A 56,665-nucleotide genomic window follows, 5' to 3' on the forward strand; every position below is an offset into this window, starting at 1 on the left:
GAGTAGACGAAGAGATGAATCTCTCAATCTACTAGAGTATCTCAAGAGACGATTGAAAAACGTTCAATAGCCCTTCCATTGGTTTTCTATAGTTTCCTTTTGCAAACCTATCTTCCATCCTAATTAAGATATTTGGAATCTGAGTTAAATCAAACTCTTCGCGGTAAAGCTCATCAACAAAAGAATGGGCAACAATGAAAAGAGCAGAGAGCTGAGTAACTCTATGATGACTTAAAGCTCTTGGAAACCCATTTCCTTCAGGATTCTCATGGTGCGAAAGCAGTATCTCATCTACATTTATTGGAATTGAATCATTTTCACGTACTATATTAGCAACTTGTTGCGGATGTGATTTATAGTGTTCTATCTGATCACGAGTATAGTCGGCCATCTCAGCTTTTTGTAAGTTTATTGTGAGGGCCATTTTAGCATCGCTCAAGCAAACATCTTGTAAGATAGAAGCATAACTAAGCTTCTTTCTTATCTCTTCAGAGTCCCACTCCATAAAAGAGCATATAGCATTTGAAAAGTAAGCAATCATATAGCTGTGATCTAGTAAGTAGTCTTTTCGATTTTTAAGTAATGATAGCAACCTATCTAGCACACGATCATTCTCTAAGTTACTCTCTATTTGATAAACCGTATAGTCGACGAGATTTATAACTTCATCAGTAAGACCTGACTCGAGAACCATTTCATGTACAATATCTAGAGTATTAATAACGGCATCATCGACATACTCTGGATCTAAATTCTTATCTTCAATTAAAAAAGGAGTCTCTGCCAAACTAGTGCCGAATTCATCATAATCTTCTGACTGAATATATAAGAACTTAATATTTTTCTCACGATACTTATGAAGATCATCTCTTGAATAGAAATCATCTTTCTTTAGTACCTTTATATACTTATCTTCATTAATTTTGATAAAGACATCACAGAGAACTTTATTAAATCTGAGAAAGTATGATAATCGAACCTTCCTATATACCTCTTCAGTATATTTGAAATCTATATTTCTTCTTTTTTTCAATATATCTAAAACTAGGTATTGGAAGTTTTCACAATTTATATCATTTGGAATAATATTCGCTCTAGAGTCCAACTTTGTGAATGATTTAAACTCGAGTGCGTCTTCTAAAGACTCCACCGTATTTATAATGAGATCACTTTTATGATCGTTTAGAAGAAAACTAGCGATCTTCATCCCTTCAAATTTAGAACTTAAATGACAAGCAATAGTGACGTCTATAGAGGGGTCTTCAGACAGCTTCTGTTGGAGTTCAGAGTATGACGAGACTTCGAAAACCTCAACAACAGTAGGTAAATTATCTAAATATAGATTAAGACGATCCTTAATTCTTTGATTACTTTGCGCTAATAAAACTTTCAATTTATACCCCGTGATATCTAATAATATCACGGTTTAATTATATTCACTTAGATTAAGCAAACCTTTCATCGACGACTAATTTTAATTTACCTGTACGTGGATTCTTGGCCAAATTTTCAACTAAAACTATTGAAGTTCTCAAGTCTAGAATAGTCCCTGAAGTCTTCTCTTTCAGATACATTGGCCTCTCAAGGTAAAAGCTATCTATAAAAAAACTAATGCTTTCATCAATATTAAGATTATCTTTATCTTTTACACCTAAGTATATATGCAAATAATCTTTGCCAGATTCTCTACTAATTACAAGTTGAATACTCTGAACATCAAGATCACTGTCCATCCTCTTTAGAGTAGAAAGCACATCTTCTCTAGTCACAGTAACAGGCCCTATCCTTGCCCCTTCATCAGAGCGCCCTAGAAGATTGAACTTCTTCCCTAGTTCAGTCCAAGTTGCCATATCACCAACAGGATAACGAACAATAGGCATTAGACGTCTGGAAAGATTAGTAAAAACAAGTTTTCCAGCCTTCCCTATCTCAGAGATAACCTCATCAGTTTCAGGGTCAATAATTTCCATATAAGTATTATCAAAAACTCTATGTTCACCTAGGGAGCAGCTGCTATCAACATAGCCTAATTGTCCGCCGTCAACACTAGCATACCCAATAGATGAAATATGCGCTTTAGGAAACTTCTTAGAGAGCATAGCTCGCTGATCTTCAAAAAGTGGCTCCCCTCCATAATAGATTTGATCTATTTTATCGTAGGACTCTTTAAATTGATTAGATAAATTAAGTAATGAAGTAGGAACACCAAATAAAACATTTATATTAAAGTCTTTAATAATCTTATGACTTTCTTCAAGTCCAGTTTGCCCAGTAATTGGATACTGAACTACTTTCTCATCTAGCTTCTCAACACTTTTATTTATAAAAAGAAATGATGCATATAAATCTCCCGAGTAAAAAAGATTTGCGCAGCGATCCCCTTTTTTTAAATTTAAGTGACTCATTCCAAAAGAGAAATCATCTGTAAAAACTTCCCATTCTTCTTGAGTGAAAAAACTAGATTTTGGAGCTCCAGTTGTCCCTCCACTCTTAAATACAACTCCGTCTTTCTGGTCAGAAGTTAAAATAGTATTATGATCCAATCTATTACTCTCCCAATATTCATCCTGAGAAAGGATTGGAAAGTCAGTAATTGAGAATGATTCATTATCTACATTAGAATATAGATTTCTATAAAATTCAGAATGCTCTCTAACAAAATTAATATGCTCTTCTAAACGATTACTCAAATGGACCTCTTATCAATAACTCTTAATGTTTTTCCACTATTATTAGAGTGAACAAATTCATCACTATCACTACTTCTTGAAGAAAAGGTAACCGTTTTCTCAAGAACTAAACCTTCATGTAGATCTTTATATAAGGAAATAAAATAATCATTATCTATTTCTTTATTCTTTAAACGCATATCAATGTGATCTTTTCCATCTGTATTAGAAATTGTAATTTGAACAATATCTTCATATGAAAAGTTCTCTGAAAGTATTCTTTGAATCTTTGTATAATTATAAAAAGTTCCCCCGGCCCTAAAGATATCTCCATATCGACCAAGTAGCTCAAACTTCAGGTTCTTTCTTCCACACTCACAATCGCCAGAGATTATACGACCTAAATCACCAAGATCGTAGCGGTTAATTGAAATGGTATCTCGGGCCTTAGAAGTAAAAACAAGACGACCAACTTCACCATCAGTTACAGCCTCGTCTCTTTCTAAATCTAATATTTCTAATTGTTGAATACTTTCATTTAAATGATGCTCAGACCCTACACAGTGAGGACACTGAAATCCGAGAGGTCCAGCATCAACAGATCCATAACTTGCAGACATTATACTTTCAATATTAAATTCATTCTTAAGAGTTTCTCTTTGTGCATTTGGGAAGTGCTCTCCACCAAAGAAGATTTTCTTAACAGAAGAGTTCTTTAATATACTTGCTTGTTCAGAAAAGAGATCCATAATATAAGACGGCATACCTAAAATAGTATCAACTTTATGCTCAACAATTGTTTTTGCTACAAACTCTTTGTCTTCATAGGCTGCTAAAGGAAATTGAATAGCTTCCATTATTTCTAGTATTGTAAAGAAACTAATAAATCCACCATATAAACCTCCTCCAAAGAAGAGATTTGCACAGCGATCAGTCTTAGGGTTCAACCCTGCAGCAAGAAGACCTTCAGCAGCTGCAGACATTTGAACATGATATGAATTATATGAAAAAGGCGATATTGCAGGCTTCCCCGAACTTCCTCCACTTCTAAAGAATAAGTGATTGAAAGACTTATCAATATCTAAATTTTGAAAGTCTTCTTTACTCATTACTTTGAGAGATTTATCTATATTTTGCTTTTTTTCAATTCTCTCATCCAGTCTAAAGTTATCTTTAAGAAATTCGAGATCGACACTAACTTTCTTAACAAACCTTCTGAGGGCATACTCACCATCATGGGGCTCTCCAGAATATGACTCCTGCATACGTCCAAGGTCTCTTACTCTTGTAACCCCAGAATTTAATAAACTTGAAATAACGTCTACTCGACTAGGATCTATTGAAACACCTACTGTTTGCAAATAATCTCGGTGTTGCTTAAATGTTGAGGATATTTCATCACTACGAATTGGCTTAATCCATATTGTTCTATTTAACGGAGACGGTTTAAAGCTTGAATCATCTTCAATATATATTCTCCACTGATGGTTTTTCCCAACTATAACTTCTTTATTCTCTATTAAAGATTCTAACTTTAATAATTGATTATAATTTGTTAGTTCGGCCTTCTGCTGAATATCTAGCTGAAGGTTTTCAAAACTATTACTTTCTTCGAATTTTTGATTTAATAATTTTGAAAACTCTTTAAGATCTTTAAATTTAGCATCTAAAATATAACAAACCTGAGGTGCTGAACAGGCCTGTTGATCATTATCTATTATTTCATTCTTCAACAATTCAGCTTTTCTTTCCAAGTCCTTACTTAGATCAATTAAAGAAAAAGATATTTTATGTCCCCAAGTGATAAATCTCTTCGAGCTTGGGACAAGCTCCTTAATTGTATTGAGAGCACTATCTCCTCCCCAACAAGAAATACCATCACTTAGTTCAATCAACTCACTAAGGTCTATATCATGACCTTGTAGAATAATGATTTTACTCTTTAATAAACCACTCGAGTCAAAGGATACGAGATGCTCAACTAATTGAAAGCAAAGGTCACTATCTCTTCTACTTAACTTTAAAATATTGGTATTGCATGAAAGTAATCCCTCAACAAGGGCCAAAAATGATAACCCCTCAGAGTTTGAAGACGTTATATGCAGTAATGTGCCAAGAGGATAGTATGACTCCATCTCATCTTCTTTAAAGCTTCTCTTAACTACATTAAAAGGTTCCACTGAGCCCAGTTCAGACACGAGCTTATGCTCAAGCTCTGACTTACTACAAAAGTTTGATATTTCTTTTTTTAGATCATCATCAATATTTAAACTCTCTAATGATCTAGAAAACTTATCAATCACTTTAATTAATGAACAAATAGGAAGACTTACATCCAGGGCCTTGTAAACAGAACTCTTGAGATTTTCTATATTTACATTTTCTGAGTATTGACCATTTATAAATACTTTCATCATCTACACCTTACTCAACAATTCACTTGCGGCAACAGCGCAGCTCTTATTCTTAGAAATACCCGCCCGACCTAATATTTCAAACCAAGGAGTATTGAGGTTACACTTGCAATCACTTCTTTTAATCGCTAGATCTCCCATTAAAATATTATTTGCGGGAACAGATGTAATATACGGAGAAATTAAATTCAAATAGCCAGCCTCCCCATCCGGTAAAACCTCTAGAGTTTCTACATCTCTAATCAATACTCGAGACCAAATGGGAATATGAAAATTATGTTCCTCGCACTCTATGTACGGAATACAATGTTCAACTGAGCCAAAACCATCACGTAAACGATCATTTGGAATCCCAAGCATCTCTTCGCAAAGGGCGTAGAAATCTTTCTTAGAAATTGCTTTATCTTGATTTCCTTTCCAGCCTCCTCCTAAGAAGACAAGAGAGTCTTTATTCAATTTAAGAGGAGCAAGTCCTAACTCTTTCATTTTTGTTAAAGTGAAGTAAAAGAAGGCTGGAAATCCAAAAACTCGAACAGGAAGCCCCTCTCCTTCATATTTTTTTAGAGTCTCAATACATCCAAAGACATCAAACTTATGCCCCTCTTCTTTTCCTAAGTATCTAAGTCCATACTTTACTTTACTTATCGGTGCATACTTACAAAGAAAGTTATCAGTATAAGCAGTTCCAAGTTTACTTCCTTCTTCAGGTTCATATGTAAATAGAAGATAGTTTGTTTTCTCTGAAGAGTCCCAATGGTACGACTTGAAAATACTATCCACCATTTTTTGAGCAGACTGAATAGTCCATTCATCAAAGAATATTTGAGATTTTTGTCCCGTAGTACCGGAAGATGTTAAATGAAGATATACCTCTTCTTCAGACACAGACTTTGTTTCATGATATTTAAAGAAGTTTGCTATAACGTAAGGAATCTTTTCTAGATCTTTAATGTCCTTTAGCTTTTCCACATCTAATTGTTCAGTATCAATTAGCTTTTTATAAAAACTATTTCTGCTATAGTGCCAAGCAATATTCTCTTTCATTGCTTCAATAAACAATTGATCAGATTCATAAAAGTCTTTATATGGGACTTCGCTCAAACAGAGCTCCCCTACAGACTTTAACATTTCTTCGTTTGGAACTTTTATATCAGTCATTATTCAATCCTTAAAATATTAAGATGCATATCAATCCATTGTTTAGCGTATTGATCTAAGTATGGTTTAAATGATTTGTGGATAGATAGTTCACTAAAGTCTAGAGGCACCATCGTTCTTGCCAGTAGGATGTAGTCCTGAGCAACTCCCTCTTCGACTCTCATCGCTGGGTAGACAGCAGAAGGGAGAAAGTTATTCTCTGTTAAAAAGAACAATGGATCACTTCGATCAGAGCGAACCATAGTTTCAACATAGTAGATTCCTACTTCTTTCATAGCAAAAAGCATTTTATTAATCTTATCACCTAAAGTCATAATGCTTTTATTCGCTGTAATTATCACGCAGTAATGATCCTTCTTACTAAAAGCTGCAAAGATCTCAATCCCCTCTTCCATATTTGAAATTAATAGGTTTGGCCTATGAAAGGGATAAAAGACAGACTCTTTATCTTTTTCAAAAGTTTCATTAAACCTTTTTTCAACAAAGTTTTTAGCAAAAATAAATTCAAACTCTCCCTCTTTAGAAGTTAAGTCATGAAACTTGTGATCTTTTTTTATGGGACAAGTTGCTTTCTCAAAAACAATATCACTGCCTGTGACTTGTTTTTCAACAAGAGAATAAAATGGCTCCACAGACTCTGGAACAACGGTAGGCCTCTTTCTCTTTTCTAGTACACCATCTGAAAATATTGCTAAGAGTGCTAAGGTCTCGTAAGTTTTTATTCTTCTACAGTTTGGGAAGAAGCCTAATGGGAGAAAACCGTTCTTCATTAACATTGTTTGCGAAGAGTGAGATATTGTTCTAGCAGTTGCATATATTGAATTTACTAACTTCTTTTCTCTAAGTACTTCATTTACAACATAACCTATAAATCCTGTAGCAAGTCCGTGCTTTCTAAAGTTTTCATGAACAGCAACACCTGACAATTTCCCAATCTTATTTTCTTCTTCAATTTGAATGATTCCTGAAACAACAATTTGCCCAGTCTCATCGCATCTCATCACATACCAATAGTTTTTGTCAGGATTTGAGAGCGCTTCCTCCATAACGGAGCGTTTTGTTCCAATATCTAGAGGATAGTCTTCACCATATACAGATAAATAGAGTGATAGTAACTCATTAGTATCACTTAGCTTCGCGTGCTCAATCACTGTATTCATAGGTCTCCAAGGGTGAAATTTTCTCACTAAAACTAGATCACATTGCCATGTATCATATAGTAGAGCCTCGCTAAATATTCATGAAAAATATTTAGGCTTTTATTAGATAGGCATAACATACTTTCAAGTGGTTATATATGATACAAATCAACAAACAACTAATTTTATTCCTTTTGCTAACTTTTGTTAGCAGTACGATGACTTTTGCCAGGGGACCAGCAGTTGAGCCCGTCACAGGAATATCTATTGATCAATATGAAGATGTCCCACCTTCAGAAGCAGTTCCCTTCGATTTCTCACAGGATGGAAAAACAAAGAAAGTAGCACCAATTAAAAAGAATACCGTAAAAGAGACAAACCTAGAAACGCTTGAAGATAGTAGATCAACAACTAATAAGTACATTGTGATCCTAATGGTTTGCTTACTACCTCTTGCTGTTTGGTTAGGCTTAATGAAAGGTGTTAAAGATCTTGATGAAGAGATACCTTCAAACATTGTTGATCTAGACTCTAAAAGAGATAATAATGACGATGACGATATGAACTTTCCTAAGGCCTCTTAACTTATTCGGCCTTAGGTACTTCACTTACAGACTCTTCTAAAAAGTAATCTGGAATTTCAATATTTATATCTTCTACTTTGATATACTCTTTACCTTCATCATCGTAAGACTTCTCAACCTTAACCGATGTCTTTACACCTTCTTCATATTCAGTAATAAAAATATCAGTATTGGCATCGAAGGCCTCAACTCTAGTATCACCTTTAAGATCCTGATCTCCAGGAGAATCATAGCCAATCATTTCTAAGTATTTAGGGATAATATAATATCTCCATATTTCATTAAAACTAACACTACTATAGTACTCATTTGCACTTACTAGAGCGACATTCATCGCAGTTAATGAAATCGCAGATCCTGAAGCAATACCAGTCTTAGATTGAATCATCGCTGCAAGCTTAGGTATGACTTTATGCTTAAGTGGATTAAGTACAGCTATATTTTTTAGTCCACCAAGAACTCCCGACCACATAAACATAAATGGTAACATTCTCATCTGTTCTTGAAGAGACTCTGAGTTTTCAACAGGGTGTCCAAGAGCAGCATAGAGTTGATTAAATCCAAGACCTAATCCTACTAGCCCTACTCCCGAAGCAATACTTACTCCAGTAACTCTTCTCCAATTCTTTAGAAAAGCTCTTGTTTTAGAAGGTTGTTTTGCAATATTAACAAGTCCGCCAAATGCATTTCTAGTTTGAAAAGAGGCCTGACAATTAACTTCTGACATAATAGGAGTAAAAATTAGACCACTAGTAACTACTTCCCAAGGAAATCTCTCAAAGTTTTCTTCATTATTCTTATAGAGATACCCAAGCATAGACCATGTAACAACAAAGTCTGCATACATAGCATTTCTGGCCTGAGGGAATTGTCTTAGGCAGCTAAAGTTCTTTTTCAGGTCGTCAGCGCCAAGCATCCTTTGAAATATTGATTTTGTTTCTTTAAGAGCACAATCAGGATCACCACCACATTCATCAATGTCTTTCTTCTTTTTAGTGAACATATCAATTGCATAGTCTCTTATTTTCTCTTTAATAGACTTTTTAGGCATTTCTGGTTTCTTTGAGAATGGTATGTACTCAAGATAGTTATTTGATAATAAGTCTCCAAGAGTCTGATCATCATCAGCACCATTTTTTAATTTTAAGAAAACATCTTCTGATAGAAAGTGATTCTCAGATAACCAACGTAAATAACCTGGACCTTGGAAGTTTTCTTCAAAAAGATTAAAATTAGATATTGCAGCAACACTATCATCTAAGAAGTCTTGATAGGTATCATAGCTATTAATTTTAGCTCCTATGATTGCATTGTAATCTGCCATTGCTGATTCTTCTAAATTCTTTAAGACTTGCTTACTCTCATTTGTTCCATTCTTTAGCTTCAACATATTCTTGAATGAAAAACCATTGCCAGCTCTCCACTCTTTAAATGCATCTAAAGTTTCATCAAATGTATCACTAATATTTTTGTCTTCATCAAACTTAGCGACAACAGAATCTACATTAAGTCTAAACCATGTGTTGTACTCAACAGGGTCAATCTCTTTAAGGTTATCTTGAATAAGTTTTGAATAAGCAAAGGTTTGAAAGTCACGCTCAATTCTATTATTAGGGATCTTACTAATGAGTTCATCGCCAATTTTATCGCTTACTTTTTGAACTTGCGATAACTCAGCAGGACTATACTTACTTTCACCTGGGAATAGATCCCCTAGCCCATTTTTATTAACTATTTTTCTTCCCTTTATGAAGCCGCTCATGATTTGGCCACAGCTTCCCTTCTCCGACGGTTTTGCTTCATCTAAAGAGGCGACTCCTCTATTATTTTTTGAAGGAGAAGCGCAAGAAGCTAAAATCAAAAATAAAGAAAAAAGGAGTATTTTTTTAATGACCATGAAAGTTCCATTTCTAAAGAATAATAAACTATTAAACTTATCGGAAATGTCTGTATTTTCTTAAGGAAGAAAAATGAAGAAAATATTCAGAATTTCAACCACTTACCTTTCTTAAGATACATAAATACACTAGCTGTATTGCCTTGTTTGATTAAAATTTCCTTAGTCCCATTCTTATTAAAATCTACAAAGCTTAATTTATTCGGCCTTTGAAAGTAGTGCCCCTGGTGAGTTCTCTTCTCCTCCCAAAAAATAGGCCCTTTTTCCATGTATATATTTGAAAGGTTTTTACTGTCGATGGTCACAAAATAAAGCCTTACTGTTGAATTCATTTCAGTATACTTAGTCAGCCCCTCATAGAAAAAGAAAACAAGACCTAAAACGTCCTTGGATAGATTTCGAACCCTAACTTTGTATACCTTTGCTCCAAAACCATTAACATCCAACTTAAAGGATTTAAGCCTACTTTCATCGTAATTTAAGAAATGGATCCACGACATCCCATCTTTAAACTCATAAAATATTGACTCTTTACGATAGTCACCATCAAGATCTATTTTATAAAGAGGCGTATTAACTACGTATTTTGAGTCTTCTGTAGAGTCTTCCCTTACCTCTTTATCTAATTCGGCCTTAAACAAGTCGCGAAAGTTCCTTTCGTCCTGAGAATAGGTATTTAAGGAAATTAAGAATAAAAGTGAAAGTAGTATAAACTTCATATCAATATATTCTAACATAGCTAAAGATAAGCAACGCCCCGTGCAATTTCATCCCCTAGGCATCAAATATTCAATCAATCATTCACAATTTCAACACTATAGGATAGAATTTTGCTCAACTTTAATAAAGTCATCGATAGGAAGAACGTATGGAATTTAATCTAGGTTTAATTAAGTCAGAAAACCAATTTTTGTTAAGATCATTTAATGATGGAGAAGATGATAATGGAAAGGTTTTAGACTTAAGTGAATTAAAAAATACTAATCTACAGGCGCTCTTTTACGATGAAGATCAACTTGAAAATGAAGACCTTAAATCTGCTCTCCTAGAAGACAGTAAATATTTTCCAATTAGATCTTTGAAAGAAATCAACTCTGACTTTGACTCATTTCAGTCACTGTCTCTAGAAGAAACACAAAGTATTTTTTCAAGAGTCCACAACAATTGGCTTCTTCAAAATAATGTAACTCTTTTAGAGGAGCTATTTAAAGTTATCACTCATTTAAATGGTCTATGGCCAAATGATAGAACAACATTCTTTGAAGAACTTTGGTTCATCCTAAAGTCTAACCTTGGTGCGAAGTCTGTCAGAATAATTTTCAATGATATTCAGATAGCAAAGAAAGATAATGAAAAGAATAAACTCATCCAAGTAAAAGTTGAAGGTGAGAGACTTCCAAACCCTACAGAAGGTGGGGAGCTAGAAGCTAAAATTATGTCTAATTACGAAAAAGAGTTCAACAATACATTTGATATTGCTGAATACTCTGAAGAGAAAGGACAAGTAGTGATCACAGCAACAATCAAAAAGAGCCCTGTTGTAATAATGGCAGAAGTATATGAGCTAAGTAGAATGCAAAAAGCAATTCTAGGCGCTCTATTTACAGGACTTTCAGAAAATATAAAATAAGAATAAAGGCCCTTTCTATAGGGCCTTTTAATCTAGAGTACAGTTATAATATTCATACTCTTTTCAATCCCAACCATCTGTTTTCGACTTGAGGGCTTAAAAGATTCAAATACCTCTTCTCTAATCACCGTCTCATAAGCACCTTCAACGTCATAAGTTCTAGATGAGTATTTTAGAACACATTGCCCTTTATCTTGAGCAATATTAGTTAAAGCTAGAGTTGAATTTATTTGAAAAAGTACTTCGGTCCTATCACTCATCCCAGGTAGATCTAAAAGAATGAAATGAAGAGAGTTTTCATTCAGCTCGACTTTAATGTCACCAGACTTGATTAATGAATCAATACTTCTATTTATTCCATTATAATTTATTGAAAATGACAACTTCTCCTTTTTAGGAACTAATGTTATTGCAGACTTTTCAACCTTTCTTCTACTAACATTACAACTTCTATGATGAAACCCACTTCCATTTGTAAGAGACAAAAGTCTTTCTGGTTTATACCAATGAATAAGCTTATGATTAATTCCTTTTAGCTGTATATATAGATGTGCATTTTTATTTTTAATTTTAGTGAATCTGATCTCCTTCACATTCTGATATTCAGAAAAAACTTTTTCACTCAAATCAAATTCACTTTGATCATTAACTAGAGCAATGACTTCTCCACGAGCAATTTTTTCATTAAACTTTATAAAGTTAATCTTCTTATGAGAAGAGATAGAGCTTAGGGCAATATTATTCTTCTTTAAAGTATCTTCGACACTAGTATTATTAGCGATAAACAGAGACTTCTGAGAGTCTTCTTCTGAAATAATTAAGACACTCCCTTTCTCTAGGATCTCAGTCTTCCAATTTGTAACACTAGTATTTTCTAGAGAAAACTCCTCTAAGCTATAAACAATTTCATTATTTTTAGTAATATTCTTAAATAGATCCTTTAATACAAGAGGAGGTAATTTAAATTCATATGCCTCATTTGGCTTTGCTCCATATTCAAACCCTTCAGTTTGATCATCGCTATTTTCAAGTTCAAAATCAGAGAAGAATTCATTATTGTTTTCTATTCCTGACCTATAGTTGAGATATGTTAATAAACCTGAATTTTCATATTTAATATAAGATGTAGAGCTGATGACTCCTCTTAAGTTATTTAGATCTGAGAATTTATACTTATTTAAAATTTTAAAAGATTCAGATGAAGATAAACTGAAAGAAACTTTAAATAAGTCATCAAGAGTAACTCTCTCGCTATACCTATCTTTAATTAAGCTAAGTAGTTTCTTTCGAACAAAAGAACTTGGAGTAACTTTAATAGCAAGTTCACTAACTAGTTCATCATTAGAATTTAGTATCTTAAGTGTACTACTTTTTGGATGAATTTGAAGAAGAGGAAAGCTAGCTTTAGACTCTTTCGGCTCACTTTTCGTGGAGGATAAAGCGTTCGAAATATCTTCAAAGTCACCTAGCTCTACTGACTTGAATTCACTCTTTCTATTACAAGATATAAGAGTACTTAAAATTAATAATGGCAATAAGTATTTAATCATCTTCGCTCCTTAGTTAGGAGCAATATGAGGGAAATTATTTTCTATGGCCTTAGCTAAAGACTAAAGAGAGAGAACTAATTCAATTATGAACCAAACCCGCCTAATACTTCTCCACCCAGTACGTGAAAGTGTGTATGAAATACAGTCTGACCGCCATTAGCGCCTTGATTTGTAACAACTCTGAAACCAGTTTCAGCTAGTCCAGAGTCTTTAGTGAAAGTTGAGATGGCCTTAAATACATCGCTCAATTGAGCCGGGTCAGAGTCAGAAATTTCATTGATATTTTTTGAATGCTCTCTGTGAATAAAAAGGTAGTGCTCTTTTGCAAGAGGGTTTAAATCTTTAAACCCTATAACAAATTCATCCTCATAGATCTTTGTCGACGGGATCTCATTATTAATAATTTTACAAAAGATACAGTCACTCATAACTACTCCGCGACTCTTGAGATATTAGCTCCAATTTGAGTTAATTTATTTGCAAGATTATCATACCCTCTATCAAGGTGATAAACTCTAGAGATCTCAGTCTTCCCTTCAGAGGCAAGTGCAGCAATAATAAGTGCGGCAGATGCTCTTAAGTCTGTACACATAACAGGAGCACCTATTAGCTTGGACTCTCCAGCAACAAAGGCAGTATTTCCTTTAAGCTCAATATTTGCTCCCAGTCTATTTAGTTCCGGAACGTGCATAAATCTATTTTCAAAAATATGCTCAGTAATGATAGAGCTCCCTTTAACCTGAGTAACAAGCGCCATCATTTGAGCTTGAACATCAGTAGGAAAACCAGGAAATGGTGCTGTATCTATCTTACAAGATGACAGCTCACTTGGAAGAACTTCTACAAAGTCTTTTCCAATATTAAATTGAGCTCCCATTCTTTTTAATTCATCAATAACAAAGTCTAAGTGCTCAGGATCAAAATCTTCAACCTTAACTTTTGAGTTCGTAGCAAGTGCTGCCATTATATATGTAGCAGCTTCAATTCTATCTCCAATTGCAGTGTAATTGACTTCATTAAGCTCCTTAACACCGTCAATCTCAATTTTCTTAGTTCCAATTCCTGATACTTTTGCACCCATTGCATTTAGAAAGTTTGCAAGATCATCAATCTCTGGCTCAAGAGCAGCATTTTCAATAACAGTTTTTCCTTCAGCAAAAACGGCCGCCATCATTAAATTCTCAGTGGCACCAACAGAAGGAAATGCAAGAACAAGATGAGCTCCTTTTAGAGGGCCATCAGTTTCTGCATATACATAACCACCTTCTAAAGTGATTTTAGCTCCCATTTTCTCTAAGTTTGAAAGATGTAAGTCAATCGGTCTTGTTCCAATGGCACATCCACCAGGAAGAGAAACTTTAGCCTTATGTAATCTTGTTAGTATTGGTCCAAGAGTAAAGATAGACGCTCTCATCGTTTTAACAAGATCGTATGTAGCTTCATGAGAGTTTAAGGTAGATGGGTCTAATACAACAGTATTACCATCTCTCTCTATCCCAACACCTAGGTTACCTAGAAGAGTTAGCATAGTATTTATATCTCTTAGATTTGGAATTTCATTTAATGTAATTTTCTTATCACTTAATAGAACCCCTGATAAAATTGGAAGATAAGCATTCTTTGCTTTAGAAATTTTTACACTTCCCTCTAACTTACATGGTCCATCTACAATTATTTTATCCATAATACTTTCCTATTTTTTTGCAAAGATAAAGCGGTGTCTATTTGTATAGTCTTTAAGTAATTGAACAGAAGAAAATCCAACCATACTACATACGCTTGCTAAATCTTCTAGGTGGTCCTCATGACCTTCCATTATAAAAATCCCCTCTTCATAGAGAGAACCTAACACTTGTTTAAAGAGTATTCTAAACCATTCGTCATATTTGTCATCATCTAGATAAAGGGCAATATGTGGCTCATAGGTATCGACCTGGTGATGTACAAAATCACGGTCTTCTCGTTTCTTTATATATGGAGGATTACTGACGATAAGGTGAAATTTCTCATCCAATAACTCACTCATTCTATCTGTATGAATTAACCTAAGAGAAGATTCTCTAGGTATTGTAAATCTAAGATTGAAATAATTTCGCCTTGCTACTTCTAGAGCATCTTTTGAAATATCAGTTGCAAATGCTTCAATAGGTCTGTGCATCTCTTGCATCAGAGATATAATAATGGCACCACTTCCAGTACCAATATCTAATACTCTCAATCTCTCATCTGACATCTTCATCCAATCTCTTAGAAAAGAAGAAGCTGTTTCGACTAAGATTTCAGTTTCACTTCTAGGAATTAAAACTATCTCCGATACATCAAACTCTGACTTATAAAAATGAGCACGCCCTCTTATATATTCAAGAGGATATCCCTTAATTAGACTATCAAAAAAGTTTGTTATTGGATTAGTATTACTTGGAATATAGCGAGAGGAAAATAAATCATCGACATTGATTTTCTTTTGTCTTGCATACTGCTCTAACTCGTCTCTCAATCTATTAATTGATAACCCTGGATAAAGCTCAGATAGTCTGAGCTTTTTTTCAGAGAAAAATTTCTCTAAGTATGTTCCAAGATTTATTGGAGTCATTACTCTTCTTGTCCCTTAAGTAGCTCTGCTTGATTGTGAGCAATCAATGCATCAGTCACAGGCGCCATATCACCCTCAATAATTTTATCAAGAGAGTAAAGAGTTAATCCAATTCTATGATCAGTTAATCGTCCTTGAGGGAAGTTGTATGTTCTAATTCTCTCAGATCTATCACCTGTACCAACAAGTCCTTTTCTTTCCGCTGCTTCAACAGCATTTTTCTCTTGAAGCATTTTATCGTAAATTCTATTTTTAAGAATTCTTAGAGCCTTCTCTTTATTTTTTAGCTGTGACTTCTGATCCTGGTTCGCCACTACTGTTCCAGTCGGAACGTGAGTTACCCTAACAGCAGAATCGGTAGTGTTAACCGACTGACCACCAGCTCCACCAGAGCGGTAAACATCAATACGAACATCATTTAAATCTAATTCAAATTCAAGGTCATCTGTCTCTGGCATCACTGCAACAGTAATAGTTGAAGTGTGAACTCTACCTTGAGATTCAGTTTTAGGAACACGCTGAACTCTATGAACACCAGATTCATACTTTAATTTTGAATAAACCTTCTCTCCAGAAACTGAAAAGATTATCTCTTTAATCCCTTCATCACCCTCAGATACAGATACTTGCTCCAATTTGAAACCTAAGTCTCTAAAATAGTTGGAGTACATTCTATATACATCACCAACAAAGATAGAGGCCTCGTCACCACCGGCACCGGCCCTAATCTCCATCATCACGTTCTTATCATCAAGAGGATCTTTTGGAAGAAGAAGAATTGTAAGCTTTTCTTCCATAGGAGCAATTAGAGGCTCATTTTCAGAGAGGACTTCTTTGGCCATCTCTTTCATATCCTCATCTTTCTCATTTTTAAGCATTTCTTTTGCTTCATCAATATCAGCTTTAATTTGCTTATAGTCTTTGTATGCGATTACAACTTCTTCAAGGTTTGATCTCTCACTCGAGATTTTTTTAAACTCATCTTGTCTGTCATAGATCGTTGGATCTGCTAACTTTTCTGTTAAAGATTCAAATCTTTCAATAACTCCATCAAGCTTATCAAACATCGACATACTTACTTCCCTATAAAATTGTAACCAAAAATAAATACGCCCTTCACAATGGAAGGGCGCGTACTTTATAAAATCTTTTTCTTTATGAGTTCATAGATTCTAAGAACTCAGCATTTGTCTTAGTCTTAGTCACTCTCTGAAGCATAAACTCCATTGCATCAATCGTAGACATTGGGTGAAGAACTTTTCTTAGAACATAAGTTCTTTGTAGATCTAGTGGATCCATAAGAAGGTCTTCCTTACGTGTTGATGACTTATTAATATCTAGAGCTGGGAAAATTCTCTTCTCTAGAAGTTTTCTATCAAGTTGAATTTCAGAGTTACCTGTACCTTTGAATTCCTCAAAGATAACCTCATCCATTCTTGAACCTGTATCAACTAGAGCTGTAGCAATAATTGTTAAAGATCCACCATTTTCAATATTTCTAGCTGCTCCAAAGAATCTCTTTGGTCTGTGTAGTGCGTTTGAATCAACACCACCAGATAGAATTTTACCAGATGGAGGAACTACTGTGTTATATGCACGAGCAAGACGAGTAATTGAATCAAGAAGAATAACAACATCCTTACCTGCTTCAGTTAATCTCTTAGCTTTTTCAAGAACCATCTCTGCTACTTGAACGTGACGGTTTGCTGGCTCATCAAATGTACTTGAAACAACCTCAGCTTGAACATTTCTCTTCATATCTGTTACTTCTTCTGGTCTTTCATCAATAAGAAGAACAATTAATTTTGCATCTGGATGATTATCTGTAATTGAGTTTGCAACTTCTTGAAGAAGCATTGTCTTACCGGCCTTAGGTGGCGCCACAATTAAACATCTTTGACCAAAACCTTGAGGAACAAATAAGTTAATCATTCTTGTCGAATAATTAGTTGGCTTTGATTCTAGGTTGATTTGTTTTTCTGGGTAAAGAGGAGTTAGGTTATCAAAAAGTACTGTCTTCTTGTGCCCTTCAGGAGTTTGACCATTAATAGTCTGAACCTTTAGTAGAGCAAAGTATCTCTCGTTATCTTTTGGTGGTCTAATTTGACCTTCAACAGAGTCACCTTTTCTTAAACCAAATCTTCTAATCTGACTTGGAGATACATAAATATCATCGGCACCTGGTAGGTAGTTATATCCAGGAGATCTTAAGAAACCAAAACCATCTGGAAGGATTTCAAGAACACCAGAACCAAAGATATCTTCTTTGTTCTTTGCGGATGTTTTTAAAAGAGCAAAAATTAATTCGTGAGTTTTCATCCCCGAAGCATTTTCTACTTTTAATTTTTCACCCATCGTAATGAGTTCTTTAATTTCCTTTTCTCTTAGGTCATTAAGGTGCATTAATCCTATCTCCTGATAATTTTTAATTTTGGATTATAATTTGTGGTTCTCTCGCCCCGAGGCTTTGTTAGGTATTAATTTCGAGGGAAGTTATAACTGATTTTGTTTCTCAATTATCAATGATGCAACGTAAATATGTCAAGTTGATTATACTTGCCACAGAGCAAAATTTTAGCTAAAAAATATTCATCTATGCAAAACGAATTCGAAAACTACAAAAACTTTAACAAATTCAAAGGCTTGAACATCCTTTCTATTGACTATGGTACGAAAGTCACAGGACTAGCATGCTATTGTCCAGGAAGAGAGCCCTTCCCTCAGGCCAGAGGAAAAGTTATTTATCAAAGTGACGAGCAACTAATTAAAGAACTCACCTTTATAGTGGAAGAAGACTTTGTTGAAATTCTTGTCTTAGGTATCCCCTATTACCTAGATGGGAATGAGTCGGAAATGACTAAACGTGTTCGTGCATTTCAAGATAAACTAAAGGCACAATTTCCTAATATTGATATTTATGAACAAGACGAGACACTAAGTTCTACAGCAGCAGAAGAAAGAATGATGAACTCCCCTCAATTTAACTTTAAGGTAGACCCTAAAAGAATTGATGAAGTTGCTGCGACAATTATCTTAGAAGACTTCATGAGGAATTAATTTCTTTAGACTTGTCGAGATCGACATTGCCCATTATCCTGAGACAACTATGACAAAAAAACACATTATTATCTTATTGTTAGGACCTCTGCTTGGAATTATAGCAGGAAGTCTAAAAGTTTATCACTCTATCGCTATCTGGGAATATACTGGACCTGAAAAAGTCTTTGTAATTAAGCCAGGAGAAGGCTTTGCTAAAATCAATCATCACCTAGCAACTGAAGAGCTTATTAATAGTTCAAAGCTATTTTATCGCTATAATAAAGTTAAAGGTACAATGGGTAGCTTTAAGGCCGGAAACTATAGTATTAAGCCTGGTACAAATATGCTTCAGGTTATCGATATCCTAACAACTGGAAAAGGCCAAACAGTTTCAGTAACTATTCCAGAAGGAAAGAACTTATATCAAGTGGCAGATATTCTAGAGTCTGAAAAGATAACTAATAAAGAAGAGTTTATTAAACTTTCAAAAGATCCTGATTTTGTCTCTTCGCTTGGAGTTCCTGCTTCTAGACTAGAAGGTTACCTCTATCCAGAAACTTATCACTTTGCAAAAAATACTCCTGCAAAAACTGTTATTAAGACAATGATAAATGTTTTTAATGATAAAACCTCTGAGATCGACTTCTCTAAGACTAACCTTTCAAAACACTCTGTTATTATCCTTGCTTCAGTTGTAGAAAAAGAAACTGGCGCTAGCTTTGAAAGACCTCAAATTGCAGGAGTCTTCCACAATAGATTAAGAAAGAAAATGAGACTTCAGTCTGACCCAACAACAATTTATGGAATATGGGAAAACTATAATGGAAACCTAAGAAAGAGACATCTCTTAGAAAAAACTCCATATAATACTTATAAGATTCCAGCTCTTCCAATTGGCCCTATTTCAAACCCAGGAATAGAATCGATTAAAGCTGTTCTAAATCCTGATACCCATAAATTTCTCTACTTTGTTAGTAAGAATGATGGAACACACATCTTCTCTGAAACTTACAAACAACATAGAAAAGCAGTAAATGAATTTCAAAAGAATTCAAAAAATAGAAAGGGAAAATCATGGAGAGATCTAAATAAGAAATAGATCTCCCCAAAGACTTCTAATAATCTAATCCCGTAGCTCTAGTGTGCACTTTAATCGGTGCACCTTCACTTAGAACATAACTCGCCGTTACTTCAGCAATAATAATTTCGTGATCACCTGGGTCTATAGACTCTTTAAGTCGACACTCAAGAACTGACTTTGCGTCTTTCAACACAAGTCCACCCGACTCTGTAAGACTATTTTCTATTTTATCAAATGGAGAATCTGCTGGATCGTAACCACTCCAAAAATACTTTAAGTAACCCATCTCATGCTCACCCACTACGTTTACTGTAAATGTTTTTCCGGCCTTAATGGCATCATATCCAGGTCTATCCTTATTTATAGCAATAGATATAAGTAGAGGATCAAAACTCACCTGCTGAACCCAACTTGCAAGATATCCTTCCCTCTTGCCCCCGTCAGATGTTGCGACAATAAATAGACCTGATGGTATATGCCCAATTGCCTTTGCTGCTTCTTTCTTATTCATAAAGACTCCTTTTTACCTGACTGCCTTAATCTTCTATTACAATAAATCCTGCTTATTCACCCTGCATAATTTTTAGCTTGTATTGTACACGGCCAATGTTTACAATATTGTGTGGGCCAACCATGCTCAACATAAACCAATTGTTGTTGCCAAGTATTCAAGGAGGAATAGTATGGGAAAGGTCAATCTCGAACACTTTAAGGAAATTTTACTAAAAAAACGTCAGGATATTCTTAATGGCGGGCTATTAAAATCAACTGAAGATCTAAAGATCTCAAGCGACGATTTAGCTGATGAAACAGACCTTGCACAAAGTGTGATAAATCAACAGGTTACTTTCAATATGCGCCAAAGAGAGCTTTCTAAGCTAAGAGCGATAGAGGAAGCCCTTGAGAGAGTTGAAGACGGTACTTATGGATTCTGTGAAGACTGCGATGACCCTATTGGGGCGAAGAGACTTGAGAACCAACCATGGACTACTCTTTGTATTACACATGCTGAAGAGCAAGAGCGAGAACAAGGAAGATTCAGTCGTATAAGCTAAATTTCCAAAATAAAATTTAAACTTAAGGAGCAATTTATTTGCTCCTTTTTTTATGTAAAATTAATGTAATACTCTCCTCATTCCCTACCAATTTATTTTAAAACAGATATAGTACATAAATGAAAGCAAAGAACGTCAGTGGATATACTGAGAATGAAGAAATTGCAAACTACTTAACACATATACTTGGAGTTATCCTCTCAGTTTACGCGCTAATATCTTTAATTATCATAGGTATTCAGTCCCATAATAATACGGCCATTATCAGCTATCTCGCATATGGACTTTCTTTAATCGCTCTCTACACTTCTTCTTCGTTATACCACATGGTTAAAAGTGAAAAAAAGAAAGCGCTCTTTAAGAAGCTAGATCATATCTGTATTTACTACCTTATTGCAGGCTCCTACACTCCCCTAATGCTCAATAGAGTTGGAGGAGAAACAGGAACCTTAGTTACTGTTATAGTTTGGTCAATTGCCCTAGTGGGTACGGTTTATAAATTAAAAGTAAAGAAGTCTAATAAGCTTATATCCACATCAACATATTTACTGATGGGATGGTTAGTAGTTTTCTTTTGGCCACAAGTAGAGCCAGAACTTTCAGCAGATGGAATAAAGTGGCTAGCAATCGGTGGTGGTTTCTATTCTGTAGGAGTTATTTTTTATTCCTTAAAAAAAATCCCTTATACCCACGCTATATGGCACCTCTTTGTTTTAGCGGGAAGTTTCTCCCACTACATCTGCATCAAAGTATCTTAGTTCATTATTGGTTCAAAGAACTCTACGGATTGAGTCTGGGAGGCAGTTTTAACAACTCTGGCAACTTCCATTTCGAGTCTAGCATCACTTTTAAAGATGATTTCACTTCTAACATCTTCAAGGTTTCTAAGCGATCGACTTCCCTGGCTCTGACACGACGTCATTGTAAGTAAGACAGTGAAAGTAAATGAGAGAGATAATAGTACTGATTTCATTTCAACATCCTTGTTACTAGTTTGTGATCTATCCGTGATCACACCTACCTATAAAGCAATTGAGATGCCAACTTAGATAATCTATTTTCGAGTTGTTAGACCATTCACAATGAAACTAGGGTCATTTCGCACAAGCTTTTGTCATCATATTGACCTGCTAAACTTTAGACGGCCTCTTCGACAAATTGCCTATTTTTTATACACTTTTCTTAAGGTTAGACAATTTTCTACACACTTCACTTAGATAACTACCTGAATACATAAGCTATTTATTGGCCCAATCCTTGCTTATATAACAAGAGAATACTGAAGTGTTCTCAAAAGAGACATTTCTAAAAAAATCGATTATTATTGCGATGGAGACTAATCTAATGTCAAAACAACTTAGACCAAAACTCATTAAAGTACTTCTAAGCTTAGGCCTATCTCTAAGTCTAGTTACTCACTCTGCACTTGCCGATTCAGGATCAGCTAGAAAGTCTAGTCTATCCCCTGCAATGCTTAAGAAGATAACAAAGAAGAAATACTTCCAAGCAAGTAAAGCTGTTGTTAGAGATGCACAATCATTAGATCTCAACATGCTAAAGTCGTCCTACGCGAGCTGGGGAATTGATCCTGACAATAAAACGTCTTCAATCAACCTTATTGAAGCTTGGAAAAACTACAAGAAAAAGAAAGATATTGTTGTAGCAGTTATCGACACAGGAATTGATCCAGATCACCCATTTCTAAAAAATAATATACACGTTCTTCAAGGACATGAAAGTGCACTAAACTACGGTGTTGATTTCTCTAAAGGAAAGACAGCGGCAAATAAGCCTAATGATGATCACGGTCATGGTACACACGTGGCCGGTATTGTAAAAAGTGTATTTCCAAAAGTGAAAATACTTACACTTAAATACTATAATAAAACAGCAAATGGACAAGATAACCTAAACTCTACGATTGAAGCTCTAGAGTACGCAGTAAGCATGGGTGTTGATGTAATCAATTACTCAGGTGGAGGACCAGAGCCAGACAGACGTGAGCTTGAAATCCTAAAGAAAGCTGAAGAAAAAGGAATTCTTGTAGTTGCAGCTGCTGGAAATGAAGAATCAGATATTGATAATAAAGATAATGCTTATTACCCAGCAAGTTACGGACTAAAGAATATTATAACTGTTACTGCTCACAACCAAACAAAGCAGGTTCTTTCTTCTTCAAACTATGGAAAGAAGACAGTAGATATCTCTGCTCCAGGGTATAGAATTAAGTCTTCTCTACCTCATAGTAGATCGGGATACTTAACAGGAACAAGTCAAGCAACTGCCTTTGTATCAGGAGTAGCTGCATTGATTAAATCTCATTACCCACAACTATCTGCAGAGGACTTAAAACTAATTATTAAAAAATCTGCTAAACAAGAGATTACACTTACTACAAAATGCTCTTCAGGTGGAAGGTTAGATGCTTCAAAAGCACATACACTAGCAGCAGAGTTTACAAGAGAGTCAAACCAACCAACGAATATTGCAAAAGATTCAAATGTAAAAAGAGAAGTAGCTCAAAAGTTTAATAAGAAGAGCGAAAAAGGAAAGATCTTTTTAAGAAGAACTAATTAATAATTAAAAAGCATAAAACGGTATAACGATAGCGCAGCTGAAACGACACCTAGCCCCCCTAAGAACGTAAACGCTATCACGCCAACCCTCACTAGACCAAATACCTTATAATCTAATAAACTTAAAAGAAGAGATGGAGATTGATCCTTTACTTCCTTAGCATAGTTTATAGACTCGTTTATCTTTTGATAGAGTGCTTGAAGTTCAGGACTCTCATCAACATTCTTCCATAACTCTTTTTCATTTACATCGTACTTTACCAACTCAATGATAAGGTCAGTAAATTCTTGAAGGTATAGATTTCTATCTTCTAGCCTATAAGTGCTTCTATTATAGAAGTAATCTAAGAGAACATTATATCTCATTAGAATCTTTCTTTTATATCTATTAAATTTTGGAGAATCAAAGTGCTCAAGGTCTTCATGTAGTCGAGTTAATGGGCCTAGGTTTTCCCAGTAGTTCTCTCTAATGCTATAAAAGCTTTTGTCGCCAAGAGGATCCCCTAAGAAATCATAATTGAGTTGATAACCACAAGTTTCACACTCACCATTATCAATAAAAACAGAGCTACACTGCTGACAACGCTGAATATCTTTAATTGGTGATTTTAAAAAATTTGAATTACCCTTCCTTGGGTCTATTTGTACTTCCATATTAAAATTGTACTATTAAATATTCAAAATTGGCAATTTCTTGTTTGATAAGTATCATCAAGACAAATTTTAATACAAAGAGATAACTATGAATTCTCCGTTTTCACACAAAGGGATCACAACAATCCTAATACCATTAATTGGTGGATTATTTTACGCGACATCATTTCCGATGGAGTTTGCCCCATCGTTCCCCCTTGGAACAATTATAGGAATGTCGCTCCTCTTATATTCACTAGCTTTTACTAAAAATGAAATGCTAGAAAGATCAATCTGGCTTGATCTCTTAAGTGTTCTCTCATTTTCTATTGGCTACAATATTTTAGGATACTATTGGATCCCTGAAACACTAAGAGTATTTGGAGATATTCCTTTCCCATTCAATTGGACTCTTGGCCTATTTTTCTCTCTTATTATTTGCCCTCATCTGATTATCTTTGTCTTAGGTCATCGCCTATATAAAAGATTTTCAATTAAGTCTTCATCACTAGTTGCCTCTGTTTCTAGTAGACATTTAATCTACGCGCTAGCACTCACTTTAGTAGAAAGGTTTACTCCTCAACAATTCCCGGCACATGTTGGTCACAGCTGGCTTAGCCTTGCTCCTTACTTAGGATTAGCTCCTATTTTTGGAGCCCCTATATTTTCATTTATAAACTTCTGGCTAGCTCTTACAATCTCTCATAAATTAAAATACAACAGGCTACAAAAGCTATCTCTTGTGACTGCCTTTGTTTTTCTACTCGCAAATATTGCACTTCCTTTAAAGAAAACAGATGAGTTTGACTCCGTCTCACACAATTTAAGGCTAGTTCAAGCAAATATTGGAAATTTTGTAAAAGTAAATTCAGAGAGTGGTAAACCCTTTGCTTTTAATGAAGTTTTTGAGCGCTACCTAAAGCTAAGTACTAAAGAAAGTACAGAGCCTTTAGATCTAATTATTTGGCCTGAGACTGCTTATCCAAGGCTCTTAAACTCAATCAAGATGTCTACAGATGCTAGGTATACTCCCGACTTAATAAAGGAAGTATCGAGACTTACAAATGCAGAAGTCTTCACCGGAGGATATGATAGATCATCTAATAAAAATGAAAATGACTTTCAAACTGAATACAATACCGCCTTTCACTTTGCAAAAGATGGAAAACTGAAAGATAAATTTCACAAGATGAAGCTTATTCCATTTGGAGAAGGACTTCCCTTTGGATCTTTGAATCAGTATTTTGCAAAGTATATTCAAAACATTTCATTTTTTGCCAATGGAAAGAACTTCACGTTATTTAAAACACAAAAAGGGACACCTTTTAGTGCGGCCATTTGCTATGAAATACTTTTTTCAAACTTTATTAGAAATAATCTAAACACTCTTAACACACAGCCAAACTTTCTAATTAATTTAACAAATGACAGCTGGTATGGTGAAACTTCTGAGCCTGAACAGCATCTATTTCTAGCAAAGTGGAGAGCTCTAGAGTTTAATATTCCAATTGTACGTATGACTAACACTGGAATTACTTCAATTATTTACCAAGATGGTAGTGAAACTGAGAGAACACCTGTTTTTAAAGAGGCCGTACAAGACGTCACCCTTAAAACAAAAGATAGGTCCAAAACGATTTATCAAGACTATGGTATTTTCCCAACACTCTTTATTGTGATGATACTCATTATTATCTCACTAACTATCGGGAGAAGAACTAGGAACTTGGACTAAGACCTGCCTTTAATAGGTCATGCAATCTTAAAAATCCAAAGAACTCATTCTTATCCAGGACAGGAACGACAGCAATTGTACTGTCTCTCTCTTCCATCAGCCTTAAAGCATCAAAAGCTAAAGTATCTCTTGTAACAAAGGATGGCTTTTCATTTAGAAAGGTTTTAACAGACACAGAAAGATTGCCATCTCCAGTAGAGAGACAGCGTCTAATATCTCCCTCAACAATGAGTCCAACAAATTTATCTTTATCAATGACTGCACATGCACCTAAGGGCTTATTAGTCATTGCCAAGATAACATCTTTTAATGTTGCAGATGAATCAACAATAGCGCAATCTGACCTCTTCCACATTAAGTCACTGACTTTCATTCTTAAGCTTTTTCCAAGAAAACCACCTGGATGATTCTCAGCAAACCCCTCTTTTGAAAGGTTAACAATATGCTCAAAGAGAACAGCTAAGGCATCTCCCATAGCAAGAGCTACAGTTGAACTAGTTGTGGGTGCCTGGTTATTGATACAAGCTTCTTTTTCAACACTACAATCAAAGACAACAGCGCATTCATTCCCTATTGGAGAGCGAACAGCACCAAGAAGTCCCACAGTATTTGATTTTTTACTCTTTAAGAATGGTAATATTTTTAAGATCTCTTCAGTTGTTCCTGACTTAGATAAAAAGACGATAACATCATTTTCTCTAACTCGACCAAGATCACCGTGAAGGGCCTCAGTTGGATGTAGGAGAAAGGATCTTAGTCCAAGAGAAGTGAAAGTTGATGCGAGCTTTGCTCCAATTAGGCCAGATTTTCCTACTCCACAAAAAACTATGTCTCCACCAGTTTGAATTAATTCATTAAAAATTGCCTCTATTTTTAAAATAGACTCATTATTTAAGCGTTTCGCAGCTAATTCGATAGATTTTGCTTCTAAATTTAGAACATCTCTTAATATTTTAATTTTACTCATAACTTTCTCAATATTTTCTTGGGTGTATAAATGATCTGAGTTAAAATTATAACAATGTTAAAACAATTTTATTATCTTATTCTTATAAAAAATCTAATAAAAAGAGGAAGTTTCCTTCTTTTATTGGCCTTACCACTTAATTTTAGCGGATGCTCGAGTTATCAGCAGTTTCAGGAGATCTCAGAAGAGTTTGAGATTCCCTCTAAGCTATTTAAGTCTACCTACAATCAAACATGGCAAGCTGTACTTCAGATCATGCAGAAATATGACTTAGCACTTCAAAATCAAGAAGCAGGTGTTATTAAGACTAGATGGATAGATAATACTCTTCAACTAAATTTTGCAGATTCATTTGGTAGTAGAGACGCGGTTAAGGCCGCAAAGTTTAAGTTAATCGTTAATGTCGTGAAAGGTTTTAGCGGTTCTAGAGAAGTTGCAAAGATAACGATTTTCAAAAGACAAATGGTTGAACAAGATTTTCTTCAAGGATGGAAAGTTGTTAGATCAGATGGAATAATCGAAAAGTCACTTCTCTATAGAATAGAAAGAATTATCTCAATAGATAATAAACTAAAAAAGATAGAAGAGCGAAAGTCAAAAGAACTTGAAGAGGCCTTCTAGTTAAATCGTTTTATTGGCAATTGCTACTTTCTTCCAAAACATTGTCTTAATTTGATCATTACCTTTTGGAGCTTTCTTACCAGTAATTTTCTCTAACGAAGTATTTATTTCTGAAAAGATATCTTTATATTTTTCTTTTTGAATCATTGAAAGAAGTGGAGCTTTTGCTTTTTCAAACTTCAAATCACCAATTGTTAAAATAGCTTTCTTGATAATATTTGTTCTTTTTAAGTTTGCAACCTTTGGAGATACACCCTTCTTAGGAGCATAATAATTTCTTTTGTCATAAAGCATTTGCCAAACAAATGGGGCTTCACTAGTAAGATTCAATTTAGAAATATTATCTAATGCCTGAGACCTTACAATAAATGAATTATCTTTTAAGGCATCACTAAACTTTCTCTTATACTCAGTCCCCTTAAGTGCTAATAACGTCTTAAGGGAGGCCATTCTCATCACCCAACTTGGATGTTTTAAAAATTTTGCAATAAAAGGAGCCGATTTCTTTCCCATTACTTTACCAAGCATGAATGTAGCAACCCATCTATTTTTCTCTGGATACTTTTCATTCTTCATAACTTTTACTAATGCAGGAACAGACTTACCTGTATGAGATAGAACCTCTTTCTTAAGCGCAATCAACTCTTCTTTAGTTGTGCTCTTAGAAAATTTCTTAAGTAGGCTTTCAGTTATGACTTTATTGGTTGCTTTAGAGTCAACGCTTGCAAAGGATGAAAGTGAAGAAGATAATAGTGTAATTAAAATTATTTTTTTCATATTCATCCTTACAGTGATTTAACCTAGCATTTTTTCAAATTCAGATAATAGTTCTTCGGCAGACTTCTGCTCTCCCTCATTTTCAGGGACATCTTCAGCTGGCGCTTCTGCGGCCGGAGCTGCTTCAGCAGGAGTAGACTCAGAAATAGCAGCGGCCATTTGTGCTTCAAGATCCTCTTCTTCATCAGCTGGAGCCTCAGCGACAGGTTCTTCAACAGCAGCTGGATCTTCAGCCACTGGTTCTGCAGGAGCACTAGGTCCATCAGCTTGTAAATCTGATATTGTTTTTTTCAATTGATCATTTTCTTGTTGAAGTCTTTTTAAGTTAGCAAGATCTTCTTCAATGATCTCATATTCCATAAGCCTTTCTTTTAGCTCATCTCTTTCTTTTGTTACACTAGCAAGCTCTCTACCCATGGCCTCATTATCACCTGAGCCAGTATTATTTCCTGCGGCCGCAAGTTGTGCTCTTAGTGACTCAATCTCATCTTGAAGAATTTGAACCTCTTCTGATGAACCACCGTCAGAGTTTAGAGATGCTGCTTGTAAGTCTCTTAACTTGTTATCAAGCTCTGTAATCTGTCTATCTTTATCAGTTAGTCTCTGAGTTAAAGAAGCAATCTCTGCGATCTTCTGATTTAGCTCCTCAGAACTATCTCCACCTATAGAAACATTTCCTGAAGGTAAGTCTTTTATAGAAACTACTGAAGGAATCCCCTCTCCAATATCAAGACCACCACCTCTAAAAAGAGACGATTTAAGTGATGTAGAATTTTGAATAATAGAGTCCAAATAATTCTTTAAAACACTGGCCGGAATCTGGTGAGATAATTGGTGAAACTTCTTCTTGTTATAGTGCCAATAGCCAACAAGAATTACTAATATTAATACTAAAATAGACAAAGTTATAATAAGAGTTTCATCATTAAATTGAGCTACTTCTCTTACGAACCTTTTTAGTGTCTCTGTCACGCTTCCATCCTTGGAATACTTATAAGTTATATCTATGTAAAATTATAGAGAGATGAGAATTTTTGTCAACAGGTGAACCTTAATTACTAACGTTTAAACTGTGATTTAAGCTCTCTGTAAAAGGGTGTTCTTGCAGCAATTATAGAATTAGTAAAAGGTTGAAAAGCCCGACCTTCATAGTCAGTTACCTTAACCCCACTCTGTTCACATATAATTCCTGCTGCGGCCATATCCCATGGGGCAAGACCACTTTCCCAGAAGCCATCAAATACACCACTAGCAACTAAGCAAAGATCAAGAGCAGCACTTCCCATTCTTCTGATACCGCGAGACTTTTTCATTATCTGAACAAATTGCTCAAACTCTGTATCAAAGCATCTTCCCTTCTCTGTAACGAAACCAGTACTCAGCATGGCCTCTTTAAGCTTCTTTTTATTTGTATTAGAATATATTTTTTTAGATTTTAACGACTTTTGAGTATTTAAGAATCTACTCTCACCATAAAGTGAAGCGTAATAACAATCTCCATTAGATGGTCTATAGACAACACCTAGAACAGGTTTTCCAAAGTGGAGCAGAGAAATACAAACAGCATAGTAATCTAGTCCATTAAGGTAGTTATTTGTCCCATCTAAAGGATCAATGACCCATGTCCACTCTCTTTCTTTGAACACTTGATAAGCATCTTTAGCATCCCCAAATTGAACATATGCACTTTCCTCGGCCAAAATGTCATGAGTAGGATATCGTTTAGAGATCTCTTTAATTATAAATTTCTCTGAAGCGAGGTCTGCTGTAGAGGCAACGCCTTGAGCTTGTTTACTTGTAATTTCTAAGGAACTAAGTTTTGTCTGATGTTTTAATAAAATCTTTCCTGCACTATAAGATAATTCCAAAGAAAACTTTAAAGCATCTAAAATATTTTTCTTACTATTCTTCATCGTAGAAATTCCCAAGACCTTGATCACTTTCATCTATTTCAAATTCATCAACTTCCATTTCTGAATCCACATTCCCTTTAACAGGAACAGTATAACTCTCATTCCACCAATGTCCCATATCGATCATTTTGCAACGTTCACAACAAAATGGTCTAAATTCACTATCGTAATAATTAAACTTCTTTTTACAGTTAGGACACTTAACTTCTAACTTACGCTTCGCCATATTCTCTCACAAACAAATCAAATTCTTTTTTTATTCTTGTTAATAATTTATTAGATAACTTTTTACTTTCTAATGTCTCAGCAGCTCGAATACCTTTAAGTCCATTAGTTAACCAAATCTCATCACTTTCATTTAAGTCTTCAACCGTAAGATTTCCTTCCTTGACTGGAATATTATTTATTCTTAAGAAGTCCAATAATAAGTGTCTAGTAACACCATCTAAAATTCCTGGAATTAGTGCTGGAGTTAAAACTTGATTATTCTTAACTAGAAAAATATTATTTGTACCACACTCTAAAAGAGAGCCTTCAAAGTTGAAATATACTAACTCTGTACACTTCTTCTCTCTAAGCTCTAAAGAGTACTCAAGGTAATTTCCTATTTTTAAATAGTTTGGTATATTAGTTTTTCCACGAATAACATCAGATTTTTGTAGGTGAATACTCCCCTCTTTATCTTCATAGGGAAGCTTATAAATAAAGAAATCAACTTCTTCATTAAGAGTTTTTACAAAAGTAATTCTGAAATAATAATCTCCATTCGATTCGTAGAGCTCTTTAAGACCTTTCATTATACTTTCTTCAAATTCTTTAAAATCAGCATTCCACAGAAAGTATATTGAACGAGATAGTCTCCTTAAATGAAACTCCAAAGCAATATAAGTACCACCACTTAGCTTCATTGTCGTAAATGGAGACTCACCAAAGAATAGACCTCTGTTAAGCCCTAGTCTTTCCCAGTCTTCAGGGAGAAATGTTTGGTGATTATTGTATATAATAGCTTTCACAAGTATAGACCTTCATTGATAATACGACTCACCAATGATAACTATTTGACTACACAAAGGAAAGTTTCAAATGAATGACATTGTAATCATAGGATATGGTTCTCAGGCAAAGGCGTGGGCACACAATTTTAGAGACTCGGGAAGAAATATTAAAATTGCTCTACGTGATAGTTCAGAGTCTATTTCAGTAGCTAAAGAAAAAGGCTTTAAAACGATATTACTTTCAGAGATTGAAACTGAAGTATCTTCTACATATGTCCTTTTAACTCCTGATCATACTCATCTTGAAACTCTAGAAGAGATCTATCCAAAACTTCCAGTTGGGACAAATATCATTTACGCACACGGATATAGTTATACCGCCTTTAATTTTAAAGAGAAATTTTCAAATTTTAACCACCTACTTCTTGCTCCAAAGGCAATTGCCAGTGAGTTAAGATTTCAATATGAAAACAAAGGAAAACTTGGTGCGGCCTACTCAGTTGAAGATATACCAAAAGAAAACTCTAAGTCTGCCACTGAACTTATAATATCTATTGCAAGAGATATTGGAATAACTGCAGGGCCATACGAGACGACCTTTCTAGAAGAAACTAATGCAGACTTATTCAGTGAGCAGTCTCTACTTTGCTCAATTCTCCCTTATGGAGCACTCCAGGCCTATAATAAGCTTAGATCTAAAGGTGTCAAACGAGAAATCGCATACTTAGAGTGTTGGCTAGAGGTAAAGCTCATAGCTGATGCAATGGTGAAAATGGGACCAGTCGAGTTCTTTAAGCTAATTAGCCCCAATGCTCTCCTCGGCGGAGAGAAGGCACAAAAGCTATTATTTGACGAAGAGTATGATAAAAAACTAGATTCCCTACTAAATGACATCTGGAATCAGGATTTTTTTACAGAGTGTAAAGGTCTTGATTTCAATACATTACGATCTAGTGTATTAGAGAGATGGGCAAAAGAAGAACTTACAGAGACTCATAATGAGTTAGCCCCTGAGCTAATAAACAAGTAGGATTAATTTGAGAAAGCTAACTACTTTAAAGATTAAAAATCATAAACTTCAAAATGAAAATAAGTCATTGCAAATGTTAACTTGCTACGATTTTCAATCTGCGCAAATGTTAAATGAAACAGAAGTTGATTTCCTTCTTGTTGGTGATAGCCTCGGTAATGTCATGCTTGGTTATGATACTACTGTGCCTGTAAGACTTGAGGAAATGAAAATATTTTCTGCCGCTGTAAAAAGAGGTGCTCCTAATAAATTCATTGTTGCTGATTTACCTTTTGGTACTTACTCAACAGTTGAGCAAGGAATTCAAAGTGCGACAGAGTTATTTCAATACTCACAAGTAGAGTCAGTAAAGCTTGAAGGTGCTTTCCCATATCAATTAGAATTAATTCAAAGACTAACTCAAATAGGTATCCCAGTGATGGGACATATTGGTCTTACCCCTCAATCAGTTCATGAGCTTGGTGGTTACTATGTTCATGGAAAGAATGAAGATTCTGCTAAGAAGCTATTAGAAGCAGCAATGAATCTTCAAAAAGCAGGTGTCTTTGCAGTTGTTCTTGAATGCGTAAAAGAAGAGATTGCAACACTTATTACTAATGAGCTTTCAATACCTACAATAGGTATTGGTGCTGGAAATAAAACGGACGGACAAGTATTAGTACTAAATGACTTGCTTCAACTTGGTCCAAATAGACCTCCAAAATTTTGTACACCAATAGCGAATCTCTTTAAGACTAAGAGTGAGCTCATCACAAACTATCTAAATAAAAATCAAGAGACAGCAAAAGCCAATGTACAACCTTCAGTCCATTGATAATGGCAATAGCCATCCTCACGTTGGAATCTTTAAGGACGGGCAACTTACTTTTGTTAGCCCGTTAAAAGAATATAGGTTTGACTCAGAAATTGATTCGATAGCCTCTAGTGTTGGACCTTCAAGTAATATCTCAAACCTGAAGTATATTTCTCTAAAGAAATTTAGAAAAGAGACGTCATTTCTAGAGATGCCTGTTCATTATGAAATGACTCTAGGTGAAGATAGACTTCACCAAGGATACTACGTCTATAAGAATAAATTGCCAGGACTTACACTACTAATTGATGCAGGAACTTTTACAACAGTAGACTTTATTCAAGATGATGGAATGAAAGGTGGATACATCTTTCCAGGAATTCAAACATTTTTAAAGTCTTATTCATCTGGAGCAGAACTTCCACAAATTGGAAATTCAAATTCTTTGATTCCAGACTTAGAAATTCCAGGCTCAACTAAATCGGCCATTGAAAATGCCATGAAATATTCTCAGGTTGCCTGGCTTGAAAAGCTCTTAAAAGAACATCAAATAAATGAAATCTATCTAAGTGGTGGAAATAGTTCCTTATTTAATGAGGTCTTAGAGAATACCTTTAAAGGTGTGATTAAATTTGAAAAAAATCTCATCCACTACTCTCTTTATGAAATATACTTATATCTAGTTAAGAATAACTTAAAGGATTAATTATGACTGAAAAAACAGATTTCCCATACCTACATGGTTTTAGTAATACTGAGCAAATGAGACTGGCAAAGCAGGCCAAGTTTGCAGAGTATACTGTTTATAAAGAAATCAACTTTTCAGAACAAAAGAATATATTAGAAGTTGGTAGTGGTGTTGGTGCACAGACTGAAATTCTTCTTAGAAGATTCCCAAATTTAAATGTAACAGGAATCGACAGATCAGATAAGCAGCTCGAGACGGCAGCAAATTACTTAAAGTCGCTTGGAGGCTTTGAGGGTCGTTACGATTATAAGGAAATGGATGCTACAGACATGGGCTTTGAAGGTGAAAAGTTTGATGGGGCATTTCTCTGTTGGGTACTAGAGCACATTCCTAGCCCTGCAAAAGTTTTAAGTGAAGTGAGAAGAGTTCTAAGACCAGGATCTCCTGTTTATATTACAGAAGTTCTAAACTCATCATTTCTTTTAGATCCTTACTCTCCTAATGTTTGGAAATACTGGATGGCATTTAATGATTACCAATATGATACAAATGGTGACCCATTCGTTGGGGCCAAGCTTGGTAACTTACTCTTACAACAAGGATATAAAGATATTCATGTTGAAACTGTAACTTGGCACTTAGATAACAGAAGACCAAAGCAGAGAAAAGAATATATAGACTTTTGGCATGAGCTTCTACTGTCAGCTGCTGACCAATTGATAAAAGCAGAAAGAGTAACTCCTGAAGTGGTAGAGGGAATGAAAAAGGAAATGAGACAGGTTGCGAGTGATCCCAATGCTGTATTTTACTACTCATTTATTCAAGCAAAAGCGAAGGTTTATTAGAGCCTTCTAAGAGAATATAGAACACTATGAAATAAGAGCGGGACCATTACTAAGCAAAAAACAAAACCAATCATTGGTCCCGACTTCATCCCATCAATTAATAAATCAAAATCTTTAAATTCAAAGAAAAAGTTTTTAAGTATATCTATTTCATTAGGTCTTAATTTATCAAAGCAGACTTTAAAAATGAAAGAGTAGAAAATAATAAAAACAAATGTGATCCACAGTCCAACTTTGGCATTCTTAGACTTTTCAGAATTGAGCTCTTTTGAACTCCAAAATATTTCTCTTCCTTCAAGGTCTTCTCTTTTTACAAACTGAGTTTTGAAAAGCATATCAATTGAAAACTTCCCCTTAGACTTTTTCTTCAAGAAGCTATGAAAGGAAGGAAGAGCAATGATAGTTAAAATACAAGAATATAAGAAATTGATATGGTCAAAAGATTTATAGACCATAAAATATCCAATAGCTAAACTTGCAACAGTAAAGATCATCCCTAAAAAGAGATGGTAGGACTTCTTAAGTCTCACAAATTCGTAACTATTTTTTAAAGAGTAAATTAATACAGAGCTACCAATACTTCGTGAGATATAATTCTTTCCCGCTGTGAAAAATAAATATGATGAGCCATTGAAGTGAAATTCAATTAAATCTCGAAACATTAGCTGTCTAGAGTTATTACGCTGAACAGATCTAGCAATATACTTCTCAGTGGCAACAACTTTCCCTACGATCTCTTTTCCATATAGGAAATAAATAAGATCGCTAATTAAAAGGATTAAACCAGTAATCAAAAATATTATAGGAACTAGCCCAAGAAGTATTTCACCAAGCATTTTTACTTATGCAATAGATCTTTAATAACATCTGGTGCTGCAATAGCTCTATACTTCTTACCGTTAGTCGTTCTTATCCAAAAACCATCAATAACCTTCTCGGCCATTGGGATCTTAATAGGTTTTACAGATACAATATGGTCTAAATTAAAGATCATTTCTTCATGTGTTTCTTCAAGCGCTTGAACATTTCTATCACTTACCACAGTAAATTTTCCGAAATTCATATAATACTCCTTTTAATTGAACGACATTATATCACTATAGAGAAAAATTGTCAGAATCATTCACCTAACCTACTTAAATTACATAAAAAACAACACCTGGCGTCTATTCAATCTAACTCACCCGGTCTATAAACCTCATACTGGAGAGATATGAAAGTTCTACTAGGTGTTTGTGGGTCTATTTCGGCCTATAAAACATTTGATTTAGCCAGGCTTTTAGTTAATAACGGCCATGAAGTAAAAGTTGTTCTAACAAGAGGAGCAGAGGAATTCGTGCGTCCTCAGGTTTATAAGTACCTTGGGGTTAAAGAAGTTTTCTCTTCATTAGATGATTTTAACTACCCAGGAACTGAGCAAAGAGATTCGACAGTCCTTCATATTGAATTAGCGAAGTGGGCAGACAAGTTGGTTGTTGCACCACTTTCAGCAAATACCCTTTCTACATTTGCTCATGGCGCAGCTAATGACTTACTTTCTTCAATCTTTTTAGCGATAGATCAGTCAAAGCAAATATTATTATTTCCGGCCATGAATACAAAGATGCTCACCCATCCATTTGTAAAAGAGAATTTAGATTTAGTAGAAAAGATTAAAACTCTTCCACAGGTCTTTGTATCTCCAACCAAAGAAGGAGAGCTTGCCTGTGGTGATATTGGTGCTGGAAAGCTAGCCTCTATTGAAGTCATAAGTGAGCTTATTGATACATTAGACTTTAATGGTAAAGAAAAGAAGATAGTGATCACAACAGGAGCTACCATTGCGAGTATAGATCCTGTTAGATATTTAACAAATGCCTCTAGTGGAAAGACTGGATTTGAAATGGCAAAAAATCTGCTCGCAAGTGGATTTAAAGTCACGGTTATTGCTGGAAAGAATGCTACTGAGAAACTAGACCTACTTATCTCACATCCTGCATTTAATTTAATAAGAGTAGTTTCTACAAGGGATATGCTTGAGGCGGCTACAGAGTCTGTAAAAGATGCTGATGCATATATCTCTGCAGCAGCTATTTCAGATATTGAATTCATTCAGGGAGATTCTAAACTAAAAAAGAATCAACTAAATAATAGTTTAGAAATTTCAACAGCTCCTGATGTTTTAAAAAGTGTTCTAGAGAACAAAACAGCAAAATTAAAAGTTATTGGTTTTGCAGCTGAAACGAACCTGACAGAGAGTGTTCTTTTAGAGAAGTGGAACCGAAAGAAAGTAGACCTTCTAATAGGAACACATGTCTCTAGTGGTCTAACAAATAATGACAAGATTACTCAAGGCTTTGCTACCGACCAAGCAACATATAGCTTACTAAGAGATGGTCAGATTTTCTTCAATGGAGAGCTGACTAAGAAGGAACTTTCAATGAAAGTTCTGCAGGAATTTCTATGATCAAATTATTTAATAAGGTAAATGAATTTAAAGAATATAGAAAATCACTTACTAGTAAAAGTATTGGGTTAGTACCAACGATGGGAAATCTTCATAGTGGTCACTTAAGTTTAATCTCACAGTCTGCCTTAGAAAATGAAGTTACAATTGTCACAATATTTGTAAATCCCCTACAGTTTGGGCCAAATGAAGACTTTGACAAATACCCTAGAACTTTAGAGCAAGATATTCAAAAGATTGAATCTCTTTCAATAGATAGAGATATATTGATTCTCTCTCCGAGTGATCCAAAAGAAATTTATCCAGACAACTTTAGCACGACCATATCTATAAAAGGTCTCACTGAAAATCTTTGTGGAGCATCTAGACCCGGTCACTTTGATGGAGTGACAACTGTTGTTTATCAGCTATTTAAAATAGCGGCACCTAAAACTGCTTACTTTGGACAAAAAGACTTTCAACAACAATTAGTTATTAAAAAGATGGTCAATGACCTAGACTTACCGGTAGAGGTAAAAACAATGCCTATTGTAAGAGAGGAGTCAGGACTTGCAAAATCAAGTCGCAACCAATACTTAAGCGATCAACAAATATTAGAAGCTCTTGAATTAAATCAAACATTAAATAAAATTTCTGATATATTAACCAATCAAACATACTTAGACGCTAGTATAGATTTAAACTCTCTACTAGAGCCTATTATCAAGGACTCCAGGTGGGAGTATCTTGAAATACTAGATAGTGAAAACTTACAGGAAATAACTCCAAAAACGAACTCAGCAGTTATCTTAGGTGCTCTAAAGATTGGAAGCACAAGACTAATTGATAACCAAGTAACAAAGATACAATATGCTAGATAATGAATTCCATATTTCAAAAGATGCCAGAGCTTCTCTTGTCTCTCTTGTTTGTCCAAAATTTGAAGAACACAGTACAGAGAAAGATACGGCGAGATCACTCAATGAGTTAAGAGAACTATTAAACACTCTTGGTATTGAAAATGGTGATGAGTATGTTCAAAATAGAAAGTCAGTTGATCCGGCCACCATTCTTGGTTCCGGAAAAATTAAAGAAATTGCTGACGCTGCTAAAGAAGAAGGTTCTTCACTTCTAGTATTTGATTGCGAATTAACATCTTCTCAAATTAGAAATATAAAAAATCTAACAGGCCTCTCAGTTGTTGATAGATGCCATGTTATTCTTGAGATCTTCTCTCAACACGCAAGAACAAAAGAAGCAAAAATTCAAATTGAGATCTCAAGACTTCAGTACCTACTTCCAAGACTTTCAGGTTTTTGGACTCACCTTTCAAGACAGAAGGGTGGTATTGGTGTACGTGGTGGTGAAGGAGAGCAACAGATTGAGCTCGATAGAAGGATTGTAAGAGAGAGAATAGAGTTCTTTAAAAAAGAACTAGAAGAAGTTAGAAAGTCGAGAGAACAACAGAAAAAGAAAAGAAAGAATAAGGCCGTCACAGCGGCACTTGTTGGCTATACAAACGCTGGGAAGTCTTCTGTAATGAACAGACTATGTGGTGTTGAAGTCTTAGAGGAAAACAAACTCTTTGCAACACTGGACTCTACTTACAGGATGCTAAACCCTGATACAAAGCCACCTATGATTCTAATTGATACAGTTGGTTTTATTTCAAACTTACCCAATACGCTAATCGATGGTTTTAAGACAACGTTAGAATCGGCCATAGAGGCCGATCTACTAATTATTCTTTGTGATATATCAGATCCAAATTACAAGAAGCACTTAGAGGTTACACAGACCGTTCTAGGAGAGCTTGGAGTTACAGATAAGGACCAAATGATAGTCTTCAATAAGAAAGACCTTCACCCAGATCCTATTGGGCAAAAAATTATTCTTAGAACGACTCCAAATAGTCATCTTGTTTCAACATATGACAAAGAAGATATGACTAATCTTAAGTCGAGTATTATTAACTATTTCTTAGATAAACAAGATCACTACGATCTCTTTGTTCCCTATGAAGCTGGAGATGCTCACTCAAAAGTTGTATCTAAAACAAACGTATTGGCGACTCATACACATGAGAGAGGAATTTTTTATAGAGTAAGAGTTCCTAAATTTATTTTCAGTCCGCTGGATTTAAATAAGTATATCCTTGCGCCAGATGATCCTCTTAATGAAGAGTTTATTTACGAGTAATTAAAAAAGGGACTTTAATCATGCCTAAGTTTAGAACTCTTATACTACTAATACTTGTATCAGCATGTGCAATTCTCCCTACTTCTAGAAATGATATTAAAAAAGAACTACAACGTCCTTTATCAAAGCAGTTAAATTCATTTACTTCTGATGGTTGCTCTAAGTGGCCTGATGGAACTAGAGAGAGACCAAATGCCTGGCTTATATGCTGCTTTAATCACGATAAGGCCTATTGGATGGGTGGAACTAAGGAAGAGAAACTTAGCGCCGACAACCAGCTTAAATCATGTGTTGAGAAAAACTTTTCTGCTCCCATGGGAATTCTTATGTATCTAGGAGTCTCAGTAGGAGGAATTCCAGACTATAAAACAGACTACCGCTGGGGCTATGGCTGGAATTACGACAGAGGATATTTAGAGTTAACTGAAAAAGAGAAGAAGTATGCCACAAAGCTTCTCCCAAGAGAGGGAGAATCAATGTGGAACTATATTAAAAAATAAGTTTTTTATGCCATTGCTTAACTCTATCATCAAAATTTTCAACATTTATGATATCGCATGCAACATCTTTAGAGGGCTCAACAAAGAGATCGTGCATTGGCTTTACCTGTTTATAAAACTGGTTTCTCACACCTTCTTTTGTTCTTCCTCTTTCATGAACATCTCTATACAGGCGCCTTTCAAACCTTAGGTCCTCTGGACAATCCATATAGATTTTATAGTCTAACTCTTCAACAACCTGTGGTTGAGAAAAAATGAGTATTCCATCAACAAATATCAATCTTCTAGGGCTTAGAGTATCCCCTTCAGAGCTTCTTGAGTGAGTTGCAAAGTCATAGATAGGAACATTAACAGAGTTACCTTTTTTTAATTCAGCGATATGCTTGGCCAAGAGATTAAAATCAATTGAGTCTGGGTGATCAAAATTAACCGCCCCTCCATCGTGATCAAACCTCTTAGACTGATCGAAGTAATAGCTATCTTGCCCTAGGACGCAACACTCACTCTCACCAAGCTTTTCTCTTAATCTTCTTGCGAATGTTGTCTTACCAGACCCACTTCCTCCGGCAACACCAACTATTGTCACTTCCATAGCTATCCCTATTTTGTATTATATAGTCTGTCTCCTGCATCACCTAGTCCAGGTAGCAAGTATCCTTTTTCATTTAGTCCATCTTCTTTACTAACTGTATATACTTCAACATCTGGGTGAAAGTGATTAATTCTCTCTAGTCCCTCAGGGCTAATAAGTACTGTCAGCATAGTGATCTTTCCAACATTGTACTGCTTAAGTCTATCAAGAGCAGAGATAGCTGTGTCACCTGTTGCAAGCATTGGGTCTAAGAGTAGTACATCTTTCCCCTCACACTTCTCAGGAAGCTTAAAATAATATTCAACAGTGTTGTTAATAAACTTATCTCGGTACATTCCAACAAAACCTACAGCAGAAAATGGTAGGGTATCTAAAACACCATCAAGTAATCCATTTCCGGCCCTAAGAACAGAGACAACCATTGGGTAATTCTCAATAATTGGAACAGATGCTCCCATAATAGGAGTTTCAATATCAACTTTTGTTGTTTTCATATCTCTGGTTGCTTCATAAGCAAGGAAGCGACCAATTTCATTCATAATATCTCTAAATGCTCTAGAGTTAGTATTCTTGTCTCTTAATAAAGAGAGCTTATGTTGAAGTACTGGGTGATTTATTTCATGTAAGTTATTTTTCATATTCTCTCCAATTTAAAATACTGTTCCATCACTATCTAGTTTAAGAGGAGGAGATAGATCTACTCTCTTTTCTTTAGCTAGTTTTCTTCCTGCCCACCAAGTTCCACCTTCTAATACTTTGGCCAATGGAAACTCTTCTTCGGAGAAGTTTAATTCTTTTCTAACAATATCTGCGATTTTGTCTAGAAGACTAACCGTTAGAGCTCTCCACTCAATGATAATTTCACTGTCTGGCTTGTGAGCAACATCCATCATTTTTGGATCTCTTAAAGTAATTAAACCTGAATCTATTAGAAGACCACCATTGCGGTATTCAGCTAGTCCCGTCATATTATTTACAGAGTGAACTGTGAAACCAGCTTCTACAAATGGCTCAATGAGTGAGTATGTTAGCCACTGAGATAACTTATGAAATGGTACAAGAGAGTTTAAATCATCTTTTTCACCAAGTGCAGGATGGCTCCAAACATCTCCTAGAGAAACTCCATCAACCTTTATTCTAGAAGGCCAGATGTCTCCAAAGTGAGTAAGTACTGCTTTTAAAAGGTCAGTAGCAGCAAACTCCATTCCATGCTTATTCTTCATATAATCTAAAATATTTCCAGGTCTTCCACCTACAAATACATCTGCTTTAGAATTAATACACTTTCCTAAGCTCGCAAGTAGTCCGGCCCTTCCCTCAACTCCAACTAATGGATTAGAAGAAGAAACTTGGAAAGATTTCTCAATATCACTTCCAGAGATACTCATCAATTTTGTTGCATCAGCTCTCTTAGAGTTATCTGTAGAAAAGGCTCCATTCATAAACATATGCCAGCTAGCAACGCCTAGGCCTTCACTTCTATTGAAGGTTTTTCCCTCTTCTTCAAAGCTCCAGTTTGGTCCAGCCCCTGCATCTAAAAGAACAGAAGTGATAACTAAGTCTAGTTTTGTTCTAGCTTTTTCCATCGCATCTAAAGATTCTAAATCTTTATTGAGCTTTGAATTCCTATCGACATCTCCCACCTGAAAGTGTCCCCATCTTGAATGGAAAGGAATTTTTAAATCTGGATAATTTTCTCTAATAACTTCTAAAACAATCTTTGAAACATCCTCTAATTTACTTTCGTGATATTCAAAGTTTGTTTTACCTGCAACTGTTAGATCAAATAGCTTTGCTGTTTTCTCTCTAACTGCTTGAGCACTTAAAATATAATCTATATCTTTATTCATTTTAATACCTTTATTACTCTTCTAAATTTCTACCAACAACTTTACCAAGATCATCTGTGCTCTTAACTTCACCATCAGTGAAATACCCAGCAGCTTTCTTAGCTTCCATCTCAACTTGAGCGTCCGCTGGAATTAATTCATCAGGAATAGAAATTCTATTAATTACTTCGATACCACTCTTTGCGATAGCATCGTATTTCATATTACTCATTGAATGAAGATTATGAATTCTCTTTACTCCAAAGTACTGAAGTACGTCAGGCATGAATTCTTGAAATCTTGCATCTTCAACACCTGCAACACACTCCGTTCTCTTGAAGTAATTACTTGCAGAGTCTCCGCCCTCTTGTCTCTTACGAGCATTATAGACTAAGAACTTTGTCACTTCTCCTAGTGCCCTTCCCTCTTTTCTATAATAAACAATAAGTCCAACTCCACCCTTTTGAGCAGTTTTTGTAGCGTGTTCAATTCCATACGTTAAATAAGGTCTACAAGTACAAATATCAGAACCAAATACATCTGATCCATTACACTCATCATGAACTCTACAACTTAGTTCAACTTCTGGGTTTGAAAGTTTATCAACATCACCAAATATATAAGCAGTAGTTGAGCCAATTGGTGGAAGTAAAACTTTTAAGTCTGGTCTAGTTACAAGCTCTGGAAACATTCCTCCAGTTTCATTAAATAGAATTTTTCTTAGTTCACCTTCATTAATTCCTAATCTCTTAGCAATTCCAGGAAGGTACCATACTGGCTCAAAGGCAACCTTCGTAACCTTTACAGACTTATCTTTAGCAATGATATCGCCGTCAATTTCAAGCCTTCCTTTATCAATCGCCTCAAAAATTTCAGGAATATGAAGTCTTGCCTGAGTTACAGCAATCGTTGGCTTAATATTATAGCCTTCCTTAATATAGTCACCATAAAGCTCTTGAACATGTCCACCCCATGGGTCAATCGACACTATTTTTTCTGGATCAAACCATGACTCTTGAGGCTTTATCACAACTGGGGAGAAAGTATTTTCTAGCTCAGGTCTATGCTCTCTAGGATAGTCTCCATTAGCAATAGAAAGAGCTCTATAAACAGTATAAGAACCACTGTGAGTACCAATTGCATTTCTATTTTCCATCTCAGAGATTGTTGCAATTATTGGTCCTCTCTCCTTTGGGTTATTTGCTCCCCAATTAACAGGAAGAGATTCTTTAAAAATTTGATTACTATGAGAAGTTAATACCACATGACTTGGTCTTTCAAACTTATCGTTTTTCATATATTTCTCCTATGGATGAGACTTAGCTCATCCAGTTATGATCATTTTGCATCTGCCACTTTGTTGTGACTTTCTTATTATGTGACCAGAAGTTTAAACTGTTTTCACCAGTAATATCTCCATGACCAAACTTCGATTCATTGATTCCACCAAAGCTAAATGGTTCTCTTGGAACAGGTACACCAATATTAATTCCAACCATTCCTGCACTTGCATTCTTAGCTACAATCTCAGCTAGAGATCCGCTATTAGTGAAAACACTGGCAGCATTCCCATAGTCATTTGCGTTTTCAATCTTTAAAGCTTCAGTAATATTTTCGCATCTAATGATACTCATGATTGGTCCAAACAGCTCTAATTTAGAGGCCTCTGAATCTTCACTAACACCATCAAGAACAGTTGGTCCTAACCAAAAACCTTCACCAAGTCCTTCAGGCTTCTTTGCATTTCTTCCATCTAATAGAATTTTTGCTCCATCTTTTTCGGCCTTATCAATTGCAGAATTTAAGAACTCTACTTGTTCTTTAGTAATGATGGCCCCCATCTTATCGCCTAGAGTTGTAATTTTAGCTCTTTCAATAATACTTTCAATTTGCTTATCAACATTACCAACAGCAAGTAAAACAGATGCGGCCATACATCTTTGTCCGGCGCAACCTGTGAATGAGTCAGCAATACCTACTCCTGCCATTTCTGGATCAGCATCAGGTAGAAGGATAATATGGTTCTTTGCTCCACCAAGACAAAGAGCTCTCTTTCCTTGTGTTGTTGATCTTGCGTACACAAGCTTAGCTATTTTAGATGATCCAACAAAACCAACTGCCTTAACATCTTTGTGGTCAATAATTGCATTCACACAGTCAGCAGTTCCATTAAGGATTGTTAATACCCCAGCAGGTAATCCTGCTTCAGCTAGAGATTTCCCTATTAAAGTTGCAGTTAAAGGAGTTTTTTCTGAAGGCTTCCATACATATGAGTTTCCTAAAGTGATAGCAATAGGAATTGTCCACATAGGAACCATGGCAGGAAAGTTAAATGGTGTGATAGAGGCAACAACACCTAGTGCTTCTCTTCTATATTCACAAGATACACCTCTTGAAACTTCCATCTTAGCACCAGCATCTAAGTTTTGAAGGCTGATTGCATATTCTAGAACTTCTATTCCTTTCATAATCCCGGCCTTAGACTCTGGGATTATCTTTCCATTTTCTAGTGAAACAATGTGAGCGATTTTATCAATATCTCTAAGAAGGATCTCTCTAAAGTTAAACATCACTTTAGTTCTATCTTTAATTGGAGTTTTTCCCCAAGCGACTTGTGCTTCCTTCGCTTTTAAAATCGCAGTATCAATTTGAGATTTTGTGGATTCATTAGCTCGCCCTACAATAGACCCTGTGTACGGTGAATAAATATCAATAGTAGCACCATCGCCTTTGATCCATTCTCCCCCAATAAAGTTTGGGGCTTCTATTACCTCTTTAGGTATTTCAATTAAACTCATTATGACTCCGTATTATAAATAAAATAAATAGCCGCTTATTATAGGACAAATATACAGAGCTTGAATACGAGACGCATCAAAGTGTTGAAATTAAAGAAAGGTATTAGTTAGACCTAAAAAAGACCACTTCTAAAGTAGATAGTAAGTGCGACAATGAGCAAAATAATAACTAATGAGCTAATAATGGTGATTAATTCTTTATCCATGAATCCATTATTAACGAATAATGGACTTAGGAAAAGATCTTTTTAAGAATAGATTTCGCTTCAATAGGCTTATCTAAAATGAGCACTGCTCTATTCATCCATTCTTGTGGCAAGTTTTGCTCAGGAAGCTTAGTTACACCAACAGGAATCTGCGACACTTCTTGTAAATCAGTCAGTAGCTTTTCTTGATAACTTTCTACAGTTTTCCAATCTACAAGAATGAAATCTGGCTTTAAGTCATTGAAAAAATATAAATTATCACTCCCATCTTCAGTCGTGAAGGCCTCAAGCTCTTCATTCGCGCGACACAGGGCTTCTAGTAAATCCCTAAGGAAGGTCTCTTCTTCAATATAATATAGCTTTTTCATTTCTATGAAATCCCTAGCATGTTAGAGTGTTATACAAGGTTTTTAACAAACCAAATTCTAGAGGGAAAGCAAAATATGTCAAAAAGTAAAATCAAAGTCATCGAGGCCAATTCATTAGAAGTTCTTTTTGAATGCGACTTTGAAGATCATGAGAAGGCTTTTGATTATGCTAGAAAAATGGAAGAAATGGGAATAGATATCAAAATCCATGCACCCTCTCTCTCTGAAACTCTTGCCGTAAGCCTAGGTGCTGATGAGTCAGATCTTTCAACACTAAGAAGTGAAGTTGATGAAGAGATTGCTAGCCACATTCATACTGATGAAATGGGCTGTGTTGTTTGTATGCCAGAAGATCCGAATCTTCCTAAGCAGTAATTTAACTTAAGTCTATAATTTCAAAATTCGATGTATCTACCGCTCCCTTTAAGAAGATATGAGGGACATAGGGAAACCATAGATACTTTCCCTCTCCAGTTTCTTTTATCTTGTTCCAATATTCAAGGGTCTCTTTAGGAACAGAATGTATTTCTTTATAGTTTTTAGAATGAAGCAATTGAACTTCATTCAAAGATATAGAGAAGTCTCCTTTCTCTCTACTTTTTGATCTATTAAAAACCACACCTTCATAAACACTTTCAACTTCTTCTACTGAAACTTTAAAGCATTTCATCCTATGTATTTTAAATCTTGGTTGAATTTTTCGTAGTTCATTAATTATATACTGAGGGTTTAATGCCGAAAACTGAACGACGTCATTCCACTTACAATTAAGAATAGGAATCATCTCACTTACTAGAGACTCTCTACCTTTATACTTCTTTGAATGTGAGAGATAGAGTTCACCTTCAGGATTCATTTCATTTAAGGGAATTAACTTCTTGCCTAGAAAAGGCTCTGGAACTAAATGATAGATATAATTCATTTCATACCTTTAGTGTGTTCAAAAAAATAAAGGCCTATCCAAAGATAGGCCTTATATAATTAAAAGGTCGCGACACAATTATGAGGTTCGCTTCACCTGTTAACTCTTCTTATTGTAGTTCTGCTGAATCTAAGATTCCATTTATTTCTGCTAAGAAAGCTGCACTTGCGGCATCTGCACTTGCTAACGCTTCTTCAGCAGGAGTTAGTTCTGCAACTTCTTTATTTTCAAACTCTTCAATCGTCTTTTCAATTTCAAGGTTTGTAATTCTAGTCACTGCTTCACCACCACAAGATCCACCAGTAACACCAGCTTCACAGTAGTTAACTCCCATACACTGGTAGTCATTTCCATCTGCATCTTGCTTAGTATAGGTTGCGTAATCTTTAGCTCCACGAACTAAGATACCTTCAACTTCTCCACTTCTTGCATTGAAAACTGCAGATCCTGAGTTACCACCAAAAGTATCTAAATCTGAGCTGAAAAATACATCGTTATCATTTAACTGTACAGTTGCATCACCTGAAATCTTCAGTGGAAGACCTGATGGAGAACCGATAACAAATACACCCTCACCAAGAGCAAGTTTCCCCTCTTTTCTAAATTGCAGAGGCTCTTTACCTTCAACAACTCTATCTAGCTCAATCAATGCATAATCCATTTTATCGTGGCTAGTTAGCTTTTGACTAACAATAGTCTTACAAGAGTAAACACTAGATGCTTCAATGCTTAGGTCTTCAACTTCACCTTTTTTATAATCAAATACCCACTTGGCACCTGCACAATCAGAATCTGAAGTCATACAGTGACCAGCAGTTACTAAATACTTATCTCCTACTAGGAAACCTGAACAGTTACCGATAGAAAGTTGCTTCGCAAACTTCTCACCTTCACATAGAGGAGTTCCCTCTGGGTTCCACCAAGATCTAGATATACTCAACATAAATTGTTCAAGAGTTGAGTCCTTTAAGTCATAAGTCATCTTATCTTCAGATAGAGTAAGGTTATAGTTCTTAATCTGAGTTGCTGTAGATGAAGCTAGAGTCTTTCTCATAGAGTTTCTACTATCTACTATATCTATTCTATTATCTTCACCGTAGGCTACTTTTGGTTGAGCTGCTGCGATATTGGCGCTTACACATAAAGCTGTTAATACTAATACTGATTTCATTCTTCTCCCCTTTTTCGATGGCAAAAAACTAACACCCAGAATTTATTGTGTCAGCGAATAGGGCCAGGCATTGTAATTAGTACATGCAAATGTAAGAATATGTCAGACAGATGACATATTCAATGAAATTACAAATACTTATAAAATAATTCACTGCAATATAAAATGTAAGAATGGGAGATAATTCCTAGAGTAGACCAAAAAAAGGGCCCACAAAGGTGGGCCCTAGATATAAAAACAAATTTTAAATTTTATATTATTCTTCGTCTTTATCGATTGAGAAACCTTTGAACTTATCAGCAAGTGTAGCAGCTTTCACTGTACCTGCATTATAAGAACCACTTGCAGCAGCACTTGCAGCAGCTTTAATTGAAAGAGCGATCTTCTTCGCATCTTTATCAATTGAAATTACCATTGCTTTTGCAACGTCACCTTTTTTGATAACGTCTTCAGGCTTATCTACTCTCTCTTCAGAAAGTTCAGAAATATGTACTAGACCTTCAATACCAGTCTCTAGCTCAACGAAAGCACCAAAGTCAGTAACTCTAACTACTTCTGCTTCAACTACAGTTCCAACAGGAAATCTAGTTTCAATTTTCTTCCAAGGATCTTCGTGAAGTTGCTTAATTCCAAGACAGAACTTAGAGTTCTCTTTGTCTACAGAAAGAACAACAGCTTCAACTTCAGATTCTTCTTTGTATTCTTCGTTAATGTTTACGTTTTTCTTAGTCCAAGAAAGATCAGATACGTGAATTAATGCATCAACATCTTCACCTAGATCAATAAACATTCCAAATTCAACAATTGACTTAACTTTACCAGTTACTTTAGTCCCTACAGGGTACTTAGCTTCAATTGCTTCCCATGGATTTTCTTGAAGTTGCTTAAGTCCAAGAGAAATTCTCTTGTTCTCAACGTCAACGTCAAGTACTTGAGCTTCAATTCTTTCACCAACGTTGAAGTGCTTAGCTGGGTTTTTAATTTTCCCTGTCCAAGACATTTCAGAAACGTGGATAAGACCTTCGATCCCATCGTCAAGCTCAATGAATACACCGTAATCTTTAACAGATACGATTTCTCCACCAACTTTAGTTCCAGCAGTGTAAGTCTCTTTAGCTTTTTCCCAAGGGTTTGGTTGAACTTGCTTAAGTCCAAGAGAAACTCTTTCTTTTTCAGAATCAAACTTAAGGATCTTAACATCAATTTCGTCACCCATATTAAGTAGGTTAGAAGGATGCTTAACTCTTCCCCAAGACATATCAGTAATATGTAGAAGACCGTCAATACCACCAAGATCGATGAATGCACCGTAATCAGTGATGTTTTTAACGATACCTTTAACAATCATACCTTCTTGAATTTGATCAAGAATTTCTTGTCTCATTTTTCCACGCTCTTCCTGAAGAATAGCTCTTCTTGAAAGTACGATGTTTCCTCTTTTCTTGTTGAACTTGATAACTTTGAATTCCATCTTTTTACCGATGTACTTATCAAGGTATCTAGTTGGTCTAAGATCAATTTGAGAACCTGGTAAGAACGCCTTAACGCCGATATCTACAGAAAGTCCACCTTTAACCTTAGCGATAACAGTCCCCTCAAGAGGAGTACCTTTTTCACAAGCTTCAGAAATTTTATCCCAAGCTTTAAGGATTTCGGCCTTATCTTTAGAAAGAACAAGGTTACCCATTGATGACTCAAGCTTATCTAAATAAACTTCAATATCGTCACCTTCTTTAATCTTTAGAGAACCATCATAGTTTTGGAATTCTCTAACTGAAACTAAACCTTCTTGCTTATAACCGATATCGATCATTACATAATCAGGTCCAATAGAAACAACGTTCCCCATAAAAACTTCACCTTCTTGAAAGTTCTTAGTAGTTGTTGTGTCTAATAGCTTTGAAAATTCTGTTGCTTCAACAGTTTCTACGTCTTCACCGTAAACGATTTCAAAACCTTCCATCCATTTTTGTTTTAATTCTTGAGTAGTCATATTTGACCTCCCTAGGCTCAGATTCAGGCTTGGATATTCCCGATTCTTTACCATAATTTTAGATAGCGCTGGCAATGCCCGCGTCTCTGTATTCGCTACTGCGACATGAGAGAAATTTGTTTTGCGAAAAGATAACTGATGCACTGGATAAAGTACAGTTAAATATTTTGATTATTTGTTAATTTACAGTCTCTTAAGGGTCTTATTTCTAATTAATCTCTCACGCTTAGTGAGTATCTTTTGATACCCCATAAGTAGTTGATTCTTATAGAATTCATAGCCAAAGTCAGAGATGAGATTCTCCTTTCCCTTACTTAGGCGATTTAAATAATCCGTGTAAGTCACAAAGATCTTCTCAATCTTCTCCCTTATCTCGCGTGCGTCACCTGGCTTATAAGTTTCTCCCAATCTTCCCCTCTTTCTAAACAACTCTTTTGTTGCATAGGTCCTTGGGGCAAGTGAAGGAACATTATTTAGAAGCGAGTTCACTAAGAGATCCTCAATAGGAACTTTTGTATCTAATCCAATCCAGGCATCAACCATTAGGCAACACTGGCTTACATCATCTGTGAACTCTAAAAAGACATTATCTACAGCACCTATTTCGGTGATAAATTTCTTAACACTATCCTTTAGCAGAAACTTATCCCAAGCAACTTCAGAATAGATAAGTAGCTTCACTTTTTTAACAAGACTAGACTTCGTATTAAGTGAGTTTATTGCACTTATAGCAGGCTTTAAAAACTCAATATCTTTTTCGTGTCCCCCGACAGCACAACCAACAAACCATGCTCCAGAGCTCTTATCAGAATTACTAGAATTAATATCCTTGCCTACCCCTAGTCCGGTATACTCAAACTTTCGAATAGGTACTTCTAAATGCCCATGGACACCATCTGCCATTTCTTTAATGGGAAGAAAGACTTGGTCTATCCTTCTAATTAAATTTCTGTGCCAGAACTTTCTATAGAACTTCTTAATCTCATGATTGAAAGTGAAGACAAGAGAGATTTTCGATTTTCTTTTTAGGTAAAAACTCGCTGGCCATAGAAACGAAATATCATAGCAGTGAACCAGAGAAATATTGAATTTTGTAAGATACTGAACAAATGCGTTTAGCTTATGCCACTTCAAGAAGTTAAGAGAAATACTTCCAACGTGAAAAAGACAGTCAATACCTAGCTCTTTAGCTTTTATATTAATTATAGAATCTCTTATGCAGTATAAGAAAATATTATGTCCTGTCTCTCTAGCAATCAAGCAATCCTTAATTGCCATTCTCTCTCTTGTTCCCCATTTAGAACCAAGACAGACATAAAGAATATTTTGTTGATCACGAAAGATATTTGCCATTTAATACTCTCCAGGGAAAATATCACTCATAGAAAACCTTTTATCACCCTGACTATAGTCTACAAGCTCTCCTTCAATGGCACCAATTTTAACGTTGGCCTTGAACTTTAAAATCTTTCTATACTTATCTGTACTAAACCAAAAGTTAATATCCCCTTTTTTAGACAGAACACCTGGGAAGCGAGTTTCGGCCTTAATCTTAAATGCCTTAACCCATTTTCCCATAATCTTAATTTCTTCAATTTTTTCAACTTCCATTTTCATTAACCAAATTTTTGTTCTCGTAATTATTGGAAATTCATACTTACTACCTATTTTTAATTCCAGTCCTCTCACAAAATAAAGAGCCGAGAAAGAATCCTGGAAATACTTAGGAGTAAACTCATTCTTTTCTATCTTTTTAATTTTACCTTTCTTCAGTCTCTTATACCAAAAGTATGTTTTAAGAGTTTCTAAATCAAATAATTGTAAGTCATCCACATTCTGGCCAGACTCTCTTTGAACAAGAGTATATTTAACAGGTAGAAATGTTTTTGCATCAACATAACTCTCAATCCAGTCCTCAACTTCATAGATGTAGTTATAAAAGCTTGCACTTTTAAGAGAACCTTTGAAATGAAACGCCTTACGTCCTGCTACATTAACAACAGGGAGGGTTTCTAGTTGAGCATGCCCCACAGTGATACCGAGGTAGCTCGCTCTTAATACAAATTTTTCATTTGGATAAAAGATTGGCTTAACATTATCCCAAACATACTTATATTTTTTATTATAGCCCTTGAAGACATCAGGATATTCTTCATGTTCTTCTCCAATCTTTTCATCGGGCTCAACACTATCTGAGACGACTTCTTCTTTCGACTTAGTTGAAGTCTTCTTCTTTACCACTTTCTTTTTGGTTTTTGTTTTTGTTTTTATTTTATGTTTTGGTGAGTCCTTAAGCGCAGGCTTGTCTTTAGATGAAGAGACTTTCTCTTTAACTACTTCTTCATCACCCTCTTTAAAATCATGGACTTTAAATTTTTCAAACTGATTATCTTCCAAGTCAAAGGCCTCAACTAACTCAGATGAAACCTGATCTCGAAACTTTCGGTCTTTAGTTGAGGAACACCCCCAAAGAGCGAGAGAGGTGAATGCGATTAATATATATTTTGTATTCATAATTATGACCCAAGTAAAAGAGCTAAGTTTTTAAAATTATTCAGCTTATATATTAACTTCTTGGGTCATCTAAAGAAAGTGGGAAGCTTATTCAAAGGCGGAGTCGATAGAGTCCTTAACATCTTGCTCACCACTTAAGAAATCTACTTTAATCTCAACATAAAGTAGTCTTTCAGTGTCTACAACACGTCTAATTTTAACAATATCCTTCTCAGTAGTTAGTATATAAGCGTCTTCAGCAATGGACTGCTCAACTAGCTGATTAATTTCGTCGGCCTTAAAATAATGATGGTCCGGATATGATACTTGATGGATAACTTCCATTCCAAGATTTTCAATATACTTGAAGAAAGAACTCGGAGAAGCTATTCCTGCAACACATATAACTCTTTTTCCAACAAGGTGGTCTACTTCAAAAACTTTCTCACAAGAAATATTGAAAAGCCCAGTAGGCCTATAGCAAATCTCAGCAAACTTTATTCTAGGATTATACTTATGTACTAACGTTTTTAGAGAGCTTAACTTTTCCTTTGTAACTAAATCGGCCCTTCCAAGAATGACTACGTCAGCATCTTTGAGTGCTGTGAATCCTTCTCTCATATAACCTTGGGGCGCAACCTTGTACTTATCAAGAGACATTAAACTATCAAACAAAACTATATTTAAATTTCTATCTAATTTTAAATGCTGATGACCATCATCCAGTAAAACAACATCTGGAGAGACCTCATCAAAGTAATGAGCAAGGTTTTCACTTCTTTTTTTACCAACCGCTATATATGTATTCTTAAGTCTTCTAGCTAAAAGAAGTGCCTCATCACCATACTCAAAAGGATTGTAACCAAGTCTTGCACCACTTTTTAAAAGTCCACTGCCATGTTCAAGGTTTCCCTTGTAGCCTCTCATAAGAACAAAGACTCTCTTATTCTTCTGCTCCCCTAGATACTCTGATAACCAAAGAGTAAAAGGAGTTTTACCTGTTCCACCAAATGTTAAATTTCCAATTGATATAATTGGGACTTGGAAGTAGTTTTTTTTGAACAATCCATAATTGAACATGAACCTTCGAATAATATAGACCCATTCCCAAATAAGAGTGAGTGGAAGTAGTATCCATTGAAGAATATTAGAAAAAAAGTTACTCACGATATGAATCCTCTATTACTTTCCCCATATATAATCCTGCATCAAACTCACCGCCACTAATAAGAGCGGCTGTCTTCTTCAAAGTAGTGATCTTACTATTATAAACTTCTTCGCTATCAATGATATTAGAAAGCTCTTTTACTAAATTAAATGAAGAGACTCTCTCCTGCAGAAGTTCTGGAAAAACTTCTTCCTCATGTACAATATTTGCAAGAGAAATAAATCCATCATAGGAAAGAAATGTTTTAAATATAAATTCATTTAACAGGGAGCCTTTATAGGCAACTATTGTCGGAACATTAAAAAGAGCTGTAGCAAGAGTGACCGTACCACTTGCAGCAAGAGAGCAATCCGCCCACTTTAAGGCACTACTTAATTGCTCGTTATCCCAAATACAGTCTATATCGTCTTTATAAGGATTAATAAAATCTTTATTAATATTTCCAGATGCGACGAGACCAACACTTATCTTATGATTTTTTCTTAATTCTTTAATACTCTCGATAAAGTCAGGAAGTAAACTCTTTACCTCATAACTTCTACTACCTGGAAGTAGTAATACATTAGTACACTTTTCTAGGTCCTTAAAAGACTTAGCTTCAGGTAGATCTTTTACATCCTTTTCATAATTTAGCCATAGAGGGTGGCTTATGCTCTTGACTCTAGTCACTCCTCTATCTTCAAACCACTTTTTTTCAAATGGAATAATTGTAAACAAAGAATGTACTGTTTTCTCTAGAACTTCTGCTCTATATGCTTTCCAGGCCCATGCCTGAGGAGCCACGTAATATAAAACATTAACACCTTTCTTCTTAAGCCTCTTAGCAAGTCTTAAATTAAAGTCTTGAAAGTCTATCAAGATAGCAACTTTACAATTTCTCTCTTCGACGAGAGATTCAATATTTTTTAGGGCATTGAAATAGAATGGAATCTTTCCAATAACTTCACTAACACCCCATGAAGAAAAATCTTTTAAATGGTAGATTAACTCCATACCTTCTTCTTGAAGTTCATCACCACCAACGCCCCAAAAGCGGCAATCTGGAGAAGTCTCTTTTAAGCTTTGTATAAAGCTCAATGCATGCTCCTCTCCCGACTTTTCTCCCGCTATAATTAAGCAATTCTTCATTACAGTAAGATCTCCTTCTCAGTATCTAAACTAAGAAGAACCTTATCTATTAATTCAACAGCATTTATTCCAGCGGAGAAATCTACAAAAATATCATCACCATTTAAAATAGAGTTATAGAATTTCTCTTGTTCAATAAGTAAGTGATCTCTTTTTTCATAAGGGATTTCTTGAACAAAATCTTCCTGAGCATCACCACTTCCAACAAGTAATTTATTTTCAAATAAATCGAAGAATAGAGTTCCACATTTATTTGTGACTTCTAAATTTCTCATTTCCTTAACATGGTTTCTACTTACTGTTATGTTAGCGCGAAGACCACTCTTAAAAGTAAAGTCAGTACTAACGTGATCCCACTTATCGGTTCTAATCTTATATCCCTTCGAACTTAAAGAGACAGGTCTCTCTCTAAAGAGGTAGAGAAGTAAATCAATATCATGAATCATTAAATCTTGAACAACATCAACATCTGTTGCTCTACCTTTAAAAGAAGCAACTCTATTTAATCTAGCAGTTGGTGCTTCTTCAAAGTACTTTGAAAATTCATCTCTTCTTTCCCAGATTTGATGACATCTCTCACTGTGACCTACTTGAAAAACTAAATTCTTCTTCTCTAAAATTTCACCAATATCAACTGCCTGCTCAGGTGTTGAAGTCATAGGCTTTTCACAAAAGACATGAATATCATTTAATAGTAATTCTTTTACAACGTCATAGTGAAAAGATGTTGGAGTTACAACTATTGCCGCATCAACTTTACCAATAATATCTTTAACTTCAGTAGTTACGATAGTATTAGGGTGGGCCTCTTTGGCCTTAGCTTGCGCCTGCTCAAATGGCTCAACGATATAAGCTAACTCACTGGCCTCAAGTACTGAAACTTTATCAGCATGCCATCTTCCCAAGTGTCCAAAACCAACAACTGCAACTCTTAATTTTTTCAAAACGTCTCCGTTAAATAAATGGTGCTATACCAATTTCACTTTTTCTTATTCCATCACACATTTCATCTATTAATGCATTTCCAGAAAATTCTTCAATTAATTCAGGATGATCAACAAATGCTCTTGCAGATAATGGCGACGACTCCATAGTTCTATAAAAGTCTACAAGCTCAGAGATATCTTTCTTCTCATACCCTTGTCTTCTAAGACCTATAATATTAATTCCTTTTAGCTTACATCTATTTCCGTAAGCAGTTCCAAAGATAGGAACGTCTCTATCAATAGCAGAAGCACCTCCAATATAAGCACCTCGACCTAGAGAAACAAATTGAGAAATATTCGTTCCACCACCAATAATCACACGGCTTCCAACTTTCACATGACCTGCAAAGTTTGTAGAATTAGCAATAATACAATTACTTCCAAGAACAACATCATGTCCTATATGAACGTATGACATAAAGAAGTTATCACTTCCAATAGTAGTCTCTTCTCTATCTTTTAGAGTTCCTCTATGAACAGAGTTAAACTCTCTAAATACATTATTATCACCAATCACAACTCTAGTAGGCTCTCCCTTATATGATAAATCCTGAGGAGCCTCTCCAATTGAGCTATATTGAAAAAAGTGATTATTCTTCCCAACAACTGTATGGCCAACGATTGTTACATGGTGGTGAATAATTGTATTATCACCGATAACAACATCGTCTCCAATTAATGAATAAGCACCTATTGCTACATTTTTACCAATCGTAGCCTTTGGAGAAACAATTGCTGTTTCGTGGATTAAGTTTTCCATAAATTCTCCTACATTTTTACAGAGGCCATCACAGTACATTCAGACACAAGTTGTCCATCATGAAGTAATCGACAATGACTCTCTACCATTGGACCTCTTACCTTTGCGCATTCTGTTTCAATAACTAAGTCCATTCCTGGATAAACAGGTTTTCTAAACTTTGCATTACTAATTGAAACTAGAGCAACATCCATATTCTGAACATATGGATTCTCGTAAGCATGTACATAGATAAAACTTGATGCTTGGGCCATCATTTCAACTTGTGCGACACCAGGAAAAATAGGATTCCCTGGAAAGTGCCCAGCAAAAATTGGATGGTCTTCTCTCATATGAAAATTAGCAATAACTTTTGTTCCTACAAGTTCCTTAAGTGGAAGTAACTCTCCCTCAGCAAGCTCTCTAGGGGCTACAACATCTTCTACTGTATCCACAAATAGAAAAGGATCTCTATGTGGTAAAAACTTTAATACTAATTCGTTTTCAATTTTCATTTCTTCTCTCCCTTACGTAAAGACTCTTTTCGAACAAAGGCAAGGCCTTTCATCCATTCTTTAATAGGTCTTGCAGGGTGTCCTCCAACGACTGCACCATCTGGCCAATCGCAATTCACCATACCGCCTCCAGCAACTTGTACTCCTTTACCTAATGTAAAGTTATCTCCCATAGCTGCCTTACCGCCCATTACGCAGAAGTCCCCTAATACTGCGCTACCACCTATGGCCACGTGACCACAGATTATTAC

General features: G+C 35.3%; 58 protein-coding genes and 1 pseudogene. 18 read left to right on the plus strand and 41 right to left on the minus strand.

Annotated elements, in window-relative coordinates; translation table 11 throughout:
- Positions 1-31 precede the first annotated feature (31 nt).
- From ABX784_RS01565 to ABX784_RS01585, 5 genes are read right to left on the minus strand one after another with little or no spacing between them, the layout of a single operon-like run.
- Positions 32-1,393 carry an HD-GYP domain-containing protein gene (locus ABX784_RS01565; RefSeq protein WP_372651772.1) on the minus strand — a complete coding sequence of 454 codons (1,362 nt, stop codon included), beginning with the start codon at positions 1,391-1,393 and terminating at the stop codon, positions 32-34.
- A 52-nt stretch (positions 1,394-1,445) separates the two neighbouring features.
- Entirely contained in the window at positions 1,446-2,690 is a 1,245-nt protein-coding gene (locus tag ABX784_RS01570; RefSeq protein ID WP_372651775.1) for a phenylacetate--CoA ligase family protein, read from the minus strand.
- Positions 2,687-5,083 carry an acyl-CoA reductase gene (locus ABX784_RS01575; RefSeq protein ID WP_372651777.1) on the minus strand — a complete coding sequence of 799 codons (2,397 nt, stop codon included), beginning with the start codon at positions 5,081-5,083 and terminating at the stop codon, positions 2,687-2,689. Before ABX784_RS01575 ends, ABX784_RS01570 begins: the two co-directional genes overlap by 4 nt.
- Positions 5,084-5,086: 3 nt before the next feature.
- Positions 5,087-6,241, minus strand: coding sequence for an acyl-protein synthase (locus ABX784_RS01580; protein ID WP_372651780.1), 1,155 nt, complete (start codon positions 6,239-6,241; stop codon positions 5,087-5,089).
- On the minus strand, positions 6,241-7,401 hold the full coding sequence (locus ABX784_RS01585) for a GNAT family N-acetyltransferase (protein ID WP_372651782.1): 1,161 nt from the start codon (positions 7,399-7,401) through the stop codon (positions 6,241-6,243). The genes ABX784_RS01580 and ABX784_RS01585 overlap by 1 nt, the downstream gene beginning before the upstream one ends.
- A 197-nt stretch (positions 7,402-7,598) precedes the next feature.
- On the opposite strand from ABX784_RS01585, the gene ABX784_RS01590 reads away from it, so the two are divergent.
- Entirely contained in the window at positions 7,599-7,964 is a 366-nt protein-coding gene (locus ABX784_RS01590) for a hypothetical protein (RefSeq protein ID WP_372651784.1), read from the plus strand.
- A 1-nt stretch (position 7,965) separates the two neighbouring features.
- Here the strand turns inward: ABX784_RS01590 and ABX784_RS01595 are convergent, their stop codons facing one another.
- Both ABX784_RS01595 and ABX784_RS01600 read right to left on the minus strand, forming a co-directional pair.
- Complete coding sequence (locus ABX784_RS01595) at positions 7,966-9,861, minus strand: hypothetical protein (RefSeq protein WP_372651786.1); 1,896 nt, start codon at positions 9,859-9,861, stop codon at positions 7,966-7,968.
- 86 nt (positions 9,862-9,947) lie between these two features.
- Positions 9,948-10,580 (minus strand): hypothetical protein, encoded by a 633-nt coding sequence (locus tag ABX784_RS01600; RefSeq protein ID WP_372651788.1) that lies wholly within the window; start codon positions 10,578-10,580, stop codon positions 9,948-9,950.
- Positions 10,581-10,729: 149 nt separating this feature from the next.
- Between ABX784_RS01600 and ABX784_RS01605 the strand changes: the two genes are divergently transcribed.
- A complete protein-coding gene (locus ABX784_RS01605) occupies positions 10,730-11,491 on the plus strand; it encodes a hypothetical protein (RefSeq protein WP_372651790.1) in 762 nt (253 codons plus the stop codon).
- Positions 11,492-11,523: 32 nt separating this feature from the next.
- Here ABX784_RS01605 and ABX784_RS01610 read toward each other — a convergent pair whose 3' ends face one another.
- From ABX784_RS01610 to rho, 6 genes are all read right to left on the minus strand, one after another.
- A complete protein-coding gene (locus tag ABX784_RS01610) occupies positions 11,524-13,041 on the minus strand; it encodes a hypothetical protein (protein ID WP_372651792.1) in 1,518 nt (505 codons plus the stop codon).
- A gap of 83 nt (positions 13,042-13,124) precedes the next feature.
- Positions 13,125-13,469 carry a histidine triad nucleotide-binding protein gene (locus tag ABX784_RS01615; RefSeq protein WP_372651794.1) on the minus strand — a complete coding sequence of 115 codons (345 nt, stop codon included), beginning with the start codon at positions 13,467-13,469 and terminating at the stop codon, positions 13,125-13,127.
- Positions 13,470-13,471: 2 nt separating this feature from the next.
- The gene (gene murA, locus ABX784_RS01620; RefSeq protein WP_372651796.1) at positions 13,472-14,725 is read right to left on the minus strand and encodes a UDP-N-acetylglucosamine 1-carboxyvinyltransferase; all 1,254 of its coding nucleotides are present in this window, start codon (positions 14,723-14,725) and stop codon (positions 13,472-13,474) included.
- Positions 14,726-14,734: 9 nt separating this feature from the next.
- The gene (locus tag ABX784_RS01625; protein WP_372651798.1) at positions 14,735-15,634 is read right to left on the minus strand and encodes a class I SAM-dependent methyltransferase; all 900 of its coding nucleotides are present in this window, start codon (positions 15,632-15,634) and stop codon (positions 14,735-14,737) included.
- Positions 15,634-16,701 (minus strand): peptide chain release factor 1, encoded by a 1,068-nt coding sequence (prfA, locus tag ABX784_RS01630; RefSeq protein WP_372651893.1) that lies wholly within the window; start codon positions 16,699-16,701, stop codon positions 15,634-15,636. Before prfA ends, ABX784_RS01625 begins: the two co-directional genes overlap by 1 nt.
- 88 nt (positions 16,702-16,789) lie before the next feature.
- Positions 16,790-18,037 (minus strand): transcription termination factor Rho, encoded by a 1,248-nt coding sequence (gene rho / locus ABX784_RS01635; protein WP_372651800.1) that lies wholly within the window; start codon positions 18,035-18,037, stop codon positions 16,790-16,792.
- 192 nt (positions 18,038-18,229) lie between these two features.
- Here rho and ruvX point away from each other — a divergent pair, with 192 nt between their 5' ends.
- Both ruvX and mltG read left to right on the plus strand, forming a co-directional pair.
- On the plus strand, positions 18,230-18,691 hold the full coding sequence (ruvX, locus tag ABX784_RS01640) for a Holliday junction resolvase RuvX (RefSeq protein ID WP_372651802.1): 462 nt from the start codon (positions 18,230-18,232) through the stop codon (positions 18,689-18,691).
- A 49-nt stretch (positions 18,692-18,740) separates the two neighbouring features.
- On the plus strand, positions 18,741-19,772 hold the full coding sequence (gene mltG, locus ABX784_RS01645) for an endolytic transglycosylase MltG (RefSeq protein ID WP_372651804.1): 1,032 nt from the start codon (positions 18,741-18,743) through the stop codon (positions 19,770-19,772).
- 16 nt (positions 19,773-19,788) lie between these two features.
- Here the strand turns inward: mltG and ABX784_RS01650 are convergent, their stop codons facing one another.
- The gene (locus ABX784_RS01650) at positions 19,789-20,265 is read right to left on the minus strand and encodes a flavin reductase family protein (RefSeq protein WP_372651806.1); all 477 of its coding nucleotides are present in this window, start codon (positions 20,263-20,265) and stop codon (positions 19,789-19,791) included.
- 172 nt (positions 20,266-20,437) lie between these two features.
- On the opposite strand from ABX784_RS01650, the gene ABX784_RS01655 reads away from it, so the two are divergent.
- Positions 20,438-20,809 carry a TraR/DksA family transcriptional regulator gene (locus tag ABX784_RS01655; RefSeq protein ID WP_372651809.1) on the plus strand — a complete coding sequence of 124 codons (372 nt, stop codon included), beginning with the start codon at positions 20,438-20,440 and terminating at the stop codon, positions 20,807-20,809.
- Between the two features lie 119 nt (positions 20,810-20,928).
- Positions 20,929-21,567, plus strand: a complete 639-nt coding sequence (locus ABX784_RS01660; protein WP_372651814.1) for a hemolysin III family protein — start codon at positions 20,929-20,931, stop codon at positions 21,565-21,567.
- Here ABX784_RS01660 and ABX784_RS01665 read toward each other — a convergent pair.
- The gene (locus tag ABX784_RS01665) at positions 21,564-21,782 is read right to left on the minus strand and encodes a hypothetical protein (protein WP_372651816.1); all 219 of its coding nucleotides are present in this window, start codon (positions 21,780-21,782) and stop codon (positions 21,564-21,566) included. The two genes, ABX784_RS01660 and ABX784_RS01665, sit on opposite strands and share 4 nt — an antisense overlap.
- A gap of 371 nt (positions 21,783-22,153) precedes the next feature.
- On the opposite strand from ABX784_RS01665, the gene ABX784_RS01670 reads away from it, so the two are divergent.
- Positions 22,154-23,386, plus strand: coding sequence for a S8 family peptidase (locus ABX784_RS01670; RefSeq protein WP_372651818.1), 1,233 nt, complete (start codon positions 22,154-22,156; stop codon positions 23,384-23,386).
- On the opposite strand, the gene ABX784_RS01675 is transcribed toward ABX784_RS01670, so the two are convergent.
- A complete protein-coding gene (locus tag ABX784_RS01675; protein ID WP_372651820.1) occupies positions 23,383-24,039 on the minus strand; it encodes a hypothetical protein in 657 nt (218 codons plus the stop codon). The two genes, ABX784_RS01670 and ABX784_RS01675, sit on opposite strands and share 4 nt — an antisense overlap.
- 88 nt (positions 24,040-24,127) lie before the next feature.
- Between ABX784_RS01675 and lnt the strand changes: the two genes are divergently transcribed.
- Positions 24,128-25,753, plus strand: a complete 1,626-nt coding sequence (gene lnt, locus ABX784_RS01680; RefSeq protein WP_372651822.1) for an apolipoprotein N-acyltransferase — start codon at positions 24,128-24,130, stop codon at positions 25,751-25,753.
- Here the strand turns inward: lnt and ABX784_RS01685 are convergent.
- The gene (locus tag ABX784_RS01685) at positions 25,737-26,720 is read right to left on the minus strand and encodes an SIS domain-containing protein (protein ID WP_372651824.1); all 984 of its coding nucleotides are present in this window, start codon (positions 26,718-26,720) and stop codon (positions 25,737-25,739) included. The genes lnt and ABX784_RS01685 overlap by 17 nt on opposite strands.
- Before the next feature lie 123 nt (positions 26,721-26,843).
- Here ABX784_RS01685 and ABX784_RS01690 point away from each other — a divergent pair, with 123 nt between their 5' ends.
- Positions 26,844-27,341, plus strand: coding sequence for a hypothetical protein (locus ABX784_RS01690; RefSeq protein ID WP_372651826.1), 498 nt, complete (start codon positions 26,844-26,846; stop codon positions 27,339-27,341).
- Here the strand turns inward: ABX784_RS01690 and ABX784_RS01695 are convergent, their stop codons facing one another.
- The 5 genes from ABX784_RS01695 to ABX784_RS01715 all read right to left on the minus strand — a co-directional run bounded on the left by ABX784_RS01695 (position 27,342) and on the right by ABX784_RS01715 (position 31,044).
- On the minus strand, positions 27,342-28,118 hold the full coding sequence (locus ABX784_RS01695) for a HEAT repeat domain-containing protein (protein WP_372651828.1): 777 nt from the start codon (positions 28,116-28,118) through the stop codon (positions 27,342-27,344).
- Positions 28,119-28,136: 18 nt separating this feature from the next.
- Positions 28,137-29,090, minus strand: a complete 954-nt coding sequence (locus tag ABX784_RS01700; protein WP_372651830.1) for a hypothetical protein — start codon at positions 29,088-29,090, stop codon at positions 28,137-28,139.
- Positions 29,091-29,176: 86 nt separating this feature from the next.
- Positions 29,177-30,031: an inositol monophosphatase gene (locus ABX784_RS01705; protein WP_372651832.1), complete on the minus strand. Its 855-nt coding sequence runs from the start codon at positions 30,029-30,031 to the stop codon at positions 29,177-29,179.
- Entirely contained in the window at positions 30,021-30,257 is a 237-nt protein-coding gene (locus ABX784_RS01710) for a DNA gyrase inhibitor YacG (RefSeq protein ID WP_372651834.1), read from the minus strand. The genes ABX784_RS01705 and ABX784_RS01710 overlap by 11 nt, the downstream gene beginning before the upstream one ends.
- Positions 30,244-31,044: an aminotransferase class IV gene (locus tag ABX784_RS01715; protein ID WP_372651836.1), complete on the minus strand. Its 801-nt coding sequence runs from the start codon at positions 31,042-31,044 to the stop codon at positions 30,244-30,246. Before ABX784_RS01715 ends, ABX784_RS01710 begins: the two co-directional genes overlap by 14 nt.
- A gap of 70 nt (positions 31,045-31,114) precedes the next feature.
- On the opposite strand from ABX784_RS01715, the gene ABX784_RS01720 reads away from it, so the two are divergent.
- Genes ABX784_RS01720 through ABX784_RS01735 form a run of 4 tightly spaced genes read left to right on the plus strand, consistent with a single transcriptional unit; the run spans position 31,115 to position 34,382 of the window.
- Positions 31,115-32,056, plus strand: a complete 942-nt coding sequence (locus ABX784_RS01720) for a hypothetical protein (protein ID WP_372651838.1) — start codon at positions 31,115-31,117, stop codon at positions 32,054-32,056.
- A 31-nt stretch (positions 32,057-32,087) separates the two neighbouring features.
- A complete protein-coding gene (gene panB / locus ABX784_RS01725; RefSeq protein WP_372651895.1) occupies positions 32,088-32,870 on the plus strand; it encodes a 3-methyl-2-oxobutanoate hydroxymethyltransferase in 783 nt (260 codons plus the stop codon).
- A complete protein-coding gene (locus ABX784_RS01730; protein WP_372651840.1) occupies positions 32,848-33,555 on the plus strand; it encodes a type III pantothenate kinase in 708 nt (235 codons plus the stop codon). The genes panB and ABX784_RS01730 overlap by 23 nt, the downstream gene beginning before the upstream one ends.
- A gap of 2 nt (positions 33,556-33,557) precedes the next feature.
- Entirely contained in the window at positions 33,558-34,382 is an 825-nt protein-coding gene (locus tag ABX784_RS01735) for a class I SAM-dependent methyltransferase (RefSeq protein ID WP_372651842.1), read from the plus strand.
- Here ABX784_RS01735 and ABX784_RS01740 read toward each other — a convergent pair.
- Positions 34,379-35,218 carry a hypothetical protein gene (locus ABX784_RS01740; protein ID WP_372651844.1) on the minus strand — a complete coding sequence of 280 codons (840 nt, stop codon included), beginning with the start codon at positions 35,216-35,218 and terminating at the stop codon, positions 34,379-34,381. The genes ABX784_RS01735 and ABX784_RS01740 overlap by 4 nt on opposite strands.
- 2 nt (positions 35,219-35,220) lie before the next feature.
- On the minus strand, positions 35,221-35,445 hold the full coding sequence (locus ABX784_RS01745) for a hypothetical protein (RefSeq protein WP_372651846.1): 225 nt from the start codon (positions 35,443-35,445) through the stop codon (positions 35,221-35,223).
- A gap of 150 nt (positions 35,446-35,595) precedes the next feature.
- On the opposite strand from ABX784_RS01745, the gene coaBC reads away from it, so the two are divergent.
- From coaBC to ABX784_RS01765, 4 genes are read left to right on the plus strand one after another with little or no spacing between them, the layout of a single operon-like run.
- Entirely contained in the window at positions 35,596-36,828 is a 1,233-nt protein-coding gene (gene coaBC / locus ABX784_RS01750; protein WP_372651848.1) for a bifunctional phosphopantothenoylcysteine decarboxylase/phosphopantothenate--cysteine ligase CoaBC, read from the plus strand.
- Positions 36,825-37,688 carry a pantoate--beta-alanine ligase gene (gene panC / locus ABX784_RS01755; RefSeq protein WP_372651850.1) on the plus strand — a complete coding sequence of 288 codons (864 nt, stop codon included), beginning with the start codon at positions 36,825-36,827 and terminating at the stop codon, positions 37,686-37,688. The genes coaBC and panC overlap by 4 nt, the downstream gene beginning before the upstream one ends.
- Entirely contained in the window at positions 37,678-39,006 is a 1,329-nt protein-coding gene (gene hflX / locus ABX784_RS01760) for a GTPase HflX (RefSeq protein ID WP_372651852.1), read from the plus strand. The genes panC and hflX overlap by 11 nt, the downstream gene beginning before the upstream one ends.
- A gap of 20 nt (positions 39,007-39,026) precedes the next feature.
- Entirely contained in the window at positions 39,027-39,506 is a 480-nt protein-coding gene (locus ABX784_RS01765; RefSeq protein ID WP_372651854.1) for an FAD-binding oxidoreductase, read from the plus strand.
- On the opposite strand, the gene udk is transcribed toward ABX784_RS01765, so the two are convergent.
- The 6 genes from udk to ABX784_RS01795 form a co-directional block, all read right to left on the minus strand.
- Positions 39,496-40,098, minus strand: coding sequence for a uridine kinase (udk, locus tag ABX784_RS01770; protein WP_372651856.1), 603 nt, complete (start codon positions 40,096-40,098; stop codon positions 39,496-39,498). The two genes, ABX784_RS01765 and udk, sit on opposite strands and share 11 nt — an antisense overlap.
- Positions 40,099-40,106: 8 nt before the next feature.
- Positions 40,107-40,736 (minus strand): uracil phosphoribosyltransferase, encoded by a 630-nt coding sequence (gene upp / locus ABX784_RS01775; protein ID WP_372651858.1) that lies wholly within the window; start codon positions 40,734-40,736, stop codon positions 40,107-40,109.
- Positions 40,737-40,748: 12 nt separating this feature from the next.
- Entirely contained in the window at positions 40,749-41,948 is a 1,200-nt protein-coding gene (locus ABX784_RS01780) for a URC4/urg3 family protein (RefSeq protein ID WP_372651860.1), read from the minus strand.
- 13 nt (positions 41,949-41,961) lie between these two features.
- The gene (locus ABX784_RS01785) at positions 41,962-43,224 is read right to left on the minus strand and encodes a GTP cyclohydrolase II (protein WP_372651862.1); all 1,263 of its coding nucleotides are present in this window, start codon (positions 43,222-43,224) and stop codon (positions 41,962-41,964) included.
- A gap of 22 nt (positions 43,225-43,246) precedes the next feature.
- The gene (locus ABX784_RS01790; RefSeq protein ID WP_372651864.1) at positions 43,247-44,725 is read right to left on the minus strand and encodes an aldehyde dehydrogenase family protein; all 1,479 of its coding nucleotides are present in this window, start codon (positions 44,723-44,725) and stop codon (positions 43,247-43,249) included.
- A gap of 232 nt (positions 44,726-44,957) precedes the next feature.
- Positions 44,958-45,299, minus strand: a complete 342-nt coding sequence (locus tag ABX784_RS01795) for a hypothetical protein (protein ID WP_372651866.1) — start codon at positions 45,297-45,299, stop codon at positions 44,958-44,960.
- A 75-nt stretch (positions 45,300-45,374) separates the two neighbouring features.
- Here ABX784_RS01795 and ABX784_RS01800 point away from each other — a divergent pair, with 75 nt between their 5' ends.
- Positions 45,375-45,674, plus strand: coding sequence for a hypothetical protein (locus ABX784_RS01800; RefSeq protein WP_372651868.1), 300 nt, complete (start codon positions 45,375-45,377; stop codon positions 45,672-45,674).
- Between the two features lies 1 nt (position 45,675).
- Here the strand turns inward: ABX784_RS01800 and ABX784_RS01805 are convergent, their stop codons facing one another.
- The 11 genes and pseudogenes from ABX784_RS01805 to ABX784_RS01855 form a co-directional block, all read right to left on the minus strand.
- Positions 45,676-46,221: a hypothetical protein gene (locus ABX784_RS01805; protein ID WP_372651870.1), complete on the minus strand. Its 546-nt coding sequence runs from the start codon at positions 46,219-46,221 to the stop codon at positions 45,676-45,678.
- A 109-nt stretch (positions 46,222-46,330) separates the two neighbouring features.
- Positions 46,331-47,392: a serine protease gene (locus ABX784_RS01810; RefSeq protein WP_372651872.1), complete on the minus strand. Its 1,062-nt coding sequence runs from the start codon at positions 47,390-47,392 to the stop codon at positions 46,331-46,333.
- A 256-nt stretch (positions 47,393-47,648) separates the two neighbouring features.
- On the minus strand, positions 47,649-49,385 hold the full coding sequence (locus tag ABX784_RS01815) for a 30S ribosomal protein S1 (RefSeq protein ID WP_372651876.1): 1,737 nt from the start codon (positions 49,383-49,385) through the stop codon (positions 47,649-47,651).
- Positions 49,386-49,568: 183 nt separating this feature from the next.
- The gene (locus ABX784_RS01820) at positions 49,569-50,738 is read right to left on the minus strand and encodes a hypothetical protein (protein WP_372651878.1); all 1,170 of its coding nucleotides are present in this window, start codon (positions 50,736-50,738) and stop codon (positions 49,569-49,571) included.
- On the minus strand, positions 50,739-51,899 hold the full coding sequence (locus tag ABX784_RS01825) for a DUF3108 domain-containing protein (RefSeq protein WP_372651881.1): 1,161 nt from the start codon (positions 51,897-51,899) through the stop codon (positions 50,739-50,741).
- 87 nt (positions 51,900-51,986) lie between these two features.
- The gene (lpxK, locus tag ABX784_RS01830; RefSeq protein WP_372651883.1) at positions 51,987-53,045 is read right to left on the minus strand and encodes a tetraacyldisaccharide 4'-kinase; all 1,059 of its coding nucleotides are present in this window, start codon (positions 53,043-53,045) and stop codon (positions 51,987-51,989) included.
- A complete protein-coding gene (gene lpxB / locus ABX784_RS01835; protein ID WP_372651885.1) occupies positions 53,038-54,174 on the minus strand; it encodes a lipid-A-disaccharide synthase in 1,137 nt (378 codons plus the stop codon). The genes lpxK and lpxB overlap by 8 nt, the downstream gene beginning before the upstream one ends.
- On the minus strand, positions 54,174-55,118 hold the full coding sequence (locus tag ABX784_RS01840) for a Gfo/Idh/MocA family protein (protein WP_372651887.1): 945 nt from the start codon (positions 55,116-55,118) through the stop codon (positions 54,174-54,176). Before ABX784_RS01840 ends, lpxB begins: the two co-directional genes overlap by 1 nt.
- A 10-nt stretch (positions 55,119-55,128) precedes the next feature.
- Entirely contained in the window at positions 55,129-55,920 is a 792-nt protein-coding gene (lpxA, locus tag ABX784_RS01845) for an acyl-ACP--UDP-N-acetylglucosamine O-acyltransferase (RefSeq protein WP_372651889.1), read from the minus strand.
- A gap of 8 nt (positions 55,921-55,928) precedes the next feature.
- Positions 55,929-56,414, minus strand: a complete 486-nt coding sequence (locus ABX784_RS01850; protein WP_372651891.1) for a 3-hydroxyacyl-ACP dehydratase FabZ family protein — start codon at positions 56,412-56,414, stop codon at positions 55,929-55,931.
- A pseudogene (locus tag ABX784_RS01855) lies at positions 56,411-56,665 on the minus strand (UDP-3-O-(3-hydroxymyristoyl)glucosamine N-acyltransferase); the annotation flags it as partial. The gene ABX784_RS01850 and the pseudogene ABX784_RS01855, both read right to left, overlap by 4 nt.

It is taken from the genome of Halobacteriovorax sp. (assembly GCF_041587335.1).
Lineage (GTDB): Bacteria > Bdellovibrionota > Bacteriovoracia > Bacteriovoracales > Bacteriovoracaceae > Halobacteriovorax.

What these genes read in the sequence shown, in the direction of transcription:
- ABX784_RS01730 (WP_372651840.1), top strand. Translation starts at nt 32,848, where the DNA reads ATGTACAACCTTCAGTCCATTGATAATGGCAATAGCCATCCTCACGTT.
- ABX784_RS01595 (WP_372651786.1), bottom strand. Translation starts at nt 9,861, where the DNA reads ATGGTCATTAAAAAAATACTCCTTTTTTCTTTATTTTTGATTTTAGCT.
- ABX784_RS01575 (WP_372651777.1), bottom strand. Translation starts at nt 5,083, where the DNA reads ATGAAAGTATTTATAAATGGTCAATACTCAGAAAATGTAAATATAGAA.
- lpxB (WP_372651885.1), bottom strand. Translation starts at nt 54,174, where the DNA reads ATGAAGAATTGCTTAATTATAGCGGGAGAAAAGTCGGGAGAGGAGCAT.
- ABX784_RS01625 (WP_372651798.1), bottom strand. Translation starts at nt 15,634, where the DNA reads ATGACTCCAATAAATCTTGGAACATACTTAGAGAAATTTTTCTCTGAA.
- ABX784_RS01600 (WP_372651788.1), bottom strand. Translation starts at nt 10,580, where the DNA reads ATGAAGTTTATACTACTTTCACTTTTATTCTTAATTTCCTTAAATACC.
- ABX784_RS01590 (WP_372651784.1), top strand. Translation starts at nt 7,599, where the DNA reads ATGACTTTTGCCAGGGGACCAGCAGTTGAGCCCGTCACAGGAATATCT.
- upp (WP_372651858.1), bottom strand. Translation starts at nt 40,736, where the DNA reads ATGAAAAATAACTTACATGAAATAAATCACCCAGTACTTCAACATAAG.
- ABX784_RS01695 (WP_372651828.1), bottom strand. Translation starts at nt 28,118, where the DNA reads ATGAAAAAAATAATTTTAATTACACTATTATCTTCTTCACTTTCATCC.
- ABX784_RS01660 (WP_372651814.1), top strand. Translation starts at nt 20,929, where the DNA reads ATGAAAGCAAAGAACGTCAGTGGATATACTGAGAATGAAGAAATTGCA.
- ABX784_RS01740 (WP_372651844.1), bottom strand. Translation starts at nt 35,218, where the DNA reads ATGCTTGGTGAAATACTTCTTGGGCTAGTTCCTATAATATTTTTGATT.
- rho (WP_372651800.1), bottom strand. Translation starts at nt 18,037, where the DNA reads ATGCACCTTAATGACCTAAGAGAAAAGGAAATTAAAGAACTCATTACG.
- ABX784_RS01720 (WP_372651838.1), top strand. Translation starts at nt 31,115, where the DNA reads ATGAATGACATTGTAATCATAGGATATGGTTCTCAGGCAAAGGCGTGG.
- ABX784_RS01745 (WP_372651846.1), bottom strand. Translation starts at nt 35,445, where the DNA reads ATGAATTTCGGAAAATTTACTGTGGTAAGTGATAGAAATGTTCAAGCG.
- ABX784_RS01765 (WP_372651854.1), top strand. Translation starts at nt 39,027, where the DNA reads ATGCCTAAGTTTAGAACTCTTATACTACTAATACTTGTATCAGCATGT.
- ABX784_RS01790 (WP_372651864.1), bottom strand. Translation starts at nt 44,725, where the DNA reads ATGAGTTTAATTGAAATACCTAAAGAGGTAATAGAAGCCCCAAACTTT.
- ABX784_RS01825 (WP_372651881.1), bottom strand. Translation starts at nt 51,899, where the DNA reads ATGAATACAAAATATATATTAATCGCATTCACCTCTCTCGCTCTTTGG.
- panC (WP_372651850.1), top strand. Translation starts at nt 36,825, where the DNA reads ATGATCAAATTATTTAATAAGGTAAATGAATTTAAAGAATATAGAAAA.
- ABX784_RS01815 (WP_372651876.1), bottom strand. Translation starts at nt 49,385, where the DNA reads ATGACTACTCAAGAATTAAAACAAAAATGGATGGAAGGTTTTGAAATC.
- coaBC (WP_372651848.1), top strand. Translation starts at nt 35,596, where the DNA reads ATGAAAGTTCTACTAGGTGTTTGTGGGTCTATTTCGGCCTATAAAACA.
- ABX784_RS01585 (WP_372651782.1), bottom strand. Translation starts at nt 7,401, where the DNA reads ATGAATACAGTGATTGAGCACGCGAAGCTAAGTGATACTAATGAGTTA.
- ABX784_RS01780 (WP_372651860.1), bottom strand. Translation starts at nt 41,948, where the DNA reads ATGAATAAAGATATAGATTATATTTTAAGTGCTCAAGCAGTTAGAGAG.
- ABX784_RS01610 (WP_372651792.1), bottom strand. Translation starts at nt 13,041, where the DNA reads ATGATTAAATACTTATTGCCATTATTAATTTTAAGTACTCTTATATCT.
- ABX784_RS01850 (WP_372651891.1), bottom strand. Translation starts at nt 56,414, where the DNA reads ATGAAAATTGAAAACGAATTAGTATTAAAGTTTTTACCACATAGAGAT.
- ABX784_RS01705 (WP_372651832.1), bottom strand. Translation starts at nt 30,031, where the DNA reads ATGAAGAATAGTAAGAAAAATATTTTAGATGCTTTAAAGTTTTCTTTG.
- ABX784_RS01580 (WP_372651780.1), bottom strand. Translation starts at nt 6,241, where the DNA reads ATGACTGATATAAAAGTTCCAAACGAAGAAATGTTAAAGTCTGTAGGG.
- murA (WP_372651796.1), bottom strand. Translation starts at nt 14,725, where the DNA reads ATGGATAAAATAATTGTAGATGGACCATGTAAGTTAGAGGGAAGTGTA.
- ABX784_RS01805 (WP_372651870.1), bottom strand. Translation starts at nt 46,221, where the DNA reads ATGAATTATATCTATCATTTAGTTCCAGAGCCTTTTCTAGGCAAGAAG.
- ABX784_RS01670 (WP_372651818.1), top strand. Translation starts at nt 22,154, where the DNA reads ATGTCAAAACAACTTAGACCAAAACTCATTAAAGTACTTCTAAGCTTA.
- prfA (WP_372651893.1), bottom strand. Translation starts at nt 16,701, where the DNA reads ATGTTTGATAAGCTTGATGGAGTTATTGAAAGATTTGAATCTTTAACA.
- ABX784_RS01785 (WP_372651862.1), bottom strand. Translation starts at nt 43,224, where the DNA reads ATGAAAAACGATAAGTTTGAAAGACCAAGTCATGTGGTATTAACTTCT.
- ABX784_RS01800 (WP_372651868.1), top strand. Translation starts at nt 45,375, where the DNA reads ATGTCAAAAAGTAAAATCAAAGTCATCGAGGCCAATTCATTAGAAGTT.
- ABX784_RS01735 (WP_372651842.1), top strand. Translation starts at nt 33,558, where the DNA reads ATGACTGAAAAAACAGATTTCCCATACCTACATGGTTTTAGTAATACT.
- ABX784_RS01810 (WP_372651872.1), bottom strand. Translation starts at nt 47,392, where the DNA reads ATGAAATCAGTATTAGTATTAACAGCTTTATGTGTAAGCGCCAATATC.
- ABX784_RS01710 (WP_372651834.1), bottom strand. Translation starts at nt 30,257, where the DNA reads ATGGCGAAGCGTAAGTTAGAAGTTAAGTGTCCTAACTGTAAAAAGAAG.
- mltG (WP_372651804.1), top strand. Translation starts at nt 18,741, where the DNA reads ATGACAAAAAAACACATTATTATCTTATTGTTAGGACCTCTGCTTGGA.
- ABX784_RS01605 (WP_372651790.1), top strand. Translation starts at nt 10,730, where the DNA reads ATGGAATTTAATCTAGGTTTAATTAAGTCAGAAAACCAATTTTTGTTA.
- hflX (WP_372651852.1), top strand. Translation starts at nt 37,678, where the DNA reads ATGCTAGATAATGAATTCCATATTTCAAAAGATGCCAGAGCTTCTCTT.
- lnt (WP_372651822.1), top strand. Translation starts at nt 24,128, where the DNA reads ATGAATTCTCCGTTTTCACACAAAGGGATCACAACAATCCTAATACCA.
- ABX784_RS01655 (WP_372651809.1), top strand. Translation starts at nt 20,438, where the DNA reads ATGGGAAAGGTCAATCTCGAACACTTTAAGGAAATTTTACTAAAAAAA.
- ABX784_RS01615 (WP_372651794.1), bottom strand. Translation starts at nt 13,469, where the DNA reads ATGAGTGACTGTATCTTTTGTAAAATTATTAATAATGAGATCCCGTCG.
- udk (WP_372651856.1), bottom strand. Translation starts at nt 40,098, where the DNA reads ATGGAAGTGACAATAGTTGGTGTTGCCGGAGGAAGTGGGTCTGGTAAG.
- ABX784_RS01820 (WP_372651878.1), bottom strand. Translation starts at nt 50,738, where the DNA reads ATGGCAAATATCTTTCGTGATCAACAAAATATTCTTTATGTCTGTCTT.
- ruvX (WP_372651802.1), top strand. Translation starts at nt 18,230, where the DNA reads ATGCAAAACGAATTCGAAAACTACAAAAACTTTAACAAATTCAAAGGC.
- ABX784_RS01665 (WP_372651816.1), bottom strand. Translation starts at nt 21,782, where the DNA reads ATGAAATCAGTACTATTATCTCTCTCATTTACTTTCACTGTCTTACTT.
- ABX784_RS01650 (WP_372651806.1), bottom strand. Translation starts at nt 20,265, where the DNA reads ATGAATAAGAAAGAAGCAGCAAAGGCAATTGGGCATATACCATCAGGT.
- ABX784_RS01795 (WP_372651866.1), bottom strand. Translation starts at nt 45,299, where the DNA reads ATGAAAAAGCTATATTATATTGAAGAAGAGACCTTCCTTAGGGATTTA.
- ABX784_RS01685 (WP_372651824.1), bottom strand. Translation starts at nt 26,720, where the DNA reads ATGAGTAAAATTAAAATATTAAGAGATGTTCTAAATTTAGAAGCAAAA.
- ABX784_RS01675 (WP_372651820.1), bottom strand. Translation starts at nt 24,039, where the DNA reads ATGGAAGTACAAATAGACCCAAGGAAGGGTAATTCAAATTTTTTAAAA.
- lpxA (WP_372651889.1), bottom strand. Translation starts at nt 55,920, where the DNA reads ATGGAAAACTTAATCCACGAAACAGCAATTGTTTCTCCAAAGGCTACG.